Raw genomic sequence first — 56,658 nt, forward strand, 5'->3', positions numbered from 1 at the left:
TGCCGCACGCTCGCATCGCCATAGGCCGAGCCGGCGGCTTCAGGAACATAGGCCGTCACCGGAGATTCCGGGTTGAACACCCCCTCGCCTTCCAAGATGCCGGCGACAATGGCGGTCAGCGACTTGCTGATCGAAAAGATGATGTGGCGGGCGCCGAAATCCATATGCGGCGCGAACCAGTCACCGATGATCTTGCCGCCTTTCATCACCGTCAGCGCGTCGGTGCTCGAACGTGCGAGAAATTCAGCCACCAGCTCCGGCGCACTGCCGACAGAAACCCTTTCGCCAAGCAGGCCGCTCATGTCCCGAACCGGCGCCTCGACGCCAGCCGGTGCCGCCGCCACGCGGGCGGTCGGCACCAGTTCGCCGAGATTCTGGAACGACCACCGGTTGAACGGGTTCTGGCGCCAGTTGGCGAGCAGCACCTCGTTGCGGCGAAAGCCATAGCGGGTCTCGAACGCGGTCTTGCCGGTCATGGCGTTTCCTTCTGGATCTTTTCTTTTTGAGGCTCAGGCGAGCGCGGCGGCGATGGCGTGCACGGCCTTCAGCGTCGCTATGGAATAGGCGAGATTGCTGAAATCGGGATAGGTCGAAAGCTTCACCACGACCATTCTTGTGTTCCAGTCGATATGGATCATCTGCCCGAACACGCCCCGGCACATCAGCGCGCGCGAGCGCGGATCCTCTATCCAGAACTGGTTGCGATAGCTGCCCTCCGGCAGGCTGGGGCTGAAATCAGGCCCATGCCTGCCGTTGCGCGTGGCCACGATCCAGTCGGCCGGCACGACACCACCACCATTGTCGAGGATCATATGGCCAAAGCGGCCGTAGTCGCGCAGCGTGGCGTTGAGGCCGCCATCGGCCACCGCATAGCCGGCGCTGTCGACGGTGAAGTAGGCGCTTTCATCCGCACCGAGCTTTTGCCAGAGTTCTTCCGAAACCAGCTGCGGCAGCCGTTTTCCGGTCACCCGTTCCATGATGAAGGCAAGCACGTCGGTCTCGATCGAGCGGTATTCGAACGCAGCACCATGCGGGCGGATCGTTTCCTTCAGGCCCAGGATCAGCTCGAACATGTGCGAGGGCCAGCGAAAGGCCGGATCGCTGTCCAGCGGCACCGGCTTCCAGCCGGTGGCGACATCGACCTGGCCAATGTCCGAATAGCGGTCGGTATATTCCTCGGAGAAGCGCACGCCGCTGGTCATGTCCAGCACATGCTGGACACTGGCGCCGGCCCAGCCTGTCGCGCCGAGTTCCGGCAGATAGTCGGTCACCGGCTTGGCCGGATCGATCAGGCCGCGCCCGACCAGTATGCCGAACACCGAACCCGTGACGGATTTTGCCATCGACTGCGACAGGTGCAGCGTGCGGTCACTCATGCCGTTGAAATAGCGCTCATAGGCGACCTTGCCGTCCTTCAGCACCAGGAAGCCGTCGGTATAGGTCTCGTCGAGCAGACCGGCGAGCGTTGTCGGCTTGCCCTCGCTGTCTTCGACCGTCAGCCCGTCGAGATCGGCCTCGGCGCGTTCGAAACGGTGGCGATGGCCATTGCCGCGCCAGACTTCGGCGGTCGGCAGAATTTCGCGAATGTGCTGGAACGCCCAGCGGTTCCACGGTGGCCGGTCCCAGTCGAGCTTCGGCGGCACCATGGCTGGCGGCGAGCCCTGCATGATCGGCGGCCGCGGATCGGAGTTGCGGTAGGAGTCCATGAAAGGCCATTCCCGGAAAAGAAAGGACCCGGCGGCGTGTGCCGCCAGGTCCGTAATGCAGCAGATTACTTCTGCAGTTCGGTCCAGATCTTGGTGTAGAGCTCCTGGGTTTCAGGCGCGCACATCTTCTGGAACTCGCCCTTCGGCTTGGCTTCGGCCGGAATGACGACTTCCGGGGCGTCCTTCATGTCGGCCGGCATGTATTTGTCCGAGCCGGTGATGGCGTTGGCATAGCGGTGGAAGGCCGAGAGGCCGGCCGCATTTTCCGGATCCATGATGAAGTTCTGGAACAGCTTGGCATTCTCGACGTTCTTGGCCTCCTTGAGGACAACGACGTTGTCGCTCCACAGGCCAAAGCCTTCCTTCGGATAGTTGTAGTGGATGGCCGGGTTGGCCAGCCGCTGGCGCAGCGCCGAGCCGTTCCAGTCGCTGGTCGCCTTGAAGTCGCCGGCGCCCATCTTCTCGATGGTGTTGTATTCCATCGCGATCCAGTTCGGCTTAGCCGCCACAAGCAGGTCGCGCACCTTCTTCAGCACCGCCTTATCGTCGGTGCACTGCTGGCCGCCAACATATTTGATCGCCGCGAAGATAACGTCGCCCATCTCCGGAACGACGTTGACTTTGCCTTTCAGCTCGTCGGGCGTGTTGAAGACGATGCCCCATGTATCGGCCGGGCCCTTATAGGCATCGGTGTTGACGACGACGCCGATCGTGCCCCAGGCCCACGGCACGGAATATTTGCGGCCCGGATCGAATTCAGGGTTGGCCCATTCCGGCGCGACGTTCTTGAAATTCTCCATCTTGCCCGGATCGGTTTCCAGTAAGAGGCCTTCCTTGATCCAGATCGGCACGTAGGTCTGCGACGGCACGGCGATGTCGAAACCGGTGCCGCCCTGGCGGACCTTGGCCAGCGCGGTGTCGTTGGAATCGTAGTCGGTGATGGTCACCTTGACGTTGTATTTGGCCTCGAACTTCTTGATCACGTCGGGGCTGGTGTAGTTGCCCCAATTGTAGATGTTGAGCACGCCATCGGCGCGCGCCAGGCTCGTCGATGCGAGCAGCGCCAACCCCACGGCGGTTGCTGTTGTCTTCCAGTTCATGTTTTTAACTCCCATTTTCGGTTCAGTCTCGTTTCCTGCTGACGAAGAAAAACAACGTGACGATCGCGACCGAAAGCAGCAGGAAGGCGGTCGATATCGCGTTGATCTCGGGTGTGATGCCGCGGCGGATCTGGCCGAGCATGTAGGTGGGCAGCGTGTCCTGACCGCCTGATTTGACGAACTCGGTGATGACGACATCGTCGAGCGAGATGACGAACGCCAGCATCAGCCCGGCAAGGATGCCGGGCCACAGAAGCGGCAGCGTGATGCGGCGAAAGGTTTTCCAGGGCGTCGCGTAGAGGTCGGCGGCGGCACGCTCCAGCGTCAGGTCCATATTCTCAAGCCGGGCCCGGATCGGCAGGTAGGCGAAGGGAATGCAGAACGCCGTATGCGCGGCGACCAGATAACCGATGCCGGAATAGCCGGTGAAGATCTTGACGCGCGAGAAGAAGATCAGCAGCGCCACGCCGGTGACGATCTCGGGCACCATCAGCGGCTGGTTGATCGCCGCATATTTGAAGGTGAGGCCGGGATAGGGTGCGGTGCGCGTGGTGGCGAGCGCCGCCATGGTGGCGAAGATGGTGGAAAGCACCGCCGCGATGGAACCAATCTGGAAGGAACGCAAGGTGGCATCGACGACCTGCGTGTTCTGCCATGCCGACTGGAACCATTTCAGCGAAAAACCGCCCCATTCGGAGGTCGAGCTCGCCGCGTTGAAGGCATAGATGACCAGCACGATGATGGGCAGATAGAGCACGATAAAGCAGGTCGCGGCGATCGCGGTGAAGCCTGGCTGGTGCTTGATTGAAAAGTTCCTAGCCATGACGAACCCCTGACTTGCCGGCATTGCGCACATAGGCAAGCAGCGCCACCATGACGATGATCATGACGGCGATCGACAGCGCCGAGCCGAGCGGCCAGTTGCGGCCCTGCCCGAACTGCAATTCGATCAGATTGGACAGCATCATGTTCTTGCCGCCGCCAAGCACGCTCGGCGTCACATAGGCGCCAAGTGCTGGAATGAAGACCAGAATGGAGCCGGCGATGACGCCCGGCTTGACCAGCGGGAAGATGATCCGCCGCAGCACCTGGAAACGTGTCGCGTAGAGATCATAGCCCGCCTCGACCAGCCGGAAATCGAGCTTCTCCATGCTGGCATAGATCGGCAGCACCATCAGCGGCAGGTAGACATAGGCCATGCCGATCAGGATCGCGGTGTCGGTGTAGAGGATCTGGATCGGCGCCGAGATGATGCCGAGCTTGAGCAGGATCGTGTTGATGATACCTTCGTTGCGGATGATCTGCAGCACCGCGAAGGTGCGGATCAGGAGGTTGGTCCAGAACGGAATGGTAATCAGGAACAGCCAGAGATCACGGGTCTTTTCACTGCGCGTGGCCATGAAATAGGCGGTCGGGAAGCCAAGCGCCAAAGTGGCGATGGTCGTCACCACCGAAAGCTTGATCGAGCGCAGGAAGATGGTGACGTGGGCGGCGGCAATCGAAAGGGTATCGTCGAAGATATCGCGTTCCAGAAACACCGCGATCCAGGCTTCCGGCGAGAACTGCCACTTCACGTCGCCATAGGAGCCTGGCGTCAGGAACGAGTAGACCAGCACGATCAGCAGGGGACCGGTCGCGGCGAGGAAAATGACCAGCAACGCTGGTGCTGACAGAAGCCAGCGGTCACGCACATCGCGCCGCTCCGCTGCCTTGGCGACTTCTTCCGCGGTCGCCATGATCAGTCCTTCAGCACTTGCGCGGCATCGTTGCCGATCAGGATACCGACCTTGTCGCCACGCTCGAAACCGCAGCCGGCGCTGCGTGTGTTCTGCTGGCGAACGGTGAAGTCCTCGCCACTGTCGAGCTGGACGTGGATATGCGTGTCGGTGCCGAAATAGACGACGTTCTCGACCGTGCCTGACAGGTCTCCCTTGCTGTTGGTCAGCTTGGCATGCTCGGGCCTCACCACCACGGTGGCGTTGCCCTTGGGCTGGAAGCCTTCGGCAACGGTCGCCTCGATGGTCGTGCCGGATTTGAGCGTCGCGCGCGCCTTGCCGTTGCCGATGCCTGATATGGCGGCGGTGAGGAAGTTGGTTTCGCCGATGAAGTCGGCGACGAAGCGCTCCGCCGGCTTGTCGTAGATATCCCAGGGCGAACCGACCTGCAGGATCTTGCCCGACGACATCACCGCGATGCGATCCGACATGGTCAGCGCCTCTTCCTGGTCGTGGGTGACGAAGATGAAGGTGATGCCGGTCTCATGCTGCAGCCGCTTCAACTCGATCTGCATTTCCTTGCGCAGCTTGTAGTCGAGCGCCGACAAGGGTTCGTCGAGCAGCAGCACCTTCGGCTGCGGCGCGAGCGCCCGGGCCAGCGCCACGCGCTGCTGCTGGCCGCCGGAGATCTGGCTGGTGCGACGACCCGCGAGTGCCTCCATCTTGACCAGCTTCAGCATCTCGGCGACGCGCGCCTTGATCTCGGCCTTCGGCTTGCCCAGCATTTCCAGGCCAAAGCCGATATTGTCGGCGACAGTCATGTGCGGGAACAGCGCATAGGACTGGAAAACGGTGTTCACCGGCCGCCTGAACGGCGGCAGCGGCGCAATATCCTGGCCATAAAGCAGGATTTCACCAGCGGTTGGAAAGTCGAAGCCCGCGATCAGCCTGAGCAACGTCGTCTTGCCGCAGCCGGATGGCCCCAGCAGCGTGAAAAACTCGTTCTCGCGGATGGACACCGAGACCGTGTCGAGGGCAGCGACTTGCCCCTCACCTGACCCGAAAATTTTGCTGACGTTTACTACTTCAATCGCATTCCGATCCGGTTTGTCCGGCACGATTACGCCTCACTGTTGACCCCGCTCTTGCTGGCGGAGCTCTTCCCCTGTTCGATGTGACCACATGGCCGGTAGGTTGGCAAGCCCGGCATTGAACCACAGTTCAGTCAGTTACTTTCGGCTAGCAAGCCGCATGCCATTGTCAGGCCTGGTAGGTGATCTTGCCGCCGCAGATCGTCGTCACCGGCCGCACCTTGTGCAGATCGGCCGGCGGCGTTTTCTCGATATCGGCCGACAATACGACCAGATCGGCCATGTAGCCGGTTTTCAGTGCGCCCTTGCGGTGCTCGGCGAATTCGGCATAGGCGCCCTCGACCGTATATGCGGCGAGCGCCTCATGCAGCGAGAAGCTCTGGTCCGGGTCGCTGTCTGCCCATGGTTTGCGCAACATTGCCGCCCGAATGCCGAGGATCGGATCGATCGGCGACACCGGCCAGTCCGATGCGAAGACGACATGCGCGCCAGCATCCTTCAGGGTTCGCCAGGCATAGCTCAGCGGCCAGCGCGCCGGCCCGATGCGGGACACCGTCGGCTCCAGCGGAAAATCCATGGCGCCGGGCGGATGCGGCGGTTGCATAGAGGCGATGACGCCGAGTTCGGCGAAACGCGGCACGTCCGAAATGGTGGTGACCTCGATGTGCTCGACCCGGTGACGGCTGTCGCGCTTGCCGTTCGCCTTCTGCGCCGCCTCATAACCGTCGAGCACCGCGCGCACCGCGCCATCGCCGATCGAGTGTACAGCGATCTGCAGCCCACGCTTATCGACCGCGACGGCCAGATCGATGAATTGTTGTGGCGTGAACAGAGGCTCGCCCACCCAATCGGGCCGGTCGGCGTAGGGCTCGACCATGACAGCCGTCCAGGAATCGAGAACGCCGTCATAAAACACCTTGACCATGCCCGACGACAGCCATTCGCTGTTGTAGCGTTCGGCCATGACGGAGGCCTTGTCGAGCATGTCGAGCGTCATGAAGTTCTTGTAGTGGAACGGGATCTGAACGCGGCAAGGCAAGCCTCCCTCGGCTTCGATCTCGGCCAGCAGCTCGAGCTGATACAGATTGCCGTCCATGTTCTGGATCGAGGTGATGCCGTGGCGGGCGCACCAGGCGAGCCCACGCCGCATGATGTCGCGATCGGCGTCCCGTTCCGCCGCCGTCGGCATCGGATCCGGCTCGCCGCCGGTCGACAGCCCCAGCCGCACCCGGCTTTCGCCGGCAAGGTCGAGCACCGGGCCGAAGGCCTCGCCTTCGCGCAATTCGCCCGCGGCCAGTCCATCATCACCCTTGACAATCTCATTGCCGGGACCAAGCGTGCGCCCCTGCAGGATGCCCGCCATTTCCAGCGCTTTGGTGTTGGCCCACATGGTGTGATGGTCGGGCGCGGCCATGCAGAACGGGCGATCGGGCAAAATGGCGTCGAGATGGTGGCGCGTCACCCGCTCGCTGCCGAGCACGGTGTAGTCGACGCCCTGCCCGACCAGCATCTTCGCATCGGGTCGCGTCGGCGCATAATCGCGGATCGCCTTTTGCAGCACCTCGAACCCGTGAATACCTGTCAGCTGAAGGTGGGCAAGTTCAGCCCCGCCTGAAAACAGGTGCATGTGGGCTTCGATGAAGCCCGGCACGACCGAACCGCCCTTGGCGTCGATAACCTTGGTGGCCAATCCCTTGAGCTCTTCGATTGCAGCGCGGCTGCCGATGGCGATGATGGCGCCGTCCTTGACGGCAACGGCCTCGGCGGCGGGATTGTCATCGTCCATGGTCCGCACACGACCGTTGATGACGATCAGATCCGCATTGTGACCCGCACCCGTGACAGACATCGCGACTCCGCGCTTTTGACGACTGACTGACACCGACAACCCTCTTGTCCAACGACCTGCCGCTCCACCGGAGCGGCGCCATGGGAAAGATGCCAGTGCGCTGTCTTCGAAATTCCCCTTGTCATCCCGGAAGGCAGCGTCGATAAAGAATGCGACTGATTATTCGCGTTTGTCAACGTGCGGAATATGGAATGTATTGTGGACAGCACCCTGCGCCTGTGTTGAGACCGGGCGGGGAACGAGGACATCAAGCAGTGAAGCGCAGTCTCGACCGCAAAACCAGGATAGCGCTCGAGCCGCGCAAGCAGCCGCGGCAGCAACGGTCGAGCAAGGTCGTCGACAGGATTCTCGACGCGGCGCTGATCTTGACGCGGGAGCAAGGAACCAGGACGCCGACGACGCTGGCCATTGCGCAGCGCGCGGGCTTGTCGGTCGGTTCGGTCTACCAGTACTTTCCCAATAAGGAAGCCATCCTTCTGGACCTCGCCCGGCGTTGGCTGTCCTCCTTTCCCGAGGTGATCGCGAAGCGCATCAAGGTCGCCCCGCCCACCAACCGCGAAGAGTTTCGGCAGGAGGTGCGCAAGCTCTTCATCGACACTTCCAGGCTCTACCTCGAAAACGCCAGCCTGATGCCGGTGATCGAGGCTATTTCAGGCAACGCCGACCTCAGGCCGATCCAGAACGAATATGACGACCAGATCGTCGCCCTCTACGCCGCATGGCTGCAGCATGCGAACCCGGCTCTCGAAGACACGATCGCCAGCCGGCTCGGCGTGGTGATGATGGAGGTCGGCCATGTCTGCCGGCTTGTAGGGCTGAAAAAAGATCGCAGGACATTCGACCTCATCGAGGACGATGTGGAAACCATGTGGCTCGCTCTGGTGAGCCCCTACCTCAATCTTGACTGATTTCGCACTTCGAGAGGAATTTTATGAAGACTGTCTATTCGCCGCTCCATGCTGGTCATGCCGGCCAGATGGAACTGGTCACGAGCGCCATCGTGCCGGGCTTCGAAAAGCCTTCACGGGCCGAATTCATCAAGGCGCGGGTTGAAAGCGAGAAGTTAGGGCCGATCGTCCTGCCGCTCGAGCATGATCTCGCCGCCGCCAAGCGCATCCACAAATCAGACTACATCGACTTCCTGCCGACGGTCTGGCCGCAATGGGTGGAAGCCGGCTTCATGGGCACGGCGATGCCCTTCACCTGGCCGACGCGCGGCCTGCGCGGCGACGTGCCGCCAAAGCGCATCGACGCCTTGCTCGGCTACTATTCCTTCGATGCCGGCGCCACCTTCGTCGAAGGCACATGGGCCGCGATCAAATCGTCCTATGACGTGGCGCTGACCGCCGCCAGCATGGTCAAGGGCGGCGAGACATCCGCCTTCGCGCTCTGCCGCCCGCCCGGCCACCATGCCGGTGCCGGATTCATGGGCGGTTACTGCTACATCAACAACGCCGCCGTTGCCGCGCAATGGTTCCGCGACCAGGGCGCCAAACGCATCTCGATCCTCGATGTCGACTACCACCACGGCAACGGCACGCAGGAGATCTTCTATGACCGAGCCGACGTGCAGGTGCTCAACCTGCATGGCGACCCGATGGTCGAGTACCCGTTCTTCCTCGGCCATGTCGACGAACGCGGCGCCGGTGCAGGCGAAGGCTTCAACATCAATTATCCCATGCCCTTCGGCACCGACTGGAACGCCTGGAGCGCCTCGCTGGAGGATGCCTGCGTCAGGCTCGCCGCTTACGCACCGGATGTCGTCATCGTCTCGCTCGGTGTCGACACGTTCGAGAAGGACCCGATCAGCCAGTTCAAGCTGAAAACATCTGACTATCCCAAGATCGGCCGCCGCATCGCCAGGCTCGGCCTGCCGACGCTGTTCGTGATGGAGGGCGGCTATGCCGTCGAGGAGATCGGCGTCAACGCCGTCGGCGTGCTGACCGGATTCGAGGATCGGTAGATGCCTATCGCCCAAAAGTGTATGGCGGTTTTGGGACAACGACAGGCATAAGCAAAGGCATAAGCAAAGACGGTCAGGACCGGGCGGCAGCGCCGCCTGGTCCTCGCGATCAGGTCGCGGCGCTAACGCTGGGCGTGACGGTTGGCTCGGCCGGTTTGCGCGAGCGGCCGAGATAGTAGACCGCTGCTGCCGCGATGACGCCGGCCGCAAGGATGCCCACCGCCAGAACCGGCCGATACCAGAACCAGGCAATCGCGATCGTCGTCGTGCCGACCACGATCGCCAGGAAGAAGGCGATGATGCCGGTTCCCATCCGCGCCATGCTGCCGAGGAACGGGATGACGTCGAGGATCACGCCGATCGGGCTGAGGAACAGGGCAAAGCCGATGGTCAGCAACAGCAGGCCGGCGGCGCGCAACAGCCAGGTGACCAGCGTGTTTGCGCTGACCGCCCCGGCGAACATCTTGTCGGCCGGCACCGCGCCCGTATCGACCATCAGCAACGCATCGCCCGCCTCGGTCTGGTAAGGTTCGAACCGGCTGCCGGCCTGGCGCGCGACGATGCTGACCACGCCGAGCGGCGCCAACTCGTAGCCGATGCGGTAGTCGCCTAGCGCCGGCGTTGTGGTGTCGGCGCCGAGATAGATCTTGCCGTCGACGATGCTGAGCGGCTTGGTGCCGGTATAGGCGGCCTTGATCGCGGCCGACTTGTCGGGCGACAGCGCATACGCCTTGTCGCCCTCGATGCGGTCAAGCACCGGCTGGTCGAGATCAAAGGCGACGAGCTTGCCTTGCGGAATCTGGAAGGTCCGGCTGTGGATTGCCATCGGCGGATTCTGGTGGCCGTCCGGCTTCTTGAAATCCGACGAGTCAATCTGGCTGTCGTCCCAGACCTTCGAATAGCTGTAGGTGGTCACCGTCTCCTCGCCGCCGCCAAGCTTCTTGGTGGTCTCGGATTTGGATTCTTCCTTCCACTGGTACATCTCTACGCCACGCGACAGCCGCAGCCCTTGCGCCGCGATGCCGAAATCCGGATCGGCGAGACCGCTGTCTGCCGTCACCGGGCCGCTGATATGCATCAGCTTACCGTCATTAGCGGCATCGACTCTGTCGGCGCTGGCCGAAACGACGGCGCCGGCCCCTTCGGCCAGCGAGCGCGCCGTCTGCACTGTGCGGCCCTCGTTCCAGAACAGCCCGATCACCATCAGCACGACCAAAAGCAAGCCGAAGATGACCCCGCCGACCGCACGCTTGATGCGCCCAAACCACGAGACGGATGTAATTTCCCGAAATGAATCGCTCATTGTTTCCCCCGAAACCAAATTGCCGCCACGCTGCGTCCCGCGGCGAGATGACTGCGACGGCCTGCCGCCCGCAGGCATGGCTGCAAGAGGCGCCCGCCTCTTCAACGCTCCCGAACCTACCGGAATCGACTAGCCACCGATACGGCCGGCTTGCAATCATTGACGACTTTTCGCGTCGCGGTCTTCTGTCCAAAGTGCGAAAATCCGCATCTGAGTCGCACCTGAGTCCACCAGATTCGATTTTGTCAAATCGCGTTTGATGTCGGATTCAACTGCGGGTAGATTAGACCCGAATCAGCCGGTCCTTGGGGGGCGCGGCGACCACCCAAAGTCTCTTGTTCCGGAGTTTTTCCGGCACCAGACGCGGACGGCTTCGCGTTCCCTGAATGGATTCGGATCTGGTTGGCGCAGCCCTGCGCCACGCGTGTGTCTTCGTCAAAGTAATGCGTATTCGGGTTCGGCGGCTGGCTTCCAGCATCCGGACAGCAGAAACGATTCCGGCCAAAAGCAACAAGAATGAGCAGTCCCGCCGCGCTACTTCAATCCGACACATTGGGCTCGCGCCTGACGTCGCGCGGCGATCTGACCAGCTTTTTCATGCAACTGACCGCCGAGATCGGCGCCGACAGCTACATGCTGGTCGCCATCGTCCACGACCAGGACCGCAACGATGCGCGCATCGTCTCGTCCAACTGGATTTTCGACGCCATTGAGCTGATCGGCAAGCGGCTGATCGCCGGGCTTGTGCAAGGCGCGCTCACCGTCGCGCCCGGCATCCGTCCGCAGCCGCTGGTGGCATCTCAGGCACCCGAAGCAGACGGATTGATCACCGGCGAAGAGGCGCGCCTTCTCGACGTGCTCGGCCATGCCGAGATCTATTCGCTGCGCCTCAATGTCGGCCGCCAGCGCCTGTTCGCCCTGTTCTCGGCAGCGAGTGCCGGCGGCATCGACCAGCCAGCGCTGATGCGGGCGCAATTGAAATGCTGCTACGCGCTTTCGCATATCCCGCAGCTGATCGCCGCCGCCGCAATGCAGGATCCGCTGTCGGATCGCGAGCGCGAATGCCTGTTCTGGGTCTCCGAAGGCAAGACCACCGACGAGGTCGCCGTCATCCTTGGCGTCTCCTCCAACACCGTCAACAGCTACATCACCCACGCCATCCAGAAATTCGCGGCCAGCAACCGCGCGATGGCCATCGCCACGGCGATCAGGAGCGGCATCATTTGAAACACGCCGATATCAAGGAGGCTGCCGAAGCCCTTTTCAACGAGCAGCGCAATCCGTTCGGCGCCTTTTCGCTCGGCTCCGAAACGCACCACGCCGTCACCATTCCCGATGCCGTGCGCCGCTGTCGCTGGATCGCCGTCGACATGAACGCCTCGGCCTTCGGCCTGTTCTTTGTCAGCCCTTCGGCCGAACGGGCACGGCTCGTTCCTTGTTTCGATTCCGACTATCCCGGGATTGCCGTGGCGACAAAGTTCATCTCGGGAGCCAATGGTGAGGAGATCGTGCGCCACACCCGCATCTCGACCGAACCGCGCTGGTGGACGGATGACGGTGTCGCCGTCATGGCCGAGATGTTCGGCAATCTCGCCTGGACCGAGCAGATGGCGGCGCTGGCGCCCGGCACCAGCGGCATCGCCCTCCCCGTCCACGCCGATCGCGGCCAATGCGGCCTCGTCGTGTTCCTGGGCTCGGAGATCGCCCTGCCGCAGGAGACGCTCTACGAGATCCACGCCCGCTGCTTTTCGCTGTTCGCCGCCGTCGCCCGCATCCGTCCGGGCGATGCCGGCCGCATGCGCGCCATCTCCAAGCGCGAACTCGAATGCCTGAAGTTGACCGCCAACGGCAACACCAGCGAAGAGATAGCGCGGCTCCTGAAGCTGTCGGTGCACACCGCCAACCAGTATCTGACCCAATCGACCCAGAAGCTCAACGCCGTCAACCGCAACCAGGCCGTGGCCAAGGCGCTACGGCTGGGCCTGATCGAATAGGATAATTCGAGGATCGGCTGAGGGCGGCTCGCAATCGTTGTCAGCGATAAGCCAGCGGTTCGACCTTGCGGATACGCGCCTCTTCGATCACAGCCTCGAGCAGCGCCGTGTTGTGCTCGGGGTCTTCGCCCGGCTTCTCGAACGACACGTAGTTGACCACCACCGAGGCACCGAGCTCGCTCAGCGTCAGCTGGAAATAGACGGTGACGCCGGGCGGCCGCAGCTCCAGGTCAAGCACGATGCGCGGGGTGCCGCTCCAGTCGACATGCGCCTCGCCACCATGGCCAAGCCGCAGCGTGCCAGGCATGAAGAACAGCTCCACCGCTGAATCGACCAGATCCGACAGGCACGCGAAATGCTCCAGCCGGATAAAGGCGATGTAGTCGGCGACATCGATCAGCCTCAGTTCCCCCACCACCTGCTCGATGGCGCTGGCGACGATGATCTCGCGGGATTTTGCGTGCGGTTGGCGGTTCATGAAATCTGTCTCCGCTCAGCCTTTTTCGAGTAGACGATCCGCACCAGTTCGGCGACGGCCTGGTAGAATTGTGACGGGATCACATTATCGACCGAAACTTGCTTGTACATGGAGCGGGCGAGCGCCACGTCCTCGAAGATCGGGATGTTGTGTTCCCGGGCGATCTCGCGGATTTTCAGCGCCACCAGATCCTGCCCCTTGGCCAGCACCATCGGTGCCGAGTCCTCGTCGCGTACGTATTTCAGCGCGATCGAGAAGTGCGTCGGGTTGGCGATGATCAGCGTCGCGCGCGGCACCGCCGTCATCATCCGCTTGCGCGCCCGGTCACGCGCCAGCGAGCGCAGCCGCGATTTGACGATCGGGTCGCCCTCGGACTGTTTGAACTCGTCCTTGACCTCCTGCTTGCTCATGCGCAGGTCCTGCTTCCAGTGGAAGCGCGACCAGACGATGTCGATTGCCGCGATCAGCCCCATGACGAAGACGATCGCCACCAGGATGTCGACGGCGATGCCGCGGATGACGAGACCAAAGGCGACCGGATTGGTGATCATCCCGGCGAGCAGCTTGCGGTGATCTTCCGACAGCGTGAAGATCAGCACGAGGATGGCAAAGCCGACCTTGCCGATCGACTTCGCGAACTCGACGAAGCCCTGGATGCCGAACAGCCTGTTCCAGCCCTTGACGATCGAGATGCGCGAAAATTGCGGCCGGACCCGCTCGCCGACGAATTGCGGCATGTTCTGGAACACCGAGGCGCCGACACCTGCTACGGTCAGCAGCACGAACAGGCTCAAGACGGCGCGGCCAACCTCGAGGAGGACGATCTTGTAGAGCCCGATGACATCGGTCTCGGTGTCCATCGGCCAGGCTTCCGGCTTCTCCAGGAACATCGACAGGAACATGCCGAGATCGATGACGGCGTCCTTGGCGTAGAAGACGGTGAACACCAGTATGGCGACGAAGGACGCAAGAAGCGCCGTTTCCCGCGAATGGGGCAGCTTGCCCTGTTCGATTGTGTCGCGGATCTTCTTTTCCGTTGCCTCTTCGGTTTTCGAATCCTTGTCGACCGCATCAGCCATGGCCCGGTCTTAGGCGGCGTTCTGGGTCGAGGGGAGCTCGAACGCGCCTTCGCGTGACAACCGGATCGTCGTCGTCACGATCGTCTTGCGCGCCGCCGTGATGTCGGCGAGGGGAATCCCTTCCGATCCCTGTCCGAGTTCGGCTTCGATCATGCGCCGCGACCGCGCGCCGATCGCCGACAGCACTGATTCCGCAAGTCCCGCCTGCGTGCCGCGCAGGGCCAGCGTGACCAGTTCGGTCGACAGCCCGTCGAACAGCAGCACCCGCGCCTTCTGGGTGAGCAGCGGCAAGTCGTCGAAGGCAAACAGGCGAGCCCGGACGCCATCGAGATCGGGCGTGCCGGCGGCTTCCAGGTCCTGCATGAACTCCTCGAGCAGCGGCTTGTCCAGTTCGTTGAGGACGCTGGCGACGCGCGCCTGCCCGGCCGAGGTGTCCTTCGTCGAGGTTTCCGTCAGCACGTTGGTGCGCAGCCGGTTCTCGACGATCTTGCTGGCGGCTTCCGGAACATTGGCCATCGTCACCATGCGCTTGATGATTTCGCCACGCATCGGCTTGGTCAACGTCAGCAGCACGCTCGCCGCCACTTGCGGCGCCAGCTTGGACAGCACCATGGCCGCGGTCTGTGGATGCTCGCCGGCCAGGAAGGCACCAAGCCGCGCCGGCTCGAGCTTTTCGAGCTCGGGCCAGATCGGCGGCGGGCCTTCCGGTGCGACCTCGAATCTCTTGTCGCCCATGATTGCGCTCATCTCTTCGGGCGACAGCGACTCGTTGAGGATGGTGTCCATCCTGTCGGCGGAATCGAGCAATCCCGCCCCTTCGGTGAACTCGGCCTCGAACTCGGCGACAATGCGCTCGAGATCGTTTTGCGGAATCGTCCGCAGCAGACGGGCGCCCTCGATCAGCGCCTTCAGTTCTTCCTGCTTGAAGAATTTCAGCAGGCGGCTGGCCGACGGCTTGCCCATCGCTACCAATATGGCGGCCGCCTTCTGCGCGCGGGTCAAGGTCACCGGCGTCGTCATGCCACTCGCCTCCGCTGCCACCGGCAAGCTCCGCAACCCATGTCCTAGGCGCCCTTCGTGCCGGCGATGATTTCGGTCAGCCTGATGCCGAAGCGCGACGGATCGCTTTCCAGCACGGTGATCTCGCCGCGCGCGATCTTGCGGCCGTTGACCACGACGTCGACAGGTTCGCCGATACGGCGATTGAGCGCCACCGTCGACCCCTTCTGCAGCGCCATCAGGTCGGAGACCGGCATCTCGGTGCTGCCGAGGATGATCTGGACATCGACGGGGATGTTCATGATGACGCTCGAATTGGCGCCGGAAGCGGCCCTGAACGCCGCATCGGGGCGCTGCTCCTCGTCATGCAGCACACCGCGCAACTCTTCAATGGCACGGTCGAGCTGCTCGTCCGGCTGGTCGAGATCGGCTTCCACCTTGGTCTTGGCCATGCGTCGTCTCCAAATGTCAGGCGCTGCCGGCGGAAGCCGGCATCAGCGCTTCGATAAAGTCCTGCCCGGCATCGTAGGGATGCCTGATTCGAACGGTGTAATTCTGTCCCAGTTTGCCGAACTCGCACACGAACAGCGTCTTGCCGCGCGCGCTGAGACGCGCCTGCGACTGCGCCGTTTCCTCGAATTCAATGACCTGGCCAATTTCGAAACCGGCAAGGTCGCCGAGTGTCAGCCGGGCCAGCGGCATCGTGGCCTCGAGTGCTACGGTGGAGCGCATCACCTCTTCCGAAAAGCGCGCGCGCCAGCTGGCCCCCTGATCGTTCTCGCCGGCGACGGCGGCACTGTCCCGGCTGGCCAGCACGATACGCTGCGGCATCGTCACGGTGACGGTGCCGCTGTCGGCCGGCGTCGAGATGCCAAGGACGATACGGATCGCCGCGCCGTCGCGCAGCACGTGCCGCTTCGCCTCGGTGCCCGACGTTGCCCGCGGCACGGGCAGGCGCAGGTCGAGCGAGCGTCGTCCCGATCCGTTCAGGGCCTGCGCGACCTGCTGGAACACCATGGTCGAGACATCGACCTCGATCTGCGACAGATCGCGCTCTATGGGCGACGCCGACATCTCCGGATCGCCGCCGAACAGCGTGCAGACCATGATCGCGATCGCCGGCGCATCAATCACCAGGGTCATGGCATCCGAGGACGTGGATGATGCGACGATTGTCATGGCAAAAGTCTCGCCGGCACGCGAGCGCGCCTCCGAGACGCGGCTGACCTCGACGGCCCTGAGATCGATGGTGACCGGGACACCAAGCTCACTGGTCAAGCTCTTCTGCAGCAACGGCGCGGCGCGTTCGGCCATGGCCCGGCCGGTGCCGATGACCTGGGCGGCTTCGCCGCTGTCGCCGACCAGACGCTCGATGATCAGCGAGCGCGCTTCCGCTGGGCTGCCCGGACTGGTCATGACAGTGCTGGGACCGATCTGTCGCGCATCGTTCAGGCGGCCTTCTTTTCGACGGCACCGGTGTTCATCGTGCTCTGCTCTACGGCGTCGATTGTCGGCCGTTCATAGGACGAGATGGTCTTGCGGCCGAACTCGATCGCCACCTGCGGCAGCGCGCCGTTCATGTAGGCCAGCAGCGTCTGCTTGACGATGATGTAGAGGCGGTTGTTCTTCTCGCGAACCGTCTTGATCTTGGTGGCGACCGGCCCGACCACCGCATAGGACAGGAAGATGCCGAGGAACGTTCCGACAAGTGCGGCGCCGATCAGACCGCCGAGGATTTCCGGCGACTGGTCGAGCGCACCCATCGCCTTGACCACGCCGAGGACGGCGGCGACGATGCCGAGCGCCGGCAAGCCGTCCCCGACCGCCACCATTGCATGATAGGCCTTCATCTTGTCGGACCTGATGGTCTGGATTTCCTCGTCCATCAGCGCCTCGATCTCGTGCGAGCGGGCATTGCCGATGATGATGATGCGACAGTAATCGCAGATGAAGGCCATCAGGTCGTGATTCTTGAGTACGGTCGGAAAGGCCTGGAAGATCGCCGATTCTTCGGGATTGTCGATATGCGCCTCGACTTCGCTGCGCGACTTCGAGCGCAGCTCGCGCATCAGTGAGTGCAGCACGCCCAGCGTTTCCAAGTAGTTCTGTTCCTTCGGCACCGCCTGTTTGAACGCCTCGAGGATGGCCTTGCCGGTATCCTTGACCGTCTTCATCGGATTGGCCACCAGAAACGTGCCGAACGCGGCACCGCAGATAACCACGGCTTCCCACGGCTGGACCAGCACGTGAAGATGGCCGCCCATGGCCATGAAGCCGCCAAGGACGCAGCCGAGCGTAACCACCAGTCCAATCAGAATGCCCACGAAAGGTCCTTCCGCATTTCACATCAGGCGTAAGGGATAGCTCCCGTGCCTTGTGTGAGGCTTGAATCGAAGCCACCGGATCCGATTCAGTTTCGCGCAAGGAAGTAGGGCTATTGTGCCGACATTAGCTTCGGCCGGAGGCACGTCTTTGCTAAATACCTTTACCAGCTACCAGCTGATCACCAAGGATATCACCAAGTCGATCGACAGGATCGAGCAGCAGCCGGTGGTTGATCGCGATACCAAATATTATCTCGCCAACATCACCAAGGTGAAATCGATCGACGATTTCGTCAAAAATGACCGCTTGTTCAAATACGCCATGAAGGCCTATGGGCTCGAGGACATGGACTACGCCAAGGCCTTCATGGTCAAGGCACTCAAGGAAGGCGTCTCCGATCCCAACAGCTTCGCCAACAAGCTGACCGACAAGCGTTACGCCGAATTCGTCAGGGCCTTCAATTTCGCCGCCAACGGCGCCGATGCGACCATCTACAACAAGACGCAGCAGCTGGTGACCAAGAACTATGCCTCGCAGGCTGAAATCGCCGGCCTCGATCCGGATTCGGACTATGTGAAAGGCGAGACGACATACTATCTCGCCAACATCACCAAGGTGAAGTCGATCGACGATCTGATGTCGAACAATCGGCTCTACACCTACGCGCTGGCTTCATTCGGCCTCGATTCGACCACGGAAGACAAGGATCTCATCAAGAGCGTTCTGCAGGGTGGCGTCCGCAACCCCGACAGCGTCGCTAACAAGATGACGGACAAGACCTACGCAGCACTTGCCTCCGCCTTCAATTTCGAAGCTTATGGTGCGAACACCACCACCATCAATCCGGCGCAGCAGCCGACCGTCGACAAATACATGCGCCAGACCCTCGAAGAGGATGCCGGCCAGAGCAACCAGGGCGTGCGGCTGGCGCTTTATTTCGACCGCAAGGCCCCGACCATCACCAACTGGTACGACGTGCTGGCCGACACCGCGCTTGCCAGCGTCGTGCGCACCGTGCTCGGCCTGCCCGATTCTTTCGCCACCGCCGATGTCGACAAGCAGGCGCAGCTGTTCGAGCAGAAACTCGACATCTCGGATTTCTCCGACCCCGAGAAACTCGGCAAGTTCCTGACTCGCTTCACCAGCATGTACGAAATCAACAACCCCACTTCATCGGCCGTCACCTCGGTTAGCGTGCTGTTTTCCCAGCCGATCACGGTCGGCATCTCCACCGACCTGATGATGGCCATGCAGAAACTAAGGTTCTGAGACTATTATGCGGGACAGTCTGTACGTCGCCCTATCCTCGCAGATCGCGCTCGAGCGTCGCCTCGACACGATCGCCGACAACGTCGCCAACGCCTCGACGATCGGTTTTCGCGCCACCGGCGTGAAGTTCGAGGACGTCGTGTCCGGCACCGGGCCGAAATCGGTGTCCTTCGCCTCCTCTGGCAAGACCTATCTTTCCGGCGCTCACGGTGCTTTGAGCGAGACCGGCAATCCCTTCGATTTCGCCATTCAGGGCGATGCCTGGTTCGCCATAGAGACGCCTGTCGGCGCCGTCATGACCCGCGACGGGCGCTTTTCGATGAACGAGAACGGCGAACTGATGTCGATCGAGGGCCACCCGGTACTCGATGCCGGCGGCTCGCCGATCCAGCTTGACCCGCGCAGCGGTCCGCCCAAGGCCGGGGCCGACGGTTCGCTGCGCCAGAACGATCAGCTTGTCGGCTCGATCGGCCTCTACAATTTCGACCCGGGCGAGAACTTCGTCCGCTACGGAAATTCCGGCATCGTTCCGGCGCGCACGCCGGAGCCTGTCACCGATCGCTCCGATATCGGCGTCGCCCAGGGTTTTCTCGAAGAATCCAACGTCAATCCGGTGCTGGAGATCACCCGGCTGATTATGGTTCAGCGTGCCTTCGAGAACACCGCCGCCCTGATGCGGCAGACTGACTCCTCCACCGACGAGGCGATCAAGACGCTCGGCTCGAAATAACCCATGTCGCTCGACCAGCTATCCCTGCGCGCACCCGAAAGACAGCTCCAGCCGGCGCCGGAAGACCGGCTTGCCGCGTTGGAACGGGTCTGGCGGCGTTTCGCCGACACCGAGGCGCTGCTCAAGCGCGGCGGCCGCGTCACCGAAGTCACGCCCACGCACTACAAGGTGCACGGCCTTTCCAATTTCGCCAGACTGGGCGACATCGTCGAGCAGCGCGGCCATGCCGGCGCGCGCCGCGGCGAGATCGTCAAGATCAGCCGTGACGAGGTCGTCGTGGCACCCTTCGAACGCAGCGCCGATGCCGGCATCGGCGATGCCGTATTCCGCCGCGGTCCGCTCGCGGTGGCGCCGCATGCCTCGTGGCGTGGTCGCACCATCGACGCGCTCACCAGGGCAATCGATGGCGGCCCGCCTTTGGTCAGGGGCGACGACGCATCGAGCGGCGCCCAGACGACGCCCGGCGCCATGGCGCGGCAGCGCGTCGGCACCGCCTTCATGACCGGCGTCAAGGTCATCGACATCTTCACGCCGCTCTGCTTCGGCCAGCGCCTCGGCATCTTCGCCGGCTCCGGCGTCGGCAAGTCGACGCTGCTTGCCATGCTTGCCGGCGCCGACGCTTTCGACACCGTCGTCGTGGCGCTCATCGGCGAACGCGGCCGCGAAGTCCGCGAATTCCTCGAGGACACGATCGGCGACAGTATGGCCAAGACCGTCGCCGTCGTCGCCACCAGCGACGAAAGCGCCATGATGCGCCGGCGGGCGCCGGACACCGCCATGCGCGTCGCCGAGCATTTTCGCGACCAGGGGCACCGTGTGCTCCTGGTGCTGGACTCGATCACCCGCTTCGCTCACGCCTTGCGCGAGGTGGCGACGGGGACCGGCGAGCCGCCGGTCGCCCGCGGCTATCCGGCCTCGGTGTTCACCGAACTGCCCAAGCTGCTCGAGCGCGCCGGGCCAGGCGCGGAAGGCAAGGGGTCGATCACCGCCATTATCTCCGTGCTGGTCGACGGCGACGACCACAACGATCCGGTCGCCGATTCCGTGCGCGGCATCCTCGACGGCCATGTCGTGCTCGACCGCACGATCGCCGAACAGGGCCGCTATCCGCCGGTCAATCCGCTGTCGTCCATATCGCGCCTGGCCGGCAAGGCCTGGAGCGTCGAACAGCGCGCGTTGGTGACAAGGCTGAAGTCGATGATCTCGCGCTTCGAGGACACGCGCGATATCCGCCTGCTGGGCGCCTATCAGGGCGGCGTCGATGCCGAACTCGATATTGCCGTGCGCCAGGTGCCGCTGATCTACGAGGCACTGACGCAAGCGCCGAAGGACCGTCCGTCGGCCGACCCGTTCTCCGATCTCGCCCGCCACCTCAAGAGCAAGCTGAACGCCGATGCCGGAGACTGAACGCGAATATACCGAGCGCATCCTGCGCGACATGATCGCCGAGGCCAACGCCGCCGAGGAAGCCCGGGCTGACGAAGCCCGATCTGCCAAGGCAAAGGCTGCCCGTGCCATAGCTGCCAAAGCCGAAGCCGTTCTGGCCAGAGCCGTAAAGCCAACCCTGCCACGGGCTGCCAAAGCCGATCCTGTTCGGGCAAGGGCCGCCGAGCCCGCTCTGCACCGGGCTCCCCAGGCGGAGGCTGCCGAGATGACGCAGGCCAGCCGCGACTCGCTGATCGACGGACTGTTCCCGCTCAGAGAATGGCCGCTGCCACCAAAGGCGCAGTTTCCCCGGCTGAACAAGAAGTCCGATCGGCGCAGCGATTTCGTCATTGCCGCGCTCGGCATCACGCTCGGGCTGATCTGCGCTCTGTTTCCCTGGTACATCTTCTTCAACCAGGACCAGTTTGGCGTCCAGGCGATGAAGTTCGGCGGCACCGGCACCAATTCGGGACGGGCGGGCGGCGGCGTGGTCGCCCAACGCAGCGCGCCGCTGACGGCAAAGGACGTCCCCGCCGCCAATCTCGATCTGCTTGCCACGGGAACCGTGCAGGATGACGCCAATCCGGCACCTGCACCTGACGAGCAACCCTTTCCGGCCGACGCGGCGAAATTCCGCATGGTTCATGTTGCCAACGGCCGTGCCATGATCGAGGACGACGCTGGCCTCTGGATCGTCCAGCGTGGCTCGATACTGCCTGACTCCAGCCAGGTATCCTCTATCGAGCTGCGCAACGGTAAATGGGTCATGGTCACCAGTGCCGACCAGGTGATCGAACTCTCCAAATAAACGCCCCGTCTCAGGCGTGCGGCCATCCGCAAGGTCCGCGCAAGACTGGCGGCCTAGTCTTCGGGAACCCGCTCGGAGATTCCCATGGAGCCCGTTTCCCTTTTCGACCTCGCCGCCAAGCAAGCCCAGTGGCTGGCCGTGCGCCAGTCCGCCGTCGCCGGCAACATCGCCAACGCCAACACGCCGGGCTACAAGGCAAACGATGTCGAGCCGTTCGAAAAGGTCCTCGATCGCACAGCCGTATCGCTGCAGGCCACGCAGGCTGGCCATCTCGGCAACGCCGCGACCAATGCCGGCTTCACCATCAAGCCGCAGGAAGATGACGGCGTTGTCATGCCGTCCAAGAACTCGGTCGTGCTGGAAGACCAGTTGCTGAAGGCCGGCGAAGTACGCCGCTCCTTCGAGCTCAACACGGCGATCGTCAAGGCGTTCCATTCGATGATGATGATGGCGGTGAAGAGCTGACCATGGACGCGCTGACCGCAGCCCTCAAAGTCGCAGCATCCGGCCTCGGCGCCCAGTCGGAGCGCCTGCGTGTGGTTTCCGAAAACCTGGCCAACGCCCAGTCGACCGGCACCACGCCCGGCTCCGATCCGTATCGCCGCAAGACCATCAGCTTCGTCTCCGAGCTCGACCGGACCTCCGGCAGCTCGACGGTTGCAGTGAATTCTATCGATCGTGATCCCAGCGACTTTCCGGTCGAGTTCCAGCCCGGCAACGAAGCCGCCGACGAGAAGGGCTACGTCAAGATGCCCAACGTGAACGTGCTGATCGAAATGGCCGACATGACCGAGGCCAACCGCTCCTACGAGGCCAACCTTCAGGTCGTCAAGCAGGCGCGCGACCTGATTTCCATGACCATCGACCTGATGAGGAACCAGTAATGATCAGCGGTATCGGAGCCCTTCAGTTCAAGTCGTCGATCGGCGGCGACGACGCGGTGACAAGCCTGCTCCAGGGCGGCGCGACACCTTCGGCCGGCGGCAACATCGGCACCTCCTTCGCCGAGGCGCTAAGCCAGGCAGCCTCCAAGACCATCAACACACTGCAGAATGCCGAGCAGGTGTCGGTGCAAGCCCTCAAGGGCGACGTCGACACCCGTCAGGTGGTCGACGCCGTGATGAGCGCGCAGCAGGCGCTTCAGACCGCCGTCGCCATTCGCGACAAGGTGGTTTCCGCCTATCTCGAAGTCAGTCGAATGGGCATCTGAGGAATTCCGCCATGAAAGCACTCGCCATCGCCGCCACCGGCATGAATGCCCAGCAGACAAATCTGGAAGTCATCGCCAACAACATCGCCAACATCAACACCACCGGCTACAAGCGCGCTCGTGCTGAATTCTCCGACCTGCTCTATCAGGTCGACCGCACGCAGGGTGTGCCCAACCGCTCCAACGCCTCGCTGGTGCCGGAGGGCGTCTCGATCGGCCTCGGCGTCAAGACGACGGCCGTGCGCAACGTGCACACACAGGGTGAACTGACCAGCACCGGCAACAGTTTCGACCTGGCGCTCACCGGCAGAGGCTGGTTCCAGATCGAGGGTGCCGACGGCGGCACGCTCTACAGCCGCGCCGGCGCGCTCAACACCAACGCCACCGGCCAGTTGGTGACAGTCGACGGAGCCGCCGTCATTCCGGCAATCAACGTCCCCGTCGATGCCGTCGAGGTCATCGTCAACAAGACGGGGCAGGTCTTTGCCCGCATCGATGGCCAGACCGACCTGCAGAACCTCGGCCAGCTTCAGATCGCCAATTTCGCCAACGAGGCGGGCCTGGCACCGCTCGGCGACAATTTGTTCCAGGAAACCACGGCTTCGGGGCCGGCCAATGTCGGCGTCCCGGGCGATCCCGGCTTTGCCACCATCCAGCAGGGCTATCTCGAAGCCTCCAACGTCGACCCGGTCAAGGAAATCACCGAGCTGATCTCGGCGCAGCGCGCCTATGAGATGAACTCCAAGGTCATCCAGGCCGCCGACGACATGGCCTCCGTCGTCTCCAAGAACATCAGGTAACGCATGATGTCGACGCCCGGCCTCCTGTCCGCATTCCGCCGCACCGCGCTCGTCCTTGCGCTGGTGGCCGGCGGCATGCCGGCTTTTGCCCAGGAGTCGACAAACCAATCGGCCGCCGAGATCGTCAGCAATCAACCTGTCGGCGACGTCGTGTTGATCCCCAACCGGGTGATCTATCCCGGCCAGACCGTCGAACTCACAGCCCTGAAACAGGTGACCCTCATCGCCGGCAAGCACAAGCCGGACGGAGTCGTCACACGGGCCGAGGAACTCGACGGCAAGGTCGCCAAGCGCACGCTGCTGCCCGGCCGCTACATCCCCTCCACCGCCATCCGCGAGGCCTGGCTGGTCGAACAGGGCGCCTCCGTGCAGGTCTTCTTCATCGCCGGCGGACTGACGATCTCGGCGACCGCCGTGACGCTGCAGCCAGGTGCCGCGGGCGACCTCGTCAAGGTTCGCAACATCGACAGCGGCAAGATCCTGTCCGGCGTCGTGATGGCGGATGGCACCATCCAGGTCAGCGCCTCATGATGCGCGGCCTTACCCTGATATTGGCAGCCGTGCTTGGCCTGCAGCCGGCACTGGCCGACGGCCTGACGCCGAAGGCCAAGCGCGAGCTCGCCGCCAAGAATGGCGGCGTCTACAACGATCCTGAATATGATCCGGCCACCACCAGCCGCATGTTCCGCGTTTCGTCCGGGCCGAGTTCGCTGCCGCCGGGCCAGGTCGCTTCGCGCATCAAGGACATCGCCCAGCTGCAGAGTTCGCGCGACAACCAGCTCGTCGGCTACGGCCTGGTCATCGGCCTTGCCGGATCGGGCGACAGCCTGCGCAACTCGCCATTCACCGAACAGTCGATCCGCGCCATGCTCGAAAATCTCGGCATCGCCACCGAAGGCGGCAGCGCGCGCGCCAAGAATGTCGCCGCCGTCATCGTCACCGCCAACATGCCGCCCTACGTGCAGTCGGGCGCCCGCATCGACATCGACGTCTCCTCGATGGGCGACGCGACCTCGCTTTCCGGCGGCACGCTGATCATGACGCCGCTGAAGGCGGCGGACGGCGAGATCTATGCCGTCGGCCAGGGCTCGGTCATCGTGTCCGGCTTCACCGCCCAGGGGCAGGCCGAGCAACTGACGCAAGGCGTGCCGACCTCCGGACGCGTGCCGAACGGCGCGATCGTCGAGCGTGCCGTCCAGGCCGAGTTCGACGATCAGGCGACGCTGACGCTGCAATTGCGCAACCCAGATTTCTCGACCGCGATCCGCATCGCGGACGCTATCAACGACTACACCAGCCAGCGTTTCGGCATGCGGGTGGCGGCCGAGCGCGATTCCCGCACTGTGCAGATCAGAAGAGCGAAGGGTGTTTCGGCGGCGCGCTTCTATGCCGAGATCGAGAACCTGGTGGTCGAATCCGACACGCCGGCCCGCGTCGTCATCGATGAGCGCACCGGCACCATCGTCATCGGCAATGATGTCAAGATCTCGCGGGTCGCCATCAGCCACGGCACGCTCACCGTGCGCATCACCGAAGCACCGCGCGTCGTGCAGCCCGAGCCCTTCTCCAAGGGCGAGACCGCCGTAGAACCGTTCACCGCCATCGACGCCAGCCGGCCCGACGCCCGCGTTGCGGTGCTTGACGGACCCGATCTCCAGACCTTGGTTTCGGGCCTTAACCGTCTCGGCGTCAAGCCGGACGGCATCATTGCCATTCTGCAGGGCATCAAGTCGGCCGGCGCCCTGCAGGCCGACCTGGTTCTGCAATAGGCGATGCCGATGATCTCCCTCTCACGCTACGAAAGACGCCGCCCCGCCGCAATCCTGCTCGCGACCGCCGTTCTCGCGGCACTGCCCTTTGCCGGCGATACCGCACGTGGTGAGGAGACGGTCCGCCAGGTCTTGCCGGGAGCACCGGTTGCAGCGGCGGCGCCGCAAACGGCGCGGGCAAAGGCACCCGACCAGACCGAGATCGAGCGCTTCTGCTCCAACATCGCCGACGCCGCCCGCGATCGCCGTTATGCTTTGCAGGCGGCGGAACTGAAGCAGCTCCAGGCCGGCATTGACGAGCGCATGAAAGCTCTGGATGCAAAGAAAGCCGAGTACGAGACCTGGCTGAAGCGGCGCGAGGTTTTCCTGGCCAGGGCCGAAGACGGCGTCGTCCAGATCTATGCCGGCATGAAACCCGACGCCGCCGCCGAGCGGCTGGCCATCGTCAACGCCGATCTGGCGGCGGCCATATTGATGAAGCTCGATTCACGCAAGGCGAGCGTCATCCTCAACGAAATGGACCAGAAGGCGGCGGCAACGCTCACCGGCATCATGGCCAGCGCAGCCCGAAGGGTAGATCCGTCATGATCCGCAAGATGCTCCTCCTGTGCGCGGTTGCCGTGCTGTCCGGCTGCGGAACCAACCTCAAGGAGGTCGGCAGGGATCCGGCTCTGTCGCCGGTCGGTTCCGGCATCGACGATGGTAGCACCGGCTCTCTCTATCGCTATCCGGAAACACCGCCGGCACCGCCCAGGAAATTCTCGCTGTGGGATGACCGCCAGAGCCGGCTGTTCACCGACCCGCGGGCGCTGTCCCAGGGCGACATCCTGACCGTCAAGATCAAGATCAACGACCGGGCCAACTTCAAGAACCAGAACGACAGGAGCCGCACCGCCAACCGCAAGCTCGGTTTCGATATCAGCGCGGAATGGGACAAGGTTGGCAGCACCGCCGGCAAGGGTGCTGGCGCTCTCAACTCCACCACGGACACGACGGCCGACGGCGAGATCAAGCGATCGGAAAACCTGGAGCTCAATGTCGCCGCCATCGTCATCGATGTTCTGCCTAACGGCAATTTGATGATCAAGGGATCGCAAGAGGTGCGCGTCAACGCCGAACTCAGGGTGCTGACCATTGCCGGCATCGTGCGGCCGGCCGACATCGGCGCCGAGAACACCATTCCCTACGAACGCATCGCCGAGGCGCGCATCTCCTATGGCGGACGCGGCCGCATCACCGAGGTCCAGCAACCTGCCTACGGCCAGCAGATTCTCGACCAGGTTCTTCCGTTCTAGGATTGGGGAACACCGCACCGTGGCAAATGTCGAACAGGGTCAGCCGCGCAAGGGTCCCTCCCTTGCCATCCAGGCCGCCATGCTGCTGGTCGTGACGGCCGCCGCCATCGGCATGGGCTGGATGTCCGGCGGCTATCTCAAGGGCGTCGATGCCCCTGCGTCGGTACCGGTGGCGCCTGAGAACGAAGGCAAGGTCGAGCAGTCGGCTGCGGCCGAACAGCCGGGCGTGGGGCCGACGCTCGTCGTGCTGGCGCCAATCACCACCAACATCGCTTCGCCTGCCGATACCTGGATCAGGATGGAGGTGTCCGTGGTCTATGACGGACCGCAGCCACAGGCAATGTCGGATGACATCCACCAGGACCTTCTGGCGCTGGTGCGCACCTTGAAGATGCATCAGATCGAAGGCGCCAGCGGCTACCAGCACCTGAAGGCCGATCTCGAGGAACGCGCCGCGATCCGCAGCCAGGGTCACGCCAAACAGATCCTCATCAGGACATTGCTGCTCGAATGAGAAAATTCCTTCTCGCCACGGCGATGATCGCGGCCGCCACGTCGGTCGCGGCGGCGCAGCAGCTTGATCTCGGCGGCATCGGCAAGGCCGACGGCACCACCGTCGGCTACATCATCCAGATGTTCGGCCTGCTGACCGTGCTGTCGGTGGCGCCGGGCCTGCTGATCATGGTGACGAGCTTCACCCGCTTCGTCATCGCCTTCTCGATCCTGCGTGCCGGCATCGGCCTGCAGTCGACGCCGGCAAACCTCATTCTCATTTCGCTGTCGCTGTTCATGACCTTCTATGTCATGGCGCCGACTTTCGACCAAGCCTGGAACACCGGCGTCAAGCCGCTGATGGACAACCAGATCACCCAGACCGAAGCCTTCGACAAGATTTCGGATCCGTTCCGTACCTTCATGCTGCGCAATGTGCGCGACAAGGACTTCGACCTCTTCGCCGATCTCGCCCGCGAGCGCGGCCAGACTGTTTCGCGCGACACCGTCGACCTGCGCATCCTGGTACCCGCCTTCATGATCTCGGAAATCCGGCGCGGCTTCGAGATCGGCTTCCTGATCGTGCTGCCCTTCCTGGTCATCGACCTGATCGTCGCCACCATCACCATGGCGATGGGCATGATGATGCTGCCGCCGACGGTGGTGTCGCTGCCGTTCAAGATCCTGTTCTTCGTCCTGATCGACGGCTGGAATCTGCTTGTCGGCAGCCTGGTGCGCTCCTTCAATTGACCGCTGGCGGCTGATCCCTGGTAACTGGTCGCGGCCGTGTCGCACAGGTACAGAATTTCAAGCAAAATATTTTCGATTAACCGTCCGGTTTAGCCCTTTGGTAGGGACTTGCCCGCATATTCGCTCGCAGATGGCGGGTGATCGATTTCAGAGATCATTGGCATGATGCCGCACCGTCATACCGGGAGGCCCGGTATGTCAAGAAAACACCTGTAAAACCAAGGTACGAGTACCCATGTCCAGCATCATGACGAACTCCGCCGCGTTGACGGCTCTGCAGAGCCTTAACGCCACCAGCAAATCCCTCCAGGACACCCAGGCCCGCATCTCGACCGGCTACCGCGTCTCGCAGGCCTCGGACAACGCCGCTTACTGGTCGATCGCCACCACGATGCGCTCCGACAACCAGGCAATGTCCACCGTTTCGGACGCACTCGGCCTCGGCGCCTCGAAAGTCGACACCGCCTACACCGGCATGAACAGCGCGATCTCCACCATCAACCAGATCAAGGCCAAGCTGCTGGCTTCCTACGGCCAGACGGATGCCTCGAAGGAAAAGACCCAGACCGAAATCACCGCTCTTCAGGCGCAGATGAAGTCCTACGCCGACGGCGCCACCTTCTCCGGCACCAACATGCTGTCCGTAGACAGCGGCGCAACAGCCACGACGGCGGCCGATGTGAAGATCCTTTCGGCGTTCAACCGTGACGCGGCCGGCGCATCTTCGATCTCGACCATCGACGTCAAGGTGGAAAGCATCAAGCTGTATGAAGCTGGCACCACCGCGGGCCTCGCGAAGGGCATCCTTGACACGTACCGCCTCGGCACCGACGGCAGTACGGTCGCCGCAGTCTCCGGCACCCAGACAGCCCTGGGGGCGGCTGCACTGGCCACCGACACCTATTCGGCCGCCTCGCTTTCCATCTTCTCGGGTGGCACGGCTGCCAGCGATACGCAGATCAAGCAGATGCTGACCGTCATCGACTCCGCGCTCGCCGACATGACCAACTCGGCCACCACGCTCGGCGCCGCCAAGAGCAGTATCGACCTGCAGAAGACCTTCACCTCGGACCTGATGGACTCCATCGATCGCGGTGTCGGTCAGCTCGTCGATGCCGACATGAACAAGGAATCGACCCGTCTCCAGGCTCTGCAGGTCCAGCAGCAGCTCGGCGTCCAGGCTCTGTCGATCGCCAACGGTTCCTCGCAGTCGATCCTGTCGCTCTTCCGCGGCTAATCGCCTCCGCTCCACCACAATTCGCACTAAAAATCGGGCCGCGCCAAAAGCGCGGCCCGATTTGCGTTTTGCTCCAGCCCCGCGCAACCCTCGGTCCTTAACTCTCGAAAGCCAGCGTTTAACAGGCTGTTAACCATGGCGCGCTAATTATGGTTAACCAATAGCTTACAACCGTTGGCGAATCGGCCCTACCGGCACGATGCCACCCGTTGAACAGGCCTATCCGGCATGTCTGAGCATGTCGGCTTTTGAGAAGGAGCGACTTTCTTGGCGAGCATCATGACAAACGCTGCGGCGTTGACCGCACTTCAAAGCCTCAGCGCCACCAACAAGTCACTCGAACAGACGCAGGCTCGCATTTCGACCGGCTACCGGGTCTCGCAGGCCTCGGACAACGCCGCCTATTGGTCGATCGCCACCACGATGCGCTCGGACAATTCGGCCCTGTCGACGGTGCAAGACGCACTCGGCCTCGGCGCCTCCAAAGTCGACACCGCCTACACCGGCATGAACAATGTGCTGACGACGATTGGCCAGATCAAGACCAAGCTGCTTTCGACCGTCGGCCAGACGGACGCAGCCAAGGCAAAAACCCAGACCGAGATCAAGGCGCTTCAGGCGCAGATGAAGTCCTTTGCCGACGCGGCCACCTTCTCGGGCTCGAATTTCCTTGCGGTGACCTCCAAGCAGGTTGCCGCGGCCAATGACGGCGCCCAGCCCGACTCCCAGATCGTGTCCTCATTCAATCGTTCCTCATCCGGCGCCATTTCGATTGGAACGATCGATATCGATGTCGAAGGCACCAAGCTTTTCGACTATGGCCTTGCCACAGACGTCAAGAACTACGGCACCCTCGATCGCCAGACCTCGATCTATTCCACGGGGGCCGCTCAGACCCTGTATGACACCGCCTATAGTGCCGCGATCGCCGGCGGAGGAACGGACATCGCCGCGAACGCCGCCGGCCAGTTGGCGGCGGGAGCGGTCGCCAAGGTCGACAATATTTCCGCCTACAACCTCGACATCACGGCAGCCGGGGTAACCGACGATATCATCACCCAGATGGTGACCAGGATCGACAAGGTCATGGCTCAGCTGACCGATTCCGCCACCATCCTCGGCTCGGCCAAGAGCAGCATCGACCTGCAGAAGACTTTCACCCAGAGCTTGATGGACTCCATCGACCGCGGCGTCGGCCAGCTCGTCGATGCCGACATGAACAAAGAATCGACCCGCCTGCAGGCGCTGCAGGTGCAGCAGCAGCTCGGCATCCAGTCGCTGTCGATCGCCAACAGCGCCTCGCAGTCTATCCTGTCGCTGTTCAAGAACTAATCGCGGGCGCCACCAGCGCCCTGCTTTTCGCACTCCGATTGACGGGCCGCGCCGCAAGCGCGGCCCGATTTCATTTTCGCACAAGCTTCGAGGACTAGTGTTCCGGCGGACAATCATCCTGGGAGTCGTCGAACCGTGCCGGAACAGATCCAGAGCATCATCTCGAATCTCCGCGGGTTTGGCGTGAAGCGCCTCGCCATGCTGGCGGGCATCGCCGTTCTGGTGATGGGCGTCATCGGCATCGCCTCGGTCTACCTCAACCGTCCCGCCTACGACACGCTCTATGTCGGGCTCGACCGCGCCGACGTGAACCAGATCGGCCTGGTGCTGGGCGAAGCCGGCATCGGCTTCGACGTCGGCGCCGACGGAACCTCGGTGCTGGTGCCGGCCGGCACCACCGCGCAGGCGCGCATGCTGCTTGCCGAAAAAGGCCTGCCGACCAGCGCCAATGCCGGCTACGAACTGTTCGACAATGTCGGCTCGCTCGGCCTCACCTCCTTCATGCAGCAGATCACTCGTGTGCGCGCGCTGGAAGGCGAGATTGCCCGCACCATCCAGTCTATATCGGGCATCAAGGCGGCGCGCGTCCACATCGTCATGTCCGAACGCGCCAATTTCCGCCGCGACGAACAGCAGCCTTCCGCCTCTGTGGTCATCCGCTACGCCGGCATCGACGCCGAGAAGAGCGCCATGTCGATCCGCCATCTCGTCGCCGCCGCGGTCCCCGGCCTGTCGGCCGACAAGGTGACGGTCCTGGATTCCAGCGGCAATCTGCTGGCCGCGGGCGATGATCCTTCCAACACCAGCGCCGCCCGCACGCTCGGCGTCGAGCAGACCGTCGAGGCGCAGATCGGCGACAACATCCGCCGCGCGCTGACGGCCTATCTCGGCCCCGACAATTTCCGCGCCAGCGTCAAGGCCGAGGTCAACACCGACACCCGCCAGACGGAAGAAACCATCTTCGATCCGAACTCCCGCGTCGAGCGCTCGGTGCAGTCGGTGCGCGCCAACGAGAACAACAATCAGAAGCAGGCCTCGACACCAGCCAGCGTCGAGCAGAACCTGCCCGAGACCCAGGCAACCGCCACCGACGGCCCGCAATCCTCTTCGCAGAACGACCGTAGGGAAGAGATCACCAATTACGAGATCAATTCGAAGAAGATCGCCACGGTCTCCAACGGCTACAGCGTCACCAAGATGTCGATTGCCGTCGTCGTCAACCAGCAGCGGCTGACGGCCATCCTCGGCAAGGACGCCACGCCTGAGCAGATTGCCAAGCGTGTCGCCGACATCCAGAAGATGGTGACCTCGGCAACCGGCTTCGACGAAAAGCGCGGCGATGTCATCGATGTGTCGGCGGTAGAGTTCATCGACGGGCTGGATGGCGAGGCGATCCCGCAGGCTGGAATGCTCGATTCCATCGGCCAGCATGCCGGCACCCTGATCAACGCCGGCGCCTTCATCGTCGTGGTGTTCCTGGTCGCCTTCTTCGGCCTGAAGCCGATGGCGGCGGCGCTGACGGCAAAGGCGACACCGGCCCTGTCAGGCCCCAGCTTCGATGACGTCCAGCGCTCGCTGCCCACGCCGGAAGCAACGGCCGCCGCCGACAATGCCGCAGTTGCCGCCTTGCCCGGCACGCGCCCCGGTCCGACACCGCTCGACGATCTTCGCCAGAAGATCAGACCGGCCCCGCAGGATCGGCTTGCCCGGATGGTCGACCTCAACGAGGAACGCACAGCGCAGATTCTGCGCAAATGGGCTGCCCAGGAAGTCGCGGTGTAAGCCATGCCCTCCGCAGCCCTTTTCGACCTCCTGCCTGATTTTGGCACCCGCACGCACCGTGCCGGCCAGCCTCGCGTCGCGGCCGATCCCGAACACAAGCCCGAGGCACCGACGTCGCAAGCCGATATCGGCACGCTGATCGCGGAAGCGGTTGTTCAGGCCGAGGCGGCGCTCGAGGCACGCCTGTCGATCGCGCATGATGCCGCGCTCGAAGCCGAGCGCCAGGCCAATGCAGAGGAAGCAAGGGTATTTCTCGAAAGCCTCGGCGACGATCTCGGCAAGGCGGTCTCGTCGCGTATCGATGTCATGGAGGCACGCGTGACCGGGCTTGTCGCGACCACGGTCGCCCGCATCATCGGCGGCATCGTCAGTGACGATCTGCAGAAACGCTCGATCGAGGTGCTCGCTAGCGCAATACGCGAAGCCGTCGGCGATGCCGAGGCGGTGCGTGTCGTCGTGCGCGGGCCGCTCTCGCTGTTCGAGACACTGAGGGCATCGCTCGGGCCGCGCGCGGCCAATCTCGACTTTGTCGAGGCACCAGGCTTCGACCTCACCGTCGCCATCGACGAAGCGGTGTTCGAGACACGCATGGCCGAATGGTCGACGACCCTCTCAGAGGTTCTGGCATGAGCGTCGCCGAGGCCGGACACACACCCCACGAAATCATCATCGTGCGGCGTGGTCATGATGACCATGACGAGGCCCACCATGGCGGCGTCTGGAAGATCGCCTTCGCCGATTTCATGACGGCCATGATGTGTTTCTTCCTGGTCATGTGGCTGATCAACGCCGCCAACGAACAGACCAAGGCAGCCGTCGCCAGCTACTTCAACCCGGTCAAGCTGGTCGACCGCAATTCGAGCCGCAAGGGCCTGGAGGATCTCGGCGACGGTCCGCGCGCGATTGGGACGACGGCCGACAATCCGAAGAAGGCGACCAGCAAGGCCGGCCAGGACGGCGATGGCTCGGCGGACCGCAAACAGGACAAGCAAGAACTCCCGCAAGCGGAACACTCCGACGAGCATCTGTTCGCCGATCCTTACGCGGTGCTTTCGGAAATCGCCACCGATACCGGCGTCATGCAGAATGTCAGTCAGAAGGGTGACGGCGGCGCGCAGGCTGCCGGCCCGGCGACGGGCGCCTCCGGCGGTGCCTCCTATCGCGATCCCTTCGAGCCCGATTTCTGGTCGCAGCAGGTCGCGGCGCCCGCCGCTGAGGCCAGTGCCGAGCGCACCAGGATCGAGGGCGATCCTGTCAAGCCCGGCGACAAGGCCGCTGAAACACAGGTCGCCAAGGTAAAGGCCGTGCCGCCCGTCGCGGCCGCACCGCCCGAGCCGCTGGCCAAGGACGCGACAGGCAAGCAAGCTGTGAACGCCGCCACCGCAATGGCCAAGGCCGGCGACACGAAGCCGAGCGAGGTCAAACCGGGCGAGACCAAGCCGGACGATGCCAAGGCTGCGGACGCAGCCAAGGCCGAGGCCGAGGCGCAAAAGGCTGCCAAGCCCGACACCGGCGAGAAGGCGCCGACCGCGGCTGCAGTCAAGGCAGCGGCCGATGTCAAGCAGCAGTTGGCCAATGCCTTCAAGCCCGGCGACAAGCTGCACGACGGCGTCTCCGTTGAAGCCACCGACAAGGGCGTCGTCATCTCGATCACCGACCAGCTCGACTTCGGCATGTTCGAGGTTGGCTCGGCGCTGCCGAGCCGCGAACTGGTGCTGGCGATGGAGAAGATCGGCCGCATCGTCAACAGCCAGAAGGGCACCATCAGCATCAACGGCCACACCGACGCCCGGCCGTTCCGCAGCGACAGCTACGACAATTGGCGACTGTCGACGGCGCGCGCGCATTCCGCTTACTACATGCTCGTGCGCGGTGGCGTCGACGAACGCCGCATCACCGAGGTCGCCGGCTTCGCCGATCGCCAGCCGAAGGATCCCGCGGATCCATTGTCGGCCGTAAACCGCCGCATCGAAATCCTGATGGCAACCGGCGGATGAGGCGAGCGGCCGTCACCAGCCGGTTGCTTGGCCTGTTGCTGCTGGCCGGCGGACACCCGTCGACCGGCTTCGCCCAGGAGGCGCTGCAGCCATATCAGTTGGTGCGCTCGCTGCAGTTCATCCAGGACCGCATTGCCACCGGCGACCATGCCGCCCTGCCGATGCAGGCCAAACTGCTGGAGATGGCGGATGCGCGCCTGCGCACGGCGGATGCCGAGGATTACAAGGATCCCAAGAACTTTCGCGCCCTGCTCGTCTACGGCATGAGCGGCGGTAACCCGGTGACCGTCGAAGCCGCCACGTCGCGCGCCACGACGGACCCGCAAAGCCTTGCCATAGCCCAAGGCGTGATCGACTACCTTACCGGCCGGCCCGGCGAGGCGATCGAAGCCTTGAAGCCTATCGACCCCATGGCGCTGCCTCCCGATCTCGGTGCTTTCCTTGCCCTGGTCAAAGGCTCGTTGCTTGCCGGCGACCAGCCCGCGGCCGCACTCGGTCTGCTCGACCAGGCAAGATTGCTCAGCCCTGGCACGCTGGTCGAGGAAGCCGCACTTCGCCGTTCGGTCGGCATTGCAGCCGGGCAAGGCGACGCGGCACGCTTCGCGCTTGCCTCCACCCAATATGTCGAGCGCTACCTCTATTCGCCCTATGCCAGCCAGTTCGCCGACTCCTTCGTCACCGGCGTCATCGCGCTGCACATGTCGATCAGTCAGGACAAGCTGGCCGACATCACCTCGATGATGGATGCCGAGCGCGAGAAGGTGATCTATCTGCGCATCGCCCGCCGCGCCGCGATCGACGGCCTGAACGAGCTGTCGGCTTTTGCTTCGGCGCGGGCCGAGCGGGGCCGCGACGGCAACACCAACCAGGACGATCCTCGCGCCCTGCTCTATGCCAGCCTTTCCACCGTCACCTCGGGCACCATCGAGGACGTTCGCGCCAAGCTCGGCAAGATCGACCGCACCAGATTGTCGCAAGGCGACCGCGCCTTGCTCGATGCCGCGCAGGCCATTGCCGGCGAGGTCGTCGCGCCGCCCGCCGCCCTTCCCCAGGAAAAGCCTGCTCCTGTTGCGGCCGGGCAATCACCGGCGCCCAAGATCGCCACGGCGCCAGGCGCCGATCACAGCGGACTGCCACCGGTCGAAGGCGCGATCGCGGAGCAACCTGCCGCCACTGCGGCCCCCGGTGGACCGGCCGCCAATGCGCCGGACACGGCGGCGGTTGCAGCCACATCCGCCGACGCAGCGACTGTCATGCCGGCTTCGGCACCGTCGCCCGCGGCCGGTCCCGAGCCCATCGATCCGACAGACGCCGCCATGACCAGAACACGTCGACAGCTCGACCTGATCGACCAGATGCTTGGAGCCGCCCCCAAATGACCACCAGCCTCGGCTCGGCCTTGCCAGGATTTGCCTCCACGCGCGCGTCGTCGGAGCAACCGGCAGCGAATGGCAGGAACGACGACGACGGCTTCGGCAAGATGTTGCGCGGCGACACCGGCTCTACCCGCCCGGAACGGCAATCGACGACCGAGGCGGGATCGCGCGACCAGCGCTGGGGCAAGCTCGCCGCCGGCCTTGCCGGGAATGGCGGCAAGGCCGAACCGGCTTCGGCCGGTCCCGGAGAGACCACCTCTGCCAAGGTGCCGACCGTGAGAATCGGCAAGGACGATCTGGATGCAAAGGCGCACAAGGACGATGCCAATGCCGAAGAGACGACGCCGGATGCCGATGCCGTGCCGCTTCAGGACGACCTGTCGCTGCTGATCGCGTTTCATGACCTGCGCCATTTCTCGACATCGGCCAAGGCATCCGGGCGCGACGCAGCCACCGGCGAGAGCCCGTCGGATCCGGCGCTCGACGGGCAAGCTCCACTGCCGAAGACCTATCGAGCAAAGTCCTCGGCCGAACGCGAGGCCCTCGAAACCATCTCGAAGCCGGAGCAGGTGTCGATCGTCGACGGGCCTTTGACGGAGCTTGACGCCCAGCCACCGAGCTCTGCCTCCAGCGCGCCGAAACGCGACAACACCGTGGCGGCCCTGAAGCTGCCGGACGCCCCCGCTGCCGACGTGCCCGGCGTGCAGTCGAAGCACACCGCGGCGGCGATGAAGAGTATCGGGGATGTCCAGTCCTCGATGCGGCCCGAAGCGGGGAAACAGTCCCTGTCCGCCCCACGCATCGACGTGGTGTCCGAACAGAGCTTCCCCGCACCGCCGCAGAGTCCCATCAGCCAGGCAGCCCTCAATGTGATCAACGCCATAGCCGCCGACAGCGGCTCGCAAAAGGCGCTTTTAGCCTCATCCACGGCCGCTCAGCTGGCCAGCCCTGTTGCCGTTCCGACACATGTGCTGAAGATCGAACTTCACCCCGCCGAACTCGGCATGGTGACGGCCCATCTTCGCCTCTCCGGAGAACAACTTTCGATTGAGCTGAAGCCCGAAACACACGACGCCCATCGTCGGCTGTCCGCCGACAGCGAGGCCATCGTCAAGTCGCTGCGGGGTCTCGGCTTCGAGGTTGACAAGGTCACAATCCTGCAACCTTCGGTAGCAGTTCCCTCTACAACCCGCACCGATGCAACCGCCCCCTTGCCGACGGCAACAGGCCGCGATCCATCATCCTTTCAACCGGGGAATTCGGGCGGCGGCAGCTCTGGAGCCGGCGGCCAGCAATCGGGCCAGCAATCCTCAGGGAAACGCAACGATGACGCGCAGGACTACGGCCGCGGCAGTTCGCCTTCTCGCGAGCGCGCTGGCGGCGATATCTTTATCTAGCGCGGCAAGCGCTGCCGCAGCCGCGGCCAACCCTTGCGAGCCGGAAATCCTGCGCGCCGCCGATCGCTATGGCGTGCCCGCCGGCATCCTCTATGCCGTGGGCCTGACGGAGACCGGCATCAAGGGCAGCCTTCAACCCAACGCTTTGAATATAGAGGGAAAAGCGGTCTTTCCGAGGAGCCGGACCGAGGCCCTTGCCGCCTTCGCCAATGCCCGGCGCGAGGGCAAGACGCTGATCGATCTGGGCTGCATGCAGATCAACCATCACTACCACGCATCGCATTTTCGCAGCGTCGAGGACATGCTCGACCCACGCCAGAACGTCGACTACGCGGCGCGCTTCCTGGCCAGCCTCCATGCCCGCCACGAGACCTGGTCGATGGCCGTCGCCCGCTATCATGCCGGCCCCGACAACGATCCGGCGCAGAAGATCTATGTATGCCGCGTCATTGCCAACATGGTCGCCACCGGCTTTGGAAAATGGACCGCGAATGCGCGCGGCTTCTGCAACCCATAAGCGTATTTTCTGCTTCTAATAAACCAACTGCACAACCCGGAATTGTCGGTTTGACTTGGTCAAAACTTGCTACCGAAAGCATATCTGGTTGCACGCTAATGCAACCGATGCGATTCCAGACTCCCAAGAAACTAGCTACAAGAAATGACGGTTGTTCAGGATTCTCGCCAGCGGATACGCCTCTCTTCACGGGGCAAATGATTTGATTCGGAAGGCGGGGCCGATGATTGTGATCGTTGACGAGCGCGAGCTCGTAACAGAGGGATACAATTCACTTTTCGATCGTGAGGGCATCGCCTGTGCAGGCTTTGCGTCCGGCGAGTTCGGTGAGTGGGTGAACTCGGCCGCCGACACCGATCTGAGGTCGGTGCGAGCCTTCCTCATCGGCGACTGCCGCGAAGGCTCCATCTCTCCCCGCCAGATCCGCGACCGCACCGGCGCTCCGGTCATTGCACTCAGCGAACAGCATTCCCTGGAGAACACGCTTCGGTTGTTCGAGAGCGGCGTCGACGACGTCATTCGCAAACCCGTCCATATCAGAGAGATCCTGGCCCGCATCACCGCCATCCGCCGCCGCGCCCAGGAAGATGTCGCCTACACCGAGATCGGCGCCATGCGCATCTTCATGGACGGCCGCGACCCCGAGATCAACGGTCAGCCTCTGCCCTTGCCGCGCCGTGAGCGCCGCATCCTCGAATATCTGGCGAGCAATCGCGGGCGTCGCGTCACCAAGACCCAGGTTTTCAACGCCATCTACGGCATTTTCGACGAAGAGGTCGAGGAGAACGTGGTGGAAAGCCACATCAGCAAACTGCGCAAGAAGCTGCGCGAGAAGCTGGGCACCGACCCGATCGATTCCAAGCGTTTCCTTGGCTACCGGCTCGTCTTCTGATGCAGCGCCGCGCCAGCCTCGCGCAAGAAAACACGCGTAGCCTCGTAGCCAGTGGCATCCACACTGGAGCCAGTGGCATGCACATTGGGGAGACGTTTCGATGAGCCTCTACGGAATGATGCGGACCGGCGTTGCCGGCATGAACGCGCAGGCCAATCGCCTGTCGACGGTCGCCGACAACATCGCCAATTCCGACACCACCGGTTACAAGCGGTCCTCCGCCGAATTTTCGACGCTGGTCATGCCATCGACGGGCGGTGCCTACAATTCCGGCGGCGTCACCACGACGATCCGTCAGGCGGTCAGCGATCCGGGCGTCCTCCAGTACACGACCTCGGTCTCCGACCTTGCCGTCAGCGGCGATGGCTTCTTTGTCGTTCAGGATCCGAGCGGTACGCCCTACCTGACCCGCGCCGGCGCCTTCGTTCCCGATGGGCAGGGCAGGCTGGTCAACTCGGCCGGCTTCCAACTGATGGCCTATAGCTACGACAATGGCGTGCCGGCAGCGACGGTCAACGGCTTCGAGGGACTGGTTCCTGTTGTCATCTCCGACCAGGGCATGACCGCAACGCCGAGCACCGAGGGTAGCTATGCCGGCAACCTGCCGGCAGGCGCGACACCGGTCGCTGCCGCTAATCTGCCCACCACCAATGCTGTCGGCGCACAGTACACGTCGAAATCCTCGATGGTCGCCTATGACAACCTCGGCAACAAGAAGCTGCTCGACGTCTATTTCACCAACACAGGCGTCGGCACCTGGCAGGTGGCGGTCTTCGACCAGTCGCAGGCCACGCCCGGAACAGCGTTCCCCTACACCGGCGGCGCGCTGGGCTCAGCCAACCTGACCTTCGACACCAGCACCGGCAAGCTGACCGGCGCCGTCGACAGCGTCGGTCTGACGGTGCCCAATGGCGCCGCCTTTTCGCTCGATCTGTCGGCGCTGACCCAGCTCGGCACCGGCTTCACCGTTTCCGACGCCCAGGTCAACGGCAACGCGCCGAGCACCATCGACAAGGTCCAGATCAGCAAGGACGGCACCATCTACGCGCAGTACAAGGACGGCTCCACCAAGCCGCTCTACAAGATCCCGCTGGCCGACGTGCAGAGCCCGGACCAGCTCACCGCGCTGCCCGGCAACGTCTATTCACAGGGCACCGAATCCGGCGCGGTCCGTGTCGGCTTCGCCAATGAAGGCAAGCTCGGCTCCATCATCTCTGGCGCGCTCGAGAATTCCAACGTCGATATCGCCGAAGAACTGACCAACATGATCGCGGCGCAGCGCAGCTACACCGCTAATTCGAAAGTCTTCCAGACCGGTTCCGATCTGATGGACGTTCTTGTCAACCTGAAGCGATAAGACGGGCGCCGCCCGCGAAAGACCCGCATGTCACTGTCTACCGCATTGAGTATCGCCCAGTCGGCACTTATGAACACCGCGCGACAGACCAGCGTCGTCTCGCGCAACGTCGCCGACGCCACCAACACGGACTATTCGCGCCGTCAGGCCGTCGTCACCAGCACGGCGCCGGGCGCGCGTTCGGTTGATATCCAGCGCGCCACCAACGACCTTCTGTTCCGCCAGAACCTCGGCGCGCTGTCGGCCTGGAGCGGCCAGAACGCGCTCTACAGCGGCATGGATCAGCTAGGTGTTGCGGTCAATGGCGTCGACAATGCGTCCTCACCCTCGACCGCGATTGCCGACCTGCAGAAGGCGCTGCAGCTCTACGCCACCTCGCCGTCCAATCAGAACCTCGGCGCCAGCGTCATCGACGCAGCCAAGCAGGTCGTGCGCTCGCTGAATGAAGGCTCCAAGGCCGTCCAGGATTTCCGAACCCAGACCGACGGCCAGATCGCCACGGCCGTCGACGACCTGAACTCGCTGCTCAGCCAATTCCAGGATGCGAACACGGCGGTCATGTCCGGAACCCGTTCCGGCACCGACGTTTCCGACGCGCTCGACCAGCGTGACGCGCTTTTGAAGAAGATTTCGAATTATGTGCCGGTGTCGACCTTCACGCGTGGCGACAATGACATGGTCATCACCACCGGCGACGGCACGACATTGTTCGAGACGATACCGCGCACGGTCACCTTCGCGGCATCCGCCGGCTACACCGCAGGCGCGGCAGGCAATGCCGTTTATATCGACAATGTGCCGATCTCGGCGGGAGCCGGCGGCAACACCAGCGCCAGCGGCACGCTTGCCGGCCTGCTGCAATTGCGCGACGGCGTCGCCTCGACCATGCAGAGCCAGCTCGACGAGACAGCGCGTGGCCTGATCACCGCCTTTGCCGAGACCGCACCTTCGATGCCCAATGCAGCCGGCCTGTTCACCTGGTCGGGGGCGCCGGCCATCCCGGCCGCGGGCACGCTGGTCAACGGCCTTGCCGCTTCCATCAGCGTCAATGCGGCGATGGACCCGAGCAGCGGCGGCAATCCGACGCTGCTGCGCGACGGCGGCGCCAACGGAGCCGCCTATGTCGCCAACACCGGCGGCGGCGCATCCTATTCCACCCTTCTGGTTGCCTATGGCGACCGGCTCGACCAGCCGATGACCTTCGACCCCGCAGCCGGGGTTTCGGCAACCTCCAGCGTTTCCGACTACGCGGCCAATTCGATCGGCTGGTTCGAAGGCTTGCGCCAGCAGGCTTCAACCGCTTCCGACGCCAAGGAAGCACTGGCCTCGCGCAGCGCCGAGGCGCTGTCCAACGCGACCGGCGTCAATGTCGACCAGGAAATGTCGCTCCTCCTCGACCTCGAACACACCTATCAGGCATCGGCCCGGATGATGAAAACCGTCGACGACATGCTGACGGCCTTGCTCAACGCGGTGGGATAATCCATGACTTCAGTCTCGTCAGCCGCTTTGTCGAATGCCATGCGCTCCCAGCAGATGCGCATGCAGGCCGATCTCGTCAAAGCCACGAAAGAATCCTCGACGGGCAGGGTCGCCGATGTCGGGCTGGCTCTCGGCGGGCGCACCACCCAGGCCGTCACCTTCCAGCGCGATCTTGACCGGCTCAACGTCATCATCGATTCCAACGGCCTGGTCGGCGCCCGGCTCTCCTCGACGCAGACCTCGCTTAGCCAGCTCTCCAGCGCCGCGCAAACCTTTCTGTCCGCCCTGACCACCGCTTCATCAAGCGATTCTTCCAACAGTCTCACCCAATCCTCCGGCAAGGCGACCATCCAGCAGCTGACCTCGATCCTCAACACCAGCGTCAATGGCGAATACCTGTTCGCCGGCACCAACACCGACGTCAAGCCGATCAACGACTTCACAGCTGCCGGCTCCCCCGCCAAGGCGGCATTCGACGCCGCTTTCGTCGCCAACTTCGGCTTCACCCAGGACGACCCGACAGCGGCCAACATCACGGCTGCCCAGATGGACGATTTCATCACCAATGATGTCGCGCCGCAGTTCACGGGCGCGGGTTGGCAGGGCAACTGGTCGAACGCCACCGACCAGCAGATCGTCAGCCGCATCGCTCTCAACGAGACCACCCCAACCTCGACCAGCGCCAACAGTGATGGCATCCAGAAGCTCGCAATGGCCGCAGCCATGGTCAGCAGCCTGATGTCCAGCAACATCAGCCAGGCCGCGAAGAATACGGTCGTCAGCCGCTCGACGGCAATCGTCGGCGAAGCTCTGAGCGGCATTGCCCAGATTCAATCCGAGACCGGTATCGTCCAGAAGCGGGTTTCCGATGCAAACGACCGCATGAAAACGCAGGTCGACCTTTTCGAAAGGCATATTCTCGATCTGGAAGGCGTCGATCCGGCCGAAGCCGCGACCCGGGTCGCGGACCTGACCCAGCACATCGAAACGTCCTTCGCGCTGACCGCACGCCTGCAGCAGCTCAGCCTGTTGAATTACCTGACCTGACAACGCTTAACGGAACGGTAGAGCCCCAACGATGTACCAATTCTCCTACGCCGACATCCAGAGCACCTCCGTTGCCGACGCGAAGGACCGCGAGCGGGAGCTCCTGACCCGCTCGATCGACATGCTGGCGGCGGCGGCGGCGGCCGGCCACAGTTCGATGGAGGCGATCGAGGCGCTGCATTTCACCAACCGCGTCTGGACCGCCTTCGTCGAGGATCTCGGCTCCAGCGACAACGCCTTGCCCAAGGAGCTGCGCGCCAACCTCATTTCCATCGGCCTGTGGCTGCTGCGCGAGGCGGAAGACATTCGCCAGGGTCGCACCAACAATTTCGAAGGGCTGATCGAGGTGTCCCAGATCATCAGGGACGGCATTCAATGACCAACACGCTGAAGATATCGCTGAAGCCGAACGAGAAGATCTACATCAACGGCGCCGTCATCCGGGTCGACCGCAAGGTCACCGTCGAATTGATGAACGACGTCCAGTTCCTGCTCGAAAGCCATGTGATCCAGGCCGACGACGCCTCGACACCGCTCAAGCAGCTGTATTTCATCCTGCAGGTCATGCTGATGAACCCGGCCGGCGCGGCCGCCGCGCGCGACATGTTCCGCCGTTCGCTACCGCTGCTGCTGGCTAACTTCGAGGACACCCAGATCTGCGGGGCGCTGAAACAGATCGACCGCATGGTCGGCGAGGATCATATCTACGAGGCGCTGAAGGCAATCCGCGCGCTTTATCCGCTCGAACGCCGCGCGTTGGGCGGCAATGACGATGTTCCGGGTGCCCAGCGCCCGCTGGCTGTGGGAGCACGATACTGATGAATGTGGATATGACGACGACGATACCGACCGGCGCCAACCAGGCCACCGCGTCGACTTCGAAGACAGCGGTCGACTACCAGTCCTTCCTCAAGCTTCTGATCGCCGAGATGAAGAACCAGGACCCGACCAAGCCGATGGATTCGACGCAGTATGTCGCCCAGCTCGCCACCTTCTCGCAGGTTGAGCAATCGGTGCAAACCAACACCAAGCTCGGCCAGATCATGCAATCCTCGGCACTGTCACAGGCCGACGCGCTGATCGGGCGCTCGATAACCTCCGCCGACGGCAAGACGACGGGCACGGTGGCCTCGGTGCGCCTCGCCAGCAGCGGTCTCATCGCCGTGTTGCAGAATGGCACGGAAGTCGCGGTAGGCCCGGGAGTCTCGGTCAAGGCTGCGAGCTGACGCTTTCGACAGAGAGCCAGTCCCATGAACGAGGCCGACGCTCTCGATATCGTCCAGTTCGCGGTATGGACGGTGCTCACCGCGTCCGCGCCGGTGGTGCTGGTCGCCATGGTGGTCGGCATCGGCATCGCCCTCATCCAAGCGCTGACGCAGGTTCAGGAGATCACCTTGACCTTCGTGCCGAAGATCGTCGCCATCATGCTGGTGGTGGCGCTGACCGGCCCCTTCATCGGCAGCCAGATATCGGCCTTCACCAACGTCATCTTCGAGCGCATCCAGAACGGCTTCTGAGCCAGTTCCAGGAAGGTGTGCCGCGACATGCCATCCGCAATTGCGCGAAGACAGACGCCCGCCGGTCCCTAAGCGCCTCCGGACGTGCCGGGAGAAAGAGCGTGGACCGCCTCTATCCCATTGTTGGACCATGAGCTTTTTCGAAAGACGTTCGCCCTTTGCGACGCCATGCCCTACTTTCGGCAAATGATCTTGAGCAAACGGATCATCTGACGAATCGGCACGACATGGCAGGAACCTCCGATGATTGACGAAAAGCCGGAAAGCGAGAGCGTCTCGTCGCTGGCGCCCTTCCGGCACGGCATTTTCCGCGCCGTGTGGGCCGCAAGTCTCGTCTCCAATTTCGGCGGCCTGATCCAGGGCGTCGGCGCCGCCTGGATGATGACCACGATCGCCACCTCGCCCTATCAGGTGGCCCTGGTTCAGGCTTCGACCACCTTGCCGATCATGCTGTTTGCGCTCGTCGCCGGCGCCATCGCCGATAGTTTCGACCGGCGCAAGGTGATGCTGGTCGCCCAGACCTTCATGCTGGTCGTCTCGGTGCTTCTGACCCTGTTCACCTATTCCGGCTTGATCACGCCGTGGACGCTGCTTGCCTTCACCTTCCTGATCGACAGTGGCACCGCGCTCAACAGCCCGTCATGGCAGGCCTCCGTCGGCGACATCGTTCCTCGCAATAAGGTGCCGGCCGCCGTAGCGCTCAACTCGATGGGCTTCAACCTGACCCGCAGCGTGGGCCCCGCGATCGGCGGTATCATCGTCGCCGCGGCCGGTGCGGCCGCCGCCTTCGCGGCGAACGCGGTGAGCTATATCGGCCTGATCGTCGTGCTGGCGCGCTGGAAGCCGGACGTGCCGGTATCGACCTTGCCGCGCGAGTCGCTGGGTGCCGCCATGGGCGCCGGCCTGCGCTATGTCGCCATGTCGCCCAACATCGGCAAGGTGCTGGTCAGAGGCGCCGCTTTCGGCTTCAGTGCCGGCGCGGTGCTGGCGTTGCTGCCGCTGGTGGCGCGTGACGTCGTCAAGGGCGATGCGCTGACCTACGGCATCATGCTCGGCGCCTTCGGCATCGGTGCGGTCGGCGGCGCCTTGATCAGCGTCAGGCTGCGGCAGCTGCTGTCCAGCGAGACGATGGTGCGCTGTGCTTTCGCCGGCTTCGCCGTCTGCGCCTTCAATGCCGCCGTCAGCCAGCATGCCTGGCAGACGTCGCTCGGCCTGCTTGTCGGCGGCGCTTGCTGGGTGATCGCGCTGTCGCATTTCAACGTCACGGTCCAGATGGCGACACCGCGCTGGGTGGTCGGCCGGGTGCTGTCGGTCTATCAGACCGCGACCTTCGGCGGCATCGCGCTCGGCAGCTGGATCTGGGGCGTCGTCGCCGATGCGCATGGCGCCGAAACCGCGCTGATCGCCGCCAGCATCGCCATGCTGGCCGGCGCCGCCATCGGTCTTTTGCTCCCGCTGCCGCAACAGCAGGTGCTCAACCTCGACCCGCTCAACCGCTTCAAGGAACCGCATTTGGCGCTTGACCTGAAGCCGCGCAGTGGTCCCATCGCCATCATGATCGAGTATGTGATCCGGCACGAGGACGAACCGGAATTCCTCGCCATCATGGCCGAACGCGGCCGCGTCCGCCGCCGTGACGGCGCCCGCAACTGGACGCTGGCGCGCGATCTCGAGAATCCCACCATATGGATCGAGCACTACCACACGCCGACCTGGATCGAATATGTGCGCCACAATGGACGCATCACCCATGCCGACGCCGTCATCGGCGAGCGCGTGCGGGCGCTGCACAGCGGCGACGAGCCGCCACGCGTGCGGCGCATGATCGAGCGCCCAACGACCGCCGGCACGACGCTTGTGATGGCCAAGGGGCCGATCGAGCATTAATGTATATCGCCAAAAACTGCGCGGCGGTTTTTGGTGGAAGTGCGCGGAATCTGAGGCTGTGATCGCTGCTCTACTTTGCCAGCAGCGCGAGAAAATTATCGAGGCTTTGCCGCATCAGCAACTCGGCCTTCTCGGCGCCGCCCCATTGCGCACTGGCCGTCGATCCACATGCGGGCAAGCCCGTAGACCAGGGCTCGCGCCTGCAGCGGAATGCCTTCCATATCCATTGTTCGCAGTTGGCGGGCAGCGCGCGCGTCTTCCAGGATCCGCACCATCATGCCGCGGATTTCTTCGTTGAGTTCAACAAGCCTCTCGGAGGCGTCGAAATCGATCGCCCGGCGCATCGAGATGATCTGGAAATGCGTCGGGTTGTCGATGACCCAGCGTAGATAGGCGATGCCGAGCGCCCGGCGGCTACGACATATGGCTGACCTTCGTGATCGCCGAGGGCAAACGCGCGGTGCACGACGTCCACTATTGGCCCTATGTGGCGCTTCTCGTCGCCGTCATAGCCATGCGCTGGTGGGGTGGAAAAACGCGAGCGGTTGCCCGCTAGCCTTCCCGCTAACCCTCGCCCGACAGGTCCCGGCGCGCCTTGTCGAGTTCCTCGGCATAGCGCCGCATCAGATGGCCTTCGGTCAAGAGCCCCAGAACGATATGGTCGGTGAAATCCTCGACCACGGCGAGTTCTTCGGCGCCCGCGCGCTGGAACGTCTCAGCAGCAGCCTGCACGTTCATGCTCGGCACCAGCACCGCGTCCTTGTACTTGGCAAGATCGCGCACCGCCACCTCGCCATCGGAAGGATCGCTGTGCAGTTCGGCCACGATCAGCACGCCGACATAGTGATCGCCCGCATCGACGGCGATGACGCGCTGGGCCGAGCCAAGCGGCACTTGCCTGCGGAAGGCGGCCAGCGTCGTCGTGGCGTCGATGGTCTTGATGTCCTTGCGCATCATCGAGCCGACGGTGAGGCTGCGCATCCAGCCGACATCGTGGGCGCTGCGGATGGTCTCGCCACGCAGATGGAAGCGCCATGTCGAGAACGAGTAGCCGAAGGTCTCGCGCACCAGTATGGCCGACATGATCGAGGCCGCAAGGACAACACCGGTCAGCGTCAGGTCGCGGGTCGATTCCAACGCCAGGAAGGTCATCGTCAGCGGACCGCCGACGACACCGACGGCGAGCGACGTCATGCCGACGACAGCGGCAACCGCAGGGTCGATGCCGGTTGCCGGCGAGACGACAACCATCACATCCGCGAACGCCTTGCCGAGCAGCGCGCCGAGGAACAGCGAGGCGAAGAACAGTCCGCCGCGAAAGCCCGATCCCAGCGAAACCGCCGATGCCGCCAGCTTGAGCACGAAGACGCTTGCCACCACGGCCAGCCCGTAATTCATCGAGAATTCGCGATGCAGAGCGCCATGGCCGCTGGACAGGACCTGCGGCGTGATCAGCCCCAGCAAGCCAACGATGACGCCGCCGATGATGGGGCGCAGCGACGCATCGATCGACAGCCTGGCAAAACCGCGTTCGATCAGCGTCACCAGCTGCATGATGGCGATCGAGGCGGCACCGCCGAGCAGGCCAAGCATCAGGAACGGCACGTACTGGCTGGCGGTGAGCGCCGGCAGGCCCGAAAGCTCAAGCGGGAACGGCACGCCGCCGAACATTTCGGCGGTCAGCGAGGCTGAGATCGCGGCGGTCATGACAGGCGCGACATTGGCGACCGAGTAGATGCCGATGACCAGTTCGAAGCCGTAGAAGGCGCCGGTCAGCGGTGCATCGAAGGCGGCGGCGATGGCGCCGGCCGCACCACAGCCGACCAGGATTCGGACATCGTTGCGGCGCAGCCGGAAGATGCCCGCCAGCCGCGAGGCCAGGCCGGACCCGACCTGCGTGTAGCCGGCTTCCAGCCCGACCGAGGCGCCAAAACCGCTGGAGATCATCGTCTGGCCAGCAATAATGAAGGTGTCGGTCAGCGACATGCGCCCGCCATAGAGCGCGTTGGCCTCGATCGGGTCGATCGGGGTGCGGAATTTCCGCTTCCGCAGCCAGATCACCGTCAGCCCGAGCAGGATACCGCCGATCGCCGGGATCAATGCCTGCATCGGATTGGCGAGTGAGAACATGCCGGAAAGCCGACCGCCGGGCTGAACGCCGAACAACAGCCCGTGCAGATCCTGCACGATCTGACTCATCGCCGTGACCAGGATGCCGGCCATGACGCCTACGACGCCGGCCAAGATGACCACGGCGATGCCGCGCGCCTCGAGCAGCGGCACCGATCGGATCAGCACCGCGCGCAGCCGGCGGGCGTAGACTTGCGGTTGGTTTCTGGAAAGCACCGTGGCGGCTCGCCGATATCAAAAGGCAGTGGAAAGCCCGCCTGATACGCCCGGCGACACGGCATGGCAACCACAATGGCGACAGACAAGGCGCCATTGTGGTGCGAAACAGACCCCAGATCGATCAGGTCGGCATGGGCTCGCCGGCTTCATAGAGCACGAGGTTGCGCTCGCCGATGCCCAGCGCCGGCCAGCTTGCGCGCCAGTCGGCAAGGTGCGGCGAGCGAAAATGCGCGTCGAGCGCTGCCCTGTCGCCCCAGACTTCCGTGACCCGGATGAGTCCGGCATCGAACACATCCTGCGCATAGGAATATTCGACACAGCCGGGCTCGGCGCGGCTGGCGGAAACCATGCGTTCCATCGCGGGCTTGGCTTCCTCCAATTTGTCTGGCGGCAAGCGGATGGTGCCGATGATCAGAAGCATGGGTTTTCCCTTCTTTACGAAGCCGGCCCGCACGCCCACCTGCTCACGATCGTTCGAACTAGCCAATCTCCCACCCTCGCGCAAGCTTGGCGGGCTACTCTCGCAGGGCTGTCGCGCGCTCGGCAGGCTTCGAATTTGGGGACGACATGGCGATCAGCGAAAGCATTCAGCCCGGCGCGGTGGCCAAGAATGGCCGCGACGTCTTCTTTGCCATCGGCATCGTCATCATCCTGGCCGTGCTGTTCCTGCCGATCCCGGCCTTTCTCATCGACATCGGCCTCGCCTTCTCGATCGCGCTTTCGGTGCTGATCCTGATGGTGGCGCTGTGGATCCAGCGGCCGCTCGATTTCTCGTCATTCCCGACCGTGCTGCTGATCGCCACCATGCTGCGGCTGTCGCTCAACATCGCTACCACGCGCATGATCCTGTCGCACGGCAATGAGGGCACGCACGCCGCCGGCTACGTCATCGCCGGCTTCTCCAAGCTGGTGATGGCCAGCGACTTCGTCATTGGCCTCATCGTCTTCATGATCCTGATCGTGGTGAACTTCATCGTCATCACCAAGGGCGCCACGCGTATCGCCGAAGTCGGCGCCCGCTTCACCCTCGACGCCATCCCCGGCAAGCAGATGTCGATCGACGCCGACCTCTCCGCCGGCATGATCGACGACAAGACCGCACAGCTGCGCCGCCGTGAACTGGAAGAAGAAAGCTCCTTCTTCGGTTCGATGGATGGCGCCTCTAAATTCGTCCGCGGCGATGCCATCGCCGGCCTCATCATCACCGCCATCAACATCGTCGGCGGCATCGCCATCGGCTACATCAGGCACGGCATGGGCATGGGCGAAGCCGCCGACGTGTTCATCAAGCTGTCGGTCGGCGACGGCCTCGTCACCCAGATCCCGGCGCTGATCGTTTCGCTCGCCGCCGGCCTGCTCGTCTCCAAGGGCGGCACTCGCGGCTCGACCAACCAGGCGGTGTTCGGCCAGCTCGGCGCCCATCCGCGTGCCCTGTACGTCGCGGCATCGCTGCTGGTGCTGCTTGGCCTGATGCCCGGCCTGCCGCTGTTCCCGTTCTTCGCGCTCGCCGCCGGCATGGCTGGCCTCGGCTACGTCATCCCGATGCGCCACAATCGCGCCGTCGCCGAAGCCGAGGCAATCAAGGATCAGGAAAAAGCGACCAAGGTCGAGGAGGAGAAGAACTCGGTCAAGGCCTCGCTCGCCACCGCCGAGATCGAACTCTTGATCGGCAAGCAGCTGTCGACAAGGCTGCTGACGTCGCATCAGGAACTGGTTTTTCGCATGGGCAAGATGCGCAAGAAATTCGCCACCCAGTATGGCTTCGTCGTACCGGAAGTGCGTGTCGCCGACGATTTCGCCATCCCGCCGAAGAGCTACCAGATCAAGGTGCACGGCACCGTGGTGGCCGAATATCAGATGCGCGTCGGCGAGATCATGGTGCTGCTGGGCAACCGCGACATACCCGAAATACCGGGCGAGGAAATCCGCGAGCCGGCCTTCGGCATGCGCGCCTATTCGGTGGTCGAGGCCTTCGCCGAGGATCTGAAGCGCGAGAACTACACCTTCGCCGACAACATGTCGGTGCTGCTGACCCATCTCTCCGAGGTCATCCGCAACAACCTGCCGCAGCTTCTGTCCTACAAGGACATGAAGGCGCTGCTCGAGCGGCAGGACCAGGAGTATCGCAAGCTCGCCGACGAGATCTGCACCACGCACATCTCCTACCCCGGCCTGCAAGCGGTGCTGAAGCTGCTGCTCGCCGAGCGCGTCTCGATCCGCAATCTGCACCTGATCATCGAGGCGATCGCCGAGATCGCGCCGCATGTGCGCCGCACCGAGCAGATCGTCGAACATGTCCGCATCCGCATGGCCCAGCAGATCTGCGGCGACCTCTCCGAGGGCGGCGTGCTGAAGGTGCTGCGCCTCGGCAACCGCTGGGACCTCGCCTTCCACCAGAGCCTCAAGCGCGACGCCAAGGGCGAGGTGCGCGAGTTCGACATCGACCCGCGCCAGCTCGAGGAGTTTGGCCAGGACGCGACCAAGGCGATCAAGAAATATCTGGAAGCCGGCGAGCGTTTCGTCCTCGTCACCGCGCCCGACGCCCGCCCCTATGTGCGCATGATCATCGAGCGGCTGTTCACCACGCTGCCGGTACTCAGCCATGTCGAAATCGCCAAGGGCGTCGAGATCAGGGTGCTCGGAACCATATCGTGAGCGTGCTTTCGCAAGGCGTCGTCATCGCGGCGTTCCTCGCCTTCTGCCGCATCGGTGCCTGCTTCATGCTGATGCCGGGCCTGTCCAGTGCCCGCGTTCCCGTCCAGGTCAGGCTGTTCGTCGCGGTCGCCGCCACCGGCGGCCTGCTTGCCTTCCTGTGGGACAAGATCTTTCCCTTCGTCGATCCGCGTCCGCAAATCCTGGTGCCGATGATCATCTCGGAACTTCTGGTCGGCGGCCTGATCGGCGCCATGACCAGGCTCTACATGGAAGCCCTGCGCTTCATGGGCTCGGCCATCGCCATGCTGGTCGGCTATGGCGGCACCGGCGGACCGGCGATCGAGGAGCCCGAACCCCAGGCGGCCCTTGCCGCCATCATCTCGTTTTCGGCCCTGCTGATGCTGTTCGTCTTCGATTTCGACCACGAGATCATACGCGCGCTTGTGTCTTCCTACACGGTCGCGCCGGTCAACATCTTCTTCAACCCGCAGGCCGCACTCGTCGATGTCACCGACACGGTGTCGGACACCTTCTTCCTGGTCATCCGCCTCGGCAGCCCGTTTGTCGCCTATGCCATTCTCGTCAACCTGACGATCGGCTTCGTCAACAAGCTGACCCCGCAGATTCCGATCTATTTCATCTCCCAGCCCTTCATCATCGCCGGCGGCATGATCATCTTCTATTTTGCCGTCGGCACCATGCTGTCGTTGTTCGTCGATGGCTTTGTCGACCTGACATTGGCGAGATAGAAATGAGCCCACGCAAGGACCGCCTCCGAAAACTGGTCAAGGTGCAGGAACAGCTGAAGGCGCTGCACGAAACTCGCCACGCCACCTTCCTTGCCGCAGCCAGTGCCGCCGAGACCGAAGCCCGCGATCTGGTGGGGCATTTCGACCAAAACAATTCTCTCTCCGGCCTGTTTCCCGATCTCTACCACCGCCGCATCGCCCAGGCCGTCGTCCGCCAGGAGGCGAACTTGGCAAATGCGAAGCAAGAAGCCAGCCTCATCGCCGCCGCGACCGCCCGCACCAACATGGTCGAGCGCGCCTACAAGGATGTGCGCGACCGCGACGAGCGCGAACGCTCCGACCGCGAGCGGCTGGACATCATCGCGCAGAAGCGAAACGGAGAGTAGTGCCGGGGTGCAGAGAGTTGGCCCAAATCTATCAGGCTAATCCTCTCAATGTCCGGAATTACGGTTGCGAAGAGCGCCCATCCGCCTGTTGCTGGAATTGCCGGTCGACGTTCATGCTTACTTCAGTGACCAGCTTGCGGCGAAGAGCAACAGCGTAGTCGTTTGGTCCCTTCGGCGTTATGACAAAGGCTTGGGATCCGCCAATGACCGATTTGGCAAAATAGGATGCCAATGGTTGGTCGGGATTCTCGTCTTCCGTTGGAATAGCGATCGCGTTGATCGTGTATCCCTTGGCAATAGCGTTCAGCCTGCTCGGCTGAACGGGAAGTCCGTCGTTGTTCTCACCATTGGAAGAGATGTCGATTACTTTCTTGGCCGCCTTTCCGGGAAACTGGTCGAGCAGAAGACTTCCAACGTCGATGGCCGAAGAAACGGATGTCCCGCTTCGCCCTCTACGAATATTGCCGGTATCGCCTCTCTTGCTGATCACCGAGGCAGCCGCTTTGGCATCTTCCAGCCCACAGATGCTTGTCCACGGCAGCACGATGCGTGTGTGGCCAGGGCTCGACCATTCAAAGTAGGCCACGCTGATGCAGCCAACATAATTCCGGGTGATGGCCGCGATAATCTCGGGCGAAGTGAGCGCCGCGGCATGTCCCTCGCGCTGCAGGTCGGCAATCTCCGGATCAATCGAGGACGAGAAATCAACCGCGAATACGATGGCAACATCGACGTTGGCCGCGTGTGCCTGCGGTCCCCAAAACACCGAAGCGGCAAGCGTTCCCACCAATCTTAAATATGAACCGAACTGCTTTGCCGGCCCTCTGGCAGATCGCTTCAACGACTTCAGAATGCCCCCGCGTACCGCCTGCGCCTGCTCTTGAAAAGGGACCAATGCTGACAAGGCACCTACGTCCTGATGCACATTTCCGAACATGTTATTCTCCATCTCGACAACCGGTCGTTTTCAAAGCGGCCATTTTCAACATGTGGAAATTTGGCGAGGAGCCTTGGTCCCAACGCCGAACAGCAGCAGATCGGCCCTGGTCCATAAAAGATAACAGCCGAGCAAGGTCAGAGGCATGGCGAGTGCCGCGAAGGTGCCGCCCGACCAGACCTCCGGCAAAGCCCAGCCGAGTGCGACGCTTGTCGCCAAAATTGCGGGCAAACGGCTGGCGAGCACCGCACTACGGAAGGGATCGGGCCAGGCAGCCGGCCATAGTGGAACCGGCATGCCCGGCTTGTGGAAGGTGCTGCCGAACTTGCCCAGCGCATGCAGCAGGCCGGACGTGGCCGCAAGCAGCGGGTCGCCAAGCAGCAACAGGGCAATGCCGAGCGCGATCGCGCCTATGCCCGACAGGAGATCGCCAGCACGGTTGAGGGCGGGATCGGGAGCGTCGGGCCTTGCCCATGCCCGGTGATAGACCTCGCCGCCCCAGAAGAAGATCAGGGTAGCCAGGGTCAGCGCAACGGTGCCATGGCTGCCGGCGAAATAGTCGATCATCGCCTTGATGACGCTGCTTCCCTCATGCAAGTCGACCGGCACGGTGGCAATCTGGATTGCAAGACCTACGATGAGGCCGAGCGCGTTGCCGCTGTTGTAGTAGCCGCCGGGTCCGTTCATGCGGACGCGAAACGCCGATACCAAACGTGCGAGCGGAATTACCCGCGCCTTCATCGCAGCGACCTCGCGACACGTCCGGTCGCCATCGACACGATCGAAGCCATCGGCGCGATGCCGAGTGGCGGTCGGGTTGGGAACAAGATTCGCATCACCGGCAAGTGTCACCACGTTTCTCCAATGGACCTGAATTGAGGACGGGATTATCCCTCGCCCAGGCTGCAGGCACAGCCGCATGGGCAAGCGCCGCGTCGAAGGGAATCGGACCGGCCAGCGAGGGCGTGCGTACCCGCGGCGTTCGGTTCGACATCGCGACGGACAGGATCGCACCGAGAATGATCGCGGCACCCAGTGCGCCCGCGGGTGAGGTCCGTTCGCCAAGGAAGATCGCCGCGCCCAGCGCCCCGAAAGCCTGCCGCACTCGGCGCGTCGAGATGCGCAAGCACCATCTTTCGCGCGACATTTCCGAAGCCCCACAAAGCGGCTGCAAACAGCAGCAGCAAATTGGCTCTAGTCCTGGACACTCGCCACCCCCCGCGAGCCAAGCCCTTCGTTGACTCGCCCGCCCAATTAGCAAAGCCTAAATGGCCCACCGTTACGGCAGCGCTTGAGCGCGGGGGGCTTGCGGTTGCGAAGCGTTAGTTTTGAGTTAGAATTTCGTCAGGCTGGGGGAGAAAATGCAAAATGAGGACAGCGGCGCCACAAATAGAATCTCACTCTTCGGTGGTTTCCGGATCGAAAATGGAACAGCGGATCCGCTCCGGCTAACAGGGAAACGGGGCCCTGCGATCGTTGCTTATCTGGCCCGGTGTCATGGCATGGCAGCGACACGGGAGAGACTGGCTGATCTGTTTTGGGGTGACAGCGATAGCGAACACTCGCGCAACAGCCTGCGGCAAACCCTCAGCGTCCTGCGCCGTGATCTGTCACGCGCAGGTGTGGATCTTATCCAGTCCCGCGGGGAATTGATCGGCCTCGCGCCAGACGCGGTCCGGGTTGACGTTGAAGAATTCGAAGCAGGGCTCTCGGCCCGTTCCGTGCAGGAACTCGAAAAGGCTCTGGCGAACTACACGGGGCCGTTCCTCGACGGGCTTTATCTGGGAAGCAATGGGTTCGATGACTGGGTCGCATCCGAACGCGACAGGCTGCTGAGCCGCGCACTTGAGGCCTTCGAAAAATTGGCACACCTCGTCGACGCGGAAGCCGGGGTCATCCTGGCCGATCGTGTTCTGGCCATGGAACCGACGCGGGAAGAATCCTATCGACTCAAGATGGAATTGCTCCTCGCATGTGGCCAACGCGACAGGGCGCTCAGGACATACGAGGCTTGCAGAAGCATGCTGAAGAAGGAGTTCGGCGTCGACGTAGGCCCGCAGACGCGAGCGCTTTGGCAATCCGTGCTGTCTGCCGCCGACACGGCGTCAAATGTACAGTCGGCAAATACTGCTCCAGCCAGCCAGCGCCTCGGGCGTCCATCGATCAGCGTTGCCGACTTCATCAATCTGACCGGAAAGCAAGGCGACGACTTTTTCGCCAAGGGGCTCGTCCAGGACATCACCACGGCCCTCTCCGAGGTAGCCGACTATGTCGTGCTCTCCGCGCTTCCGCTCGTTGAGAAAAACGACCCTGCCGAAGAAGCCAAAATCCCGGGGATGCTCCGGGCGCGATACGTGCTCAGCGGCAGCGTCCAGAGATCCGGCAACGGGCTGAGGGTGAACATCCAGCTTGTCGATGCCGCCGGCGGCCACAACGTCTGGGCCCAGAAGTTCGACGGCCACTCCGAGAACGCGCTGGAATTCCAGGACAAGATCGCACAGGCTGTTGTCCTGGCAGTGATCCTCGACCTTCAACTGACCAACTGGAAAGTCCGCGACAAGAGCCCGCCTGGTCCCCCTGAAGTGCGCAGGTTGGTGAACGAAGCTCTCATGAAGTATTTTGAGATGACCCGGGACTCGCTGTTGGTCGGGTTGGAGCTTGCCGAGAAGGCTGTCTCGATAGGTCCCGACAACGCTCGTGCGAAGCGGACGCTCTCGATCATAATTTCCATGGGCGTGGCGTTTGGCTCGCTGCCCCGGGAGCCGGGTCAGATCGAGCGTGCGGTCGAGCTTGCGGAAGCAGCGGTACGGGCGGTGCCTGACGACGAAATTGCCCGCTGCATCCTGTCATTCGCTCTCGAAAGTTCCGGCCGTATCGACGAGGCGATCGCCGAATGCCAACATGCGATCAGCCTCAACCCAAGCTATCCGACCGGCCACGGCGACATTTCGATGCTCTTTGCGTTGCGTGGACAGGTCGGTGAGGCGGTGCGTGAGGCCAACGAGGCAATCCGGCTCGGAACGCATGACGTCATCGACTTCTGGCGTCACCATGGCCTGGTTGTTGCATTGTTCGCCGGCGGAGACGATCGGCGGGCGCTCGAAGTCGCCCGAAGGGTGGTCAGGACAAAGCCGGGATTCGTTCGCGGCGCCCTTTACTGGGCCGCGGCCGCGGCGGCAACCGGGAACAACGAAGAGGCCTCGCGGGCCATCCATCATTGCCTGTCACAACTTCCACATCTCAACCTGGGTAATGTCTGCCCCGGCTTTGTGCCTCGCTATGTGAAGGACCATCATCACGCGAGATTCCTTGAAATGCTGTCGAGGGCTGGCCTTCCTGCTTCCTAGTCGAACCTGGCTACGCGACCGGAATCCGGAGAAACCAGATCAGGCCTGCCGCTTGGCAAGCCTGCCACAAGCTTGTTGAGGCATTGTCTGGCTAAGGAAAACCGACAAAAGGCGGACTTTCTTGGCGATTTCACCACCCAGCGACATCGTTATGGATGTGGCCCGAGCCGTCGACCCGACGGATATCGAGGCCGCCCGTGCCGCGCTGACAAAGCGGGCCGGCGGTGCTTTGGGCACGTTCTCGGTAGACACCGCCGCTTCGGTC

60 protein-coding genes (2 of these 60 running past the window's edge) are annotated in these 56,658 nt (G+C 63.3%); 40 read left to right on the plus strand and 20 right to left on the minus strand.

The genetic code is table 11. From position 1 onward, the window contains the following. The 7 genes from ASD99_RS06355 to ASD99_RS06385 form a co-directional block, all read right to left on the minus strand. Nucleotides 1-476: the start of a serine hydrolase domain-containing protein gene (locus ASD99_RS06355; RefSeq protein WP_057143053.1), read on the minus strand. The gene continues 706 nt to the left of window position 1, outside the view; only the first 476 of its 1,182 coding nucleotides appear in the window; it begins with the start codon at nt 474-476; its stop codon lies off the left edge, out of view. Nucleotides 477-509: 33 nt separating this feature from the next. Then, nucleotides 510-1,706, minus strand: a complete 1,197-nt coding sequence (locus ASD99_RS06360) for a serine hydrolase domain-containing protein (protein WP_057143054.1) — start codon at nt 1,704-1,706, stop codon at nt 510-512. Nucleotides 1,707-1,771: 65 nt separating this feature from the next. Next, nucleotides 1,772-2,806, minus strand: a complete 1,035-nt coding sequence (locus ASD99_RS06365; protein WP_056582566.1) for an extracellular solute-binding protein — start codon at nt 2,804-2,806, stop codon at nt 1,772-1,774. 22 nt (nt 2,807-2,828) lie between these two features. Continuing rightward, nucleotides 2,829-3,629 carry an ABC transporter permease gene (locus tag ASD99_RS06370; RefSeq protein WP_057143055.1) on the minus strand — a complete coding sequence of 267 codons (801 nt, stop codon included), beginning with the start codon at nt 3,627-3,629 and terminating at the stop codon, nt 2,829-2,831. After that, nucleotides 3,622-4,542: an ABC transporter permease gene (locus ASD99_RS06375; RefSeq protein WP_056582570.1), complete on the minus strand. Its 921-nt coding sequence runs from the start codon at nt 4,540-4,542 to the stop codon at nt 3,622-3,624. The genes ASD99_RS06370 and ASD99_RS06375 overlap by 8 nt, the downstream gene beginning before the upstream one ends. A 2-nt stretch (nt 4,543-4,544) precedes the next feature. Beyond that, nucleotides 4,545-5,639, minus strand: coding sequence for an ABC transporter ATP-binding protein (locus ASD99_RS06380; RefSeq protein WP_057143056.1), 1,095 nt, complete (start codon nt 5,637-5,639; stop codon nt 4,545-4,547). Nucleotides 5,640-5,781: 142 nt separating this feature from the next. Beyond that, the gene (locus ASD99_RS06385) at nt 5,782-7,461 is read right to left on the minus strand and encodes an amidohydrolase (protein ID WP_057143057.1); all 1,680 of its coding nucleotides are present in this window, start codon (nt 7,459-7,461) and stop codon (nt 5,782-5,784) included. A 254-nt stretch (nt 7,462-7,715) separates the two neighbouring features. Here ASD99_RS06385 and ASD99_RS06390 point away from each other — a divergent pair, with 254 nt between their 5' ends. Together ASD99_RS06390 and ASD99_RS06395 are read left to right on the plus strand one after the other, a co-directional pair. After that, entirely contained in the window at nt 7,716-8,369 is a 654-nt protein-coding gene (locus ASD99_RS06390) for a TetR/AcrR family transcriptional regulator (protein WP_056582577.1), read from the plus strand. A gap of 23 nt (nt 8,370-8,392) precedes the next feature. Continuing rightward, nucleotides 8,393-9,424 carry a histone deacetylase family protein gene (locus tag ASD99_RS06395; RefSeq protein ID WP_057143058.1) on the plus strand — a complete coding sequence of 344 codons (1,032 nt, stop codon included), beginning with the start codon at nt 8,393-8,395 and terminating at the stop codon, nt 9,422-9,424. 109 nt (nt 9,425-9,533) lie between these two features. Here the strand turns inward: ASD99_RS06395 and ASD99_RS06400 are convergent, their stop codons facing one another. Next, nucleotides 9,534-10,727 (minus strand): TMEM43 family protein, encoded by a 1,194-nt coding sequence (locus tag ASD99_RS06400; RefSeq protein ID WP_156388934.1) that lies wholly within the window; start codon nt 10,725-10,727, stop codon nt 9,534-9,536. A 516-nt stretch (nt 10,728-11,243) separates the two neighbouring features. Between ASD99_RS06400 and ASD99_RS06405 the strand changes: the two genes are divergently transcribed. After that, the gene (locus ASD99_RS06405; RefSeq protein WP_057143060.1) at nt 11,244-11,954 is read left to right on the plus strand and encodes a helix-turn-helix transcriptional regulator; all 711 of its coding nucleotides are present in this window, start codon (nt 11,244-11,246) and stop codon (nt 11,952-11,954) included. Further along, nucleotides 11,951-12,721 (plus strand): helix-turn-helix transcriptional regulator, encoded by a 771-nt coding sequence (locus ASD99_RS06410; protein WP_057143061.1) that lies wholly within the window; start codon nt 11,951-11,953, stop codon nt 12,719-12,721. The genes ASD99_RS06405 and ASD99_RS06410 overlap by 4 nt, the downstream gene beginning before the upstream one ends. Before the next feature lie 40 nt (nt 12,722-12,761). Here ASD99_RS06410 and ASD99_RS06415 read toward each other — a convergent pair whose 3' ends face one another. Genes ASD99_RS06415 through motA form a run of 6 tightly spaced genes read right to left on the minus strand, consistent with a single transcriptional unit; the run spans nt 12,762 to nt 17,601 of the window. Then, nucleotides 12,762-13,199, minus strand: a complete 438-nt coding sequence (locus ASD99_RS06415) for a hypothetical protein (RefSeq protein WP_056582587.1) — start codon at nt 13,197-13,199, stop codon at nt 12,762-12,764. Beyond that, nucleotides 13,196-14,278: a flagellar biosynthesis protein FlhB gene (gene flhB, locus ASD99_RS06420; RefSeq protein WP_057143062.1), complete on the minus strand. Its 1,083-nt coding sequence runs from the start codon at nt 14,276-14,278 to the stop codon at nt 13,196-13,198. The genes ASD99_RS06415 and flhB overlap by 4 nt, the downstream gene beginning before the upstream one ends. Nucleotides 14,279-14,287: 9 nt before the next feature. Beyond that, a complete protein-coding gene (locus ASD99_RS06425; RefSeq protein WP_057143063.1) occupies nt 14,288-15,298 on the minus strand; it encodes a flagellar motor switch protein FliG in 1,011 nt (336 codons plus the stop codon). A 44-nt stretch (nt 15,299-15,342) separates the two neighbouring features. Then, on the minus strand, nt 15,343-15,729 hold the full coding sequence (gene fliN / locus ASD99_RS06430; RefSeq protein ID WP_056582592.1) for a flagellar motor switch protein FliN: 387 nt from the start codon (nt 15,727-15,729) through the stop codon (nt 15,343-15,345). Nucleotides 15,730-15,745: 16 nt separating this feature from the next. After that, nucleotides 15,746-16,693 carry a FliM/FliN family flagellar motor switch protein gene (locus ASD99_RS06435; RefSeq protein ID WP_057143064.1) on the minus strand — a complete coding sequence of 316 codons (948 nt, stop codon included), beginning with the start codon at nt 16,691-16,693 and terminating at the stop codon, nt 15,746-15,748. A gap of 32 nt (nt 16,694-16,725) precedes the next feature. Continuing rightward, nucleotides 16,726-17,601 (minus strand): flagellar motor stator protein MotA, encoded by an 876-nt coding sequence (gene motA, locus ASD99_RS06440; RefSeq protein ID WP_056582597.1) that lies wholly within the window; start codon nt 17,599-17,601, stop codon nt 16,726-16,728. 148 nt (nt 17,602-17,749) lie between these two features. Between motA and ASD99_RS06445 the strand changes: the two genes are divergently transcribed. From ASD99_RS06445 to ASD99_RS06595, 31 genes are all read left to right on the plus strand, one after another. Continuing rightward, the gene (locus ASD99_RS06445) at nt 17,750-18,871 is read left to right on the plus strand and encodes a DUF1217 domain-containing protein (protein WP_057143065.1); all 1,122 of its coding nucleotides are present in this window, start codon (nt 17,750-17,752) and stop codon (nt 18,869-18,871) included. Nucleotides 18,872-18,878: 7 nt separating this feature from the next. Beyond that, nucleotides 18,879-19,601: a flagellar basal-body rod protein FlgF gene (gene flgF, locus ASD99_RS06450; protein ID WP_056582601.1), complete on the plus strand. Its 723-nt coding sequence runs from the start codon at nt 18,879-18,881 to the stop codon at nt 19,599-19,601. A 3-nt stretch (nt 19,602-19,604) separates the two neighbouring features. Continuing rightward, nucleotides 19,605-21,008: a flagellar protein export ATPase FliI gene (gene fliI / locus ASD99_RS06455; RefSeq protein ID WP_056582603.1), complete on the plus strand. Its 1,404-nt coding sequence runs from the start codon at nt 19,605-19,607 to the stop codon at nt 21,006-21,008. Further along, nucleotides 20,995-21,834: a hypothetical protein gene (locus tag ASD99_RS06460; RefSeq protein WP_057143066.1), complete on the plus strand. Its 840-nt coding sequence runs from the start codon at nt 20,995-20,997 to the stop codon at nt 21,832-21,834. The genes fliI and ASD99_RS06460 overlap by 14 nt, the downstream gene beginning before the upstream one ends. A gap of 84 nt (nt 21,835-21,918) precedes the next feature. After that, nucleotides 21,919-22,299, plus strand: coding sequence for a flagellar basal body rod protein FlgB (gene flgB, locus ASD99_RS06465; RefSeq protein WP_056582607.1), 381 nt, complete (start codon nt 21,919-21,921; stop codon nt 22,297-22,299). Between the two features lie 2 nt (nt 22,300-22,301). Further along, the gene (flgC, locus tag ASD99_RS06470; RefSeq protein WP_056582608.1) at nt 22,302-22,718 is read left to right on the plus strand and encodes a flagellar basal body rod protein FlgC; all 417 of its coding nucleotides are present in this window, start codon (nt 22,302-22,304) and stop codon (nt 22,716-22,718) included. Then, nucleotides 22,718-23,044 carry a flagellar hook-basal body complex protein FliE gene (locus ASD99_RS06475; protein ID WP_056582610.1) on the plus strand — a complete coding sequence of 109 codons (327 nt, stop codon included), beginning with the start codon at nt 22,718-22,720 and terminating at the stop codon, nt 23,042-23,044. The genes flgC and ASD99_RS06475 overlap by 1 nt, the downstream gene beginning before the upstream one ends. An 11-nt stretch (nt 23,045-23,055) precedes the next feature. Next, on the plus strand, nt 23,056-23,844 hold the full coding sequence (flgG, locus tag ASD99_RS06480) for a flagellar basal-body rod protein FlgG (RefSeq protein ID WP_013529795.1): 789 nt from the start codon (nt 23,056-23,058) through the stop codon (nt 23,842-23,844). Nucleotides 23,845-23,847: 3 nt separating this feature from the next. Continuing rightward, complete coding sequence (flgA, locus tag ASD99_RS06485; RefSeq protein ID WP_057143067.1) at nt 23,848-24,375, plus strand: flagellar basal body P-ring formation chaperone FlgA; 528 nt, start codon at nt 23,848-23,850, stop codon at nt 24,373-24,375. Next, nucleotides 24,372-25,613 (plus strand): flagellar basal body P-ring protein FlgI, encoded by a 1,242-nt coding sequence (locus tag ASD99_RS06490; RefSeq protein ID WP_057143068.1) that lies wholly within the window; start codon nt 24,372-24,374, stop codon nt 25,611-25,613. The genes flgA and ASD99_RS06490 overlap by 4 nt, the downstream gene beginning before the upstream one ends. A 3-nt stretch (nt 25,614-25,616) precedes the next feature. Further along, on the plus strand, nt 25,617-26,201 hold the full coding sequence (locus tag ASD99_RS06495; protein WP_057143069.1) for a MotE family protein: 585 nt from the start codon (nt 25,617-25,619) through the stop codon (nt 26,199-26,201). After that, the gene (gene flgH, locus ASD99_RS06500) at nt 26,198-26,908 is read left to right on the plus strand and encodes a flagellar basal body L-ring protein FlgH (protein ID WP_056582618.1); all 711 of its coding nucleotides are present in this window, start codon (nt 26,198-26,200) and stop codon (nt 26,906-26,908) included. Before ASD99_RS06495 ends, flgH begins: the two co-directional genes overlap by 4 nt. Nucleotides 26,909-26,927: 19 nt before the next feature. After that, nucleotides 26,928-27,422, plus strand: coding sequence for a flagellar basal body-associated FliL family protein (locus tag ASD99_RS06505; protein ID WP_057143070.1), 495 nt, complete (start codon nt 26,928-26,930; stop codon nt 27,420-27,422). Continuing rightward, nucleotides 27,419-28,150: a flagellar type III secretion system pore protein FliP gene (gene fliP / locus ASD99_RS06510; RefSeq protein ID WP_023810007.1), complete on the plus strand. Its 732-nt coding sequence runs from the start codon at nt 27,419-27,421 to the stop codon at nt 28,148-28,150. The genes ASD99_RS06505 and fliP overlap by 4 nt, the downstream gene beginning before the upstream one ends. Before the next feature lie 235 nt (nt 28,151-28,385). Beyond that, a complete protein-coding gene (locus ASD99_RS06515) occupies nt 28,386-29,387 on the plus strand; it encodes a flagellin (protein ID WP_056582621.1) in 1,002 nt (333 codons plus the stop codon). Between the two features lie 267 nt (nt 29,388-29,654). Continuing rightward, a complete protein-coding gene (locus ASD99_RS06520) occupies nt 29,655-30,719 on the plus strand; it encodes a flagellin (protein ID WP_056582624.1) in 1,065 nt (354 codons plus the stop codon). 135 nt (nt 30,720-30,854) lie between these two features. After that, complete coding sequence (gene fliF / locus ASD99_RS06525; protein WP_056582626.1) at nt 30,855-32,501, plus strand: flagellar basal-body MS-ring/collar protein FliF; 1,647 nt, start codon at nt 30,855-30,857, stop codon at nt 32,499-32,501. Between the two features lie 3 nt (nt 32,502-32,504). After that, entirely contained in the window at nt 32,505-33,131 is a 627-nt protein-coding gene (locus ASD99_RS06530; protein ID WP_056582628.1) for a hypothetical protein, read from the plus strand. Next, nucleotides 33,128-34,498 (plus strand): MotB family protein, encoded by a 1,371-nt coding sequence (locus ASD99_RS06535; RefSeq protein WP_056582630.1) that lies wholly within the window; start codon nt 33,128-33,130, stop codon nt 34,496-34,498. The genes ASD99_RS06530 and ASD99_RS06535 overlap by 4 nt, the downstream gene beginning before the upstream one ends. Then, nucleotides 34,495-35,877 carry a hypothetical protein gene (locus ASD99_RS06540; protein ID WP_057143071.1) on the plus strand — a complete coding sequence of 461 codons (1,383 nt, stop codon included), beginning with the start codon at nt 34,495-34,497 and terminating at the stop codon, nt 35,875-35,877. Before ASD99_RS06535 ends, ASD99_RS06540 begins: the two co-directional genes overlap by 4 nt. Then, nucleotides 35,874-37,271, plus strand: a complete 1,398-nt coding sequence (locus ASD99_RS06545) for a flagellar hook-length control protein FliK (RefSeq protein ID WP_057143072.1) — start codon at nt 35,874-35,876, stop codon at nt 37,269-37,271. The genes ASD99_RS06540 and ASD99_RS06545 overlap by 4 nt, the downstream gene beginning before the upstream one ends. Continuing rightward, nucleotides 37,201-37,788: a transglycosylase SLT domain-containing protein gene (locus ASD99_RS06550; RefSeq protein ID WP_056582636.1), complete on the plus strand. Its 588-nt coding sequence runs from the start codon at nt 37,201-37,203 to the stop codon at nt 37,786-37,788. Before ASD99_RS06545 ends, ASD99_RS06550 begins: the two co-directional genes overlap by 71 nt. Before the next feature lie 223 nt (nt 37,789-38,011). Beyond that, nucleotides 38,012-38,680: a response regulator transcription factor gene (locus ASD99_RS06555; protein WP_056582638.1), complete on the plus strand. Its 669-nt coding sequence runs from the start codon at nt 38,012-38,014 to the stop codon at nt 38,678-38,680. Between the two features lie 100 nt (nt 38,681-38,780). Further along, nucleotides 38,781-40,037, plus strand: a complete 1,257-nt coding sequence (locus tag ASD99_RS06560; protein ID WP_056582640.1) for a flagellar hook protein FlgE — start codon at nt 38,781-38,783, stop codon at nt 40,035-40,037. Between the two features lie 27 nt (nt 40,038-40,064). Next, nucleotides 40,065-41,519: a flagellar hook-associated protein FlgK gene (flgK, locus tag ASD99_RS06565; RefSeq protein WP_056582642.1), complete on the plus strand. Its 1,455-nt coding sequence runs from the start codon at nt 40,065-40,067 to the stop codon at nt 41,517-41,519. A 3-nt stretch (nt 41,520-41,522) separates the two neighbouring features. Further along, on the plus strand, nt 41,523-42,566 hold the full coding sequence (locus ASD99_RS06570) for a flagellar hook-associated family protein (protein WP_056582644.1): 1,044 nt from the start codon (nt 41,523-41,525) through the stop codon (nt 42,564-42,566). 31 nt (nt 42,567-42,597) lie between these two features. Continuing rightward, nucleotides 42,598-42,945: a flagellar biosynthesis regulator FlaF gene (gene flaF / locus ASD99_RS06575; protein WP_056582645.1), complete on the plus strand. Its 348-nt coding sequence runs from the start codon at nt 42,598-42,600 to the stop codon at nt 42,943-42,945. Next, nucleotides 42,942-43,385 carry a flagellar biosynthesis repressor FlbT gene (flbT, locus tag ASD99_RS06580; protein WP_056582647.1) on the plus strand — a complete coding sequence of 148 codons (444 nt, stop codon included), beginning with the start codon at nt 42,942-42,944 and terminating at the stop codon, nt 43,383-43,385. Before flaF ends, flbT begins: the two co-directional genes overlap by 4 nt. Further along, on the plus strand, nt 43,385-43,792 hold the full coding sequence (gene flgD / locus ASD99_RS06585; protein WP_056582649.1) for a flagellar hook assembly protein FlgD: 408 nt from the start codon (nt 43,385-43,387) through the stop codon (nt 43,790-43,792). Before flbT ends, flgD begins: the two co-directional genes overlap by 1 nt. Before the next feature lie 24 nt (nt 43,793-43,816). Then, nucleotides 43,817-44,083, plus strand: coding sequence for a flagellar biosynthesis protein FliQ (gene fliQ, locus ASD99_RS06590; protein ID WP_056582650.1), 267 nt, complete (start codon nt 43,817-43,819; stop codon nt 44,081-44,083). A 243-nt stretch (nt 44,084-44,326) separates the two neighbouring features. Continuing rightward, the gene (locus ASD99_RS06595; RefSeq protein ID WP_056582653.1) at nt 44,327-45,970 is read left to right on the plus strand and encodes an MFS transporter; all 1,644 of its coding nucleotides are present in this window, start codon (nt 44,327-44,329) and stop codon (nt 45,968-45,970) included. Between the two features lie 95 nt (nt 45,971-46,065). On the opposite strand, the gene ASD99_RS06600 is transcribed toward ASD99_RS06595, so the two are convergent. From ASD99_RS06600 to ASD99_RS06610, 3 genes are all read right to left on the minus strand, one after another. Next, complete coding sequence (locus tag ASD99_RS06600) at nt 46,066-46,395, minus strand: WHG domain-containing protein (RefSeq protein WP_082525258.1); 330 nt, start codon at nt 46,393-46,395, stop codon at nt 46,066-46,068. A gap of 139 nt (nt 46,396-46,534) precedes the next feature. After that, nucleotides 46,535-48,316: a chloride channel protein gene (locus ASD99_RS06605; protein WP_056582657.1), complete on the minus strand. Its 1,782-nt coding sequence runs from the start codon at nt 48,314-48,316 to the stop codon at nt 46,535-46,537. 124 nt (nt 48,317-48,440) lie between these two features. Continuing rightward, nucleotides 48,441-48,740, minus strand: coding sequence for a putative quinol monooxygenase (locus tag ASD99_RS06610; protein WP_056582659.1), 300 nt, complete (start codon nt 48,738-48,740; stop codon nt 48,441-48,443). A 146-nt stretch (nt 48,741-48,886) separates the two neighbouring features. Here ASD99_RS06610 and flhA point away from each other — a divergent pair, with 146 nt between their 5' ends. Genes flhA through ASD99_RS06625 form a run of 3 tightly spaced genes read left to right on the plus strand, consistent with a single transcriptional unit; the run spans nt 48,887 to nt 52,109 of the window. Next, nucleotides 48,887-50,974, plus strand: coding sequence for a flagellar biosynthesis protein FlhA (gene flhA / locus ASD99_RS06615; protein WP_056582661.1), 2,088 nt, complete (start codon nt 48,887-48,889; stop codon nt 50,972-50,974). After that, nucleotides 50,971-51,723 carry a flagellar biosynthetic protein FliR gene (fliR, locus tag ASD99_RS06620; protein ID WP_013529768.1) on the plus strand — a complete coding sequence of 251 codons (753 nt, stop codon included), beginning with the start codon at nt 50,971-50,973 and terminating at the stop codon, nt 51,721-51,723. The genes flhA and fliR overlap by 4 nt, the downstream gene beginning before the upstream one ends. A 2-nt stretch (nt 51,724-51,725) precedes the next feature. Next, a complete protein-coding gene (locus tag ASD99_RS06625) occupies nt 51,726-52,109 on the plus strand; it encodes a hypothetical protein (RefSeq protein ID WP_056582663.1) in 384 nt (127 codons plus the stop codon). A gap of 58 nt (nt 52,110-52,167) precedes the next feature. Here the strand turns inward: ASD99_RS06625 and ASD99_RS06630 are convergent, their stop codons facing one another. Genes ASD99_RS06630 through ASD99_RS34260 form a run of 3 tightly spaced genes read right to left on the minus strand, consistent with a single transcriptional unit; the run spans nt 52,168 to nt 54,172 of the window. After that, nucleotides 52,168-53,046, minus strand: a complete 879-nt coding sequence (locus tag ASD99_RS06630; protein ID WP_056582664.1) for a DUF1194 domain-containing protein — start codon at nt 53,044-53,046, stop codon at nt 52,168-52,170. 45 nt (nt 53,047-53,091) lie between these two features. Next, nucleotides 53,092-53,898, minus strand: coding sequence for a hypothetical protein (locus ASD99_RS06635; RefSeq protein ID WP_244497641.1), 807 nt, complete (start codon nt 53,896-53,898; stop codon nt 53,092-53,094). Then, nucleotides 53,882-54,172, minus strand: coding sequence for a hypothetical protein (locus ASD99_RS34260; RefSeq protein ID WP_056582666.1), 291 nt, complete (start codon nt 54,170-54,172; stop codon nt 53,882-53,884). The genes ASD99_RS06635 and ASD99_RS34260 overlap by 17 nt, the downstream gene beginning before the upstream one ends. Nucleotides 54,173-54,407: 235 nt before the next feature. Between ASD99_RS34260 and ASD99_RS06645 the strand changes: the two genes are divergently transcribed. Continuing rightward, complete coding sequence (locus tag ASD99_RS06645) at nt 54,408-56,393, plus strand: BTAD domain-containing putative transcriptional regulator (protein ID WP_057143074.1); 1,986 nt, start codon at nt 54,408-54,410, stop codon at nt 56,391-56,393. A gap of 82 nt (nt 56,394-56,475) precedes the next feature. Beyond that, nucleotides 56,476-56,658, plus strand: partial view of a rod-binding protein gene (locus tag ASD99_RS06650; RefSeq protein WP_056582671.1) — the beginning only. It continues 429 nt past the right edge of the window; only the first 183 of its 612 coding nucleotides appear in the window; it begins with the start codon at nt 56,476-56,478; its stop codon lies off the right edge, out of view.

Origin of the sequence: Mesorhizobium sp. Root695, from assembly GCF_001428185.1 — a bacterium.
In the GTDB taxonomy this organism is placed as follows: Bacteria; Pseudomonadota; Alphaproteobacteria; order Rhizobiales; family Rhizobiaceae; genus Mesorhizobium.

Coding starts and splice junctions, on each gene's coding strand:
- ASD99_RS06495 (WP_057143069.1), top strand. CDS start 25,617: ATGCCGATGATCTCCCTCTCACGCTACGAAAGACGCCGCCCCGCCGCA.
- fliQ (WP_056582650.1), top strand. CDS start 43,817: ATGAACGAGGCCGACGCTCTCGATATCGTCCAGTTCGCGGTATGGACG.
- ASD99_RS06365 (WP_056582566.1), bottom strand. CDS start 2,806: ATGAACTGGAAGACAACAGCAACCGCCGTGGGGTTGGCGCTGCTCGCA.
- flgH (WP_056582618.1), top strand. CDS start 26,198: ATGATCCGCAAGATGCTCCTCCTGTGCGCGGTTGCCGTGCTGTCCGGC.
- flgA (WP_057143067.1), top strand. CDS start 23,848: ATGATGTCGACGCCCGGCCTCCTGTCCGCATTCCGCCGCACCGCGCTC.
- ASD99_RS06540 (WP_057143071.1), top strand. CDS start 34,495: ATGAGGCGAGCGGCCGTCACCAGCCGGTTGCTTGGCCTGTTGCTGCTG.
- ASD99_RS06625 (WP_056582663.1), top strand. CDS start 51,726: ATGAGCCCACGCAAGGACCGCCTCCGAAAACTGGTCAAGGTGCAGGAA.
- ASD99_RS06460 (WP_057143066.1), top strand. CDS start 20,995: ATGCCGGAGACTGAACGCGAATATACCGAGCGCATCCTGCGCGACATG.
- flgD (WP_056582649.1), top strand. CDS start 43,385: ATGAATGTGGATATGACGACGACGATACCGACCGGCGCCAACCAGGCC.
- flgF (WP_056582601.1), top strand. CDS start 18,879: ATGCGGGACAGTCTGTACGTCGCCCTATCCTCGCAGATCGCGCTCGAG.
- ASD99_RS06475 (WP_056582610.1), top strand. CDS start 22,718: ATGATCAGCGGTATCGGAGCCCTTCAGTTCAAGTCGTCGATCGGCGGC.
- flhA (WP_056582661.1), top strand. CDS start 48,887: ATGGCGATCAGCGAAAGCATTCAGCCCGGCGCGGTGGCCAAGAATGGC.
- flaF (WP_056582645.1), top strand. CDS start 42,598: ATGTACCAATTCTCCTACGCCGACATCCAGAGCACCTCCGTTGCCGAC.
- ASD99_RS06435 (WP_057143064.1), bottom strand. CDS start 16,693: ATGACCAGTCCGGGCAGCCCAGCGGAAGCGCGCTCGCTGATCATCGAG.
- flgG (WP_013529795.1), top strand. CDS start 23,056: ATGAAAGCACTCGCCATCGCCGCCACCGGCATGAATGCCCAGCAGACA.
- ASD99_RS06610 (WP_056582659.1), bottom strand. CDS start 48,740: ATGCTTCTGATCATCGGCACCATCCGCTTGCCGCCAGACAAATTGGAG.
- flgB (WP_056582607.1), top strand. CDS start 21,919: ATGGAGCCCGTTTCCCTTTTCGACCTCGCCGCCAAGCAAGCCCAGTGG.
- ASD99_RS06545 (WP_057143072.1), top strand. CDS start 35,874: ATGACCACCAGCCTCGGCTCGGCCTTGCCAGGATTTGCCTCCACGCGC.
- ASD99_RS06560 (WP_056582640.1), top strand. CDS start 38,781: ATGAGCCTCTACGGAATGATGCGGACCGGCGTTGCCGGCATGAACGCG.
- ASD99_RS06400 (WP_156388934.1), bottom strand. CDS start 10,727: ATGAGCGATTCATTTCGGGAAATTACATCCGTCTCGTGGTTTGGGCGC.
- ASD99_RS06375 (WP_056582570.1), bottom strand. CDS start 4,542: ATGGCGACCGCGGAAGAAGTCGCCAAGGCAGCGGAGCGGCGCGATGTG.
- ASD99_RS06555 (WP_056582638.1), top strand. CDS start 38,012: ATGATTGTGATCGTTGACGAGCGCGAGCTCGTAACAGAGGGATACAAT.
- fliP (WP_023810007.1), top strand. CDS start 27,419: ATGAGAAAATTCCTTCTCGCCACGGCGATGATCGCGGCCGCCACGTCG.
- ASD99_RS06530 (WP_056582628.1), top strand. CDS start 32,505: ATGCCCTCCGCAGCCCTTTTCGACCTCCTGCCTGATTTTGGCACCCGC.
- ASD99_RS06405 (WP_057143060.1), top strand. CDS start 11,244: ATGAGCAGTCCCGCCGCGCTACTTCAATCCGACACATTGGGCTCGCGC.
- ASD99_RS06535 (WP_056582630.1), top strand. CDS start 33,128: ATGAGCGTCGCCGAGGCCGGACACACACCCCACGAAATCATCATCGTG.
- ASD99_RS06425 (WP_057143063.1), bottom strand. CDS start 15,298: ATGACGACGCCGGTGACCTTGACCCGCGCGCAGAAGGCGGCCGCCATA.
- ASD99_RS06645 (WP_057143074.1), top strand. CDS start 54,408: ATGCAAAATGAGGACAGCGGCGCCACAAATAGAATCTCACTCTTCGGT.
- flbT (WP_056582647.1), top strand. CDS start 42,942: ATGACCAACACGCTGAAGATATCGCTGAAGCCGAACGAGAAGATCTAC.
- ASD99_RS06370 (WP_057143055.1), bottom strand. CDS start 3,629: ATGGCTAGGAACTTTTCAATCAAGCACCAGCCAGGCTTCACCGCGATC.
- fliI (WP_056582603.1), top strand. CDS start 19,605: ATGTCGCTCGACCAGCTATCCCTGCGCGCACCCGAAAGACAGCTCCAG.
- ASD99_RS06515 (WP_056582621.1), top strand. CDS start 28,386: ATGTCCAGCATCATGACGAACTCCGCCGCGTTGACGGCTCTGCAGAGC.
- ASD99_RS06490 (WP_057143068.1), top strand. CDS start 24,372: ATGATGCGCGGCCTTACCCTGATATTGGCAGCCGTGCTTGGCCTGCAG.
- fliN (WP_056582592.1), bottom strand. CDS start 15,729: ATGGCCAAGACCAAGGTGGAAGCCGATCTCGACCAGCCGGACGAGCAG.
- ASD99_RS06385 (WP_057143057.1), bottom strand. CDS start 7,461: ATGTCTGTCACGGGTGCGGGTCACAATGCGGATCTGATCGTCATCAAC.
- flgK (WP_056582642.1), top strand. CDS start 40,065: ATGTCACTGTCTACCGCATTGAGTATCGCCCAGTCGGCACTTATGAAC.
- ASD99_RS06395 (WP_057143058.1), top strand. CDS start 8,393: ATGAAGACTGTCTATTCGCCGCTCCATGCTGGTCATGCCGGCCAGATG.
- ASD99_RS06360 (WP_057143054.1), bottom strand. CDS start 1,706: ATGGACTCCTACCGCAACTCCGATCCGCGGCCGCCGATCATGCAGGGC.
- ASD99_RS06550 (WP_056582636.1), top strand. CDS start 37,201: ATGACGCGCAGGACTACGGCCGCGGCAGTTCGCCTTCTCGCGAGCGCG.
- ASD99_RS06570 (WP_056582644.1), top strand. CDS start 41,523: ATGACTTCAGTCTCGTCAGCCGCTTTGTCGAATGCCATGCGCTCCCAG.
- flgC (WP_056582608.1), top strand. CDS start 22,302: ATGGACGCGCTGACCGCAGCCCTCAAAGTCGCAGCATCCGGCCTCGGC.
- ASD99_RS06595 (WP_056582653.1), top strand. CDS start 44,327: ATGATTGACGAAAAGCCGGAAAGCGAGAGCGTCTCGTCGCTGGCGCCC.
- ASD99_RS06415 (WP_056582587.1), bottom strand. CDS start 13,199: ATGAACCGCCAACCGCACGCAAAATCCCGCGAGATCATCGTCGCCAGC.
- flhB (WP_057143062.1), bottom strand. CDS start 14,278: ATGGCTGATGCGGTCGACAAGGATTCGAAAACCGAAGAGGCAACGGAA.
- ASD99_RS06630 (WP_056582664.1), bottom strand. CDS start 53,046: ATGTTCGGAAATGTGCATCAGGACGTAGGTGCCTTGTCAGCATTGGTC.